The sequence below is a fragment of the Neobacillus niacini NBRC 15566 genome, from assembly GCF_001591505.1.
Classification (GTDB): Bacteria; Bacillota; Bacilli; order Bacillales; family Cytobacillaceae; genus Neobacillus; species Neobacillus niacini.
Map to the genome: position 1 here is coordinate 1 of NZ_BCVA01000019.1, position 57,671 is coordinate 57,671.

Here is a 57,671-nt window from a genome sequence, read left to right on the forward strand (position 1 = left end):
TTAATTTTATTGTGGCGATTGTGGCGAAGTGGTTAACGCACCTGATTGTGGTTCAGGCATTCGTGGGTTCGATTCCCATCAGTCGCCCCATAAACCATTTATTTTGAAATATTTGAATATCATTGGGCTATAGCCAAGCGGTAAGGCATCGCACTTTGACTGCGACATGCGTTGGTTCAAATCCAGCTAGCCCAGCCAATTCGCGGAAGTAGTTCAGTGGTAGAACACCACCTTGCCAAGGTGGGGGTCGCGGGTTCGAATCCCGTCTTCCGCTCCATAATATGGCGGCATAGCCAAGTGGTAAGGCAGAGGTCTGCAAAACCTTTACCACCGGTTCGAATCCGGTTGCCGCCTTTCAAATTTTACTTAGATTTAATAGCGCATTTTATTGCGCCGGGGTGGCGGAACTGGCAGACGCACAGGACTTAAAATCCTGCGGTAGGTGACTACCGTACCGGTTCGATTCCGGTCCTCGGCATTACCTTTACAAAAATTTTATTATGCCGGTGTGGCGGAATTGGCAGACGCGCACGACTCAAAATCGTGTTCCTCTGGAGTGTCGGTTCGACCCCGACCACCGGTATCTAAAAAGCACTCACTAATGTTGTTCAATCAACGTTTGTGAGTGTTTTTTCTTTTTATTAAAGGCTCTGGTCTTAAAGTTTTGCTGAGATGAGATAATGCTTTATTCTATTAGGATATTTCGAGCATTTCGTTCCCGTTGGATCCATCACAATTGTCTTTGGGGATGTAGTTACCTAGTAAATGTGAAAGATTTATCCGTAGATGTCTCTGCAAGATGGGTTTCCTTAGATTACGCTGTAATCACGATCGGTTAAAGTTCTGCTAGATTCCATATATTTTATATATTTTTAGGTTACTAGTTATGGTATAGTACCAAGGAGAAAATATTGTATTTAGAGGAGCAGTCATGAGAAAAGAATGGATTTGCCGCTGGTCTTTTTTTATTTTTGGATTAATCGTATTTGGGTTGGGCATTGCCTTAACAGTTGAAGGAAAGTTAATAGGAATCGGTCCTTGGGATGTTTTTCACTATGGATTGTTTTTGCGAATTGGTCTATCGATTGGCACATGGTCTATCATTATGGGCTTTCTATTATTAACAGTTTCCTCCGTTGCAACGAAAAAACTGCCTAAGATTGGTGCCTTTTTAAATATGCTGTTGATTGGTTTATTTACGGATTTCTTTATCTGGCTATTGCCAAGTATCAATAGTGTAATAGGTGCCGTCATATTCTTTTGCATAGGTGCAGTTCTCATGGGGGTTGGTACAGGAATCTACATGTCGGCTGATTTGGGCTCTGGACCGCGTGATGGAATTATGCTTTTGATTATCGGTAAGACAGGCTGGAGTATCCAACGGGTTCGCAGCGGAATGGAAGTAATAGTACTAATCCTTGGTTGGGCATTGGGAGGACCAGTAGGAATCGGAACAATAATCATTGCCTTCCTATTAGGACCAATTGTAGGGGTTGCCTTACCGCAGTCTAAAAAACTTTTAAAGTTTATTCTTGAGGAAAAAGTAGATAATAAACTAGCTGTTTAAATAATTTTTTCTCCCAAGAACGCCGAAACTGGTTTATATGTTAATTTTTCAAGTAAAGAATAAGATATACGCTGTTTACGGATATTTCATTACTGTCTGTTAAAATAATTGTGTAAAATAGGTTTATGATAATTTGAGTCCAGGAGGACCCATGGATGTTAACAATTAAAGAAATAGCCGAAAGGGCAAATGTTTCACGTACAACCGTTTCCAGAGTCATTAATAATGCTGGTTACGTTAGTGAGGAAGCAAAAAGAAAAGTATTAAAGGTAATTGAAGAAACAGGATATATCCCTAGTGAAAATGCTAAGTCATTACGTACGAAAAAGACAAAGGTTATTGGTGTGATTCTCCCGAAAATTAGTACGGAAACATCGAGCCGGCTTGTAAAAGGCCTGGATGAAATATTTGCAAAAGAGGGATATCAAATCCTACTAGCCAACACCAATCTCAATCCGGAAAAAGAGATTGAATACTTAAAGCTGTTAAAGAGCAGGCATGTCGATGGGATAATCCTGTCGGCGACCAATATTAATCAGTCATTAGTGGAAGAAATATATCAGTTAAAAATTCCATTTGTAATGGTAGGTCAGCATATCTCCGGTATGGCCAACGTTCTGTTTGATGATTATCAGGCATCTAAAGATATGATTCAATTTTTCATTCATAAAGGCTATCAGAACATTGCCTTTATTGGTGTAACTGAAGAAGACCGTTCTGTAGGGTATTTGCGGAAGTTAGGATACTTGGACGCGATGAAAGAGAATCAGTTAGCGGTTGAGGAAAGCTGGGTGCAGACAGGAATTTTTAATGTCGATTCTGGTTATGAATGCATGAAAACCATTATGGCAACAACCAAACGAACACCTGATGCGGTGTTGGCTGTGACAGACCGACTTGCAATTGGAGCCTCCCAATATATTAAAGATAAAGGCCTCTGTATCCCAAAGGATATTGCTGTTGCCGGAATGGGTGGCTCGGAGCTGGCAAGACATATCTCTCCTCCTTTGACCACGATTGATTTTTCAGTGGAAGAGGCAGGACGTGAGGCGGCAAGTTTATTATTAGAGCAGATAAATGGTGGAAATTACCACGAAACGATTAAGACAATTAAGTATAGACTTCTTGAACGTTCCAGTATATAATCAATGTGTAATCGATTCCATAACGGTTACACTTTATTTTTTTAAAAAAAGGAATCGATTCCACAAATTATAAATTTGGTTTAGTTCCACAAAATAAAAGAAATCTTTTTTTTCTTCTATCTGGAATCGATTCCACAAAAAAACTGAGGTGAATACGATGTCAGAAAATCGCAAAATTGCACAAGAAGTGATCGAAGCTGTTGGGGGCGAGGAGAATATTCAATCAGTAGCCCATTGTGCCACAAGGCTAAGAATCATGGTCAATGATAAAGAAAAAATCAATCAAGAACAGGTAGAACAAATCAATAAAGTAAAGGGAGCATTCTATAATTCCGGTCAATACCAAATTATATTTGGTACTGGTACAGTAAATAAAATATACGAAGAAGTATCATATTTAGGTCTGGATACAAAATCCGCAACTGAACAGAAAAAAGAAGCAGTAAAAAGCGGAATGAAATTTCAACGAGCAATTCGTACCTTTGGTGATGTATTTGTACCGATTATTCCGGTTCTAGTAGCGACAGGACTTTTTATGGGTCTTCGCGGCTTGGTGATGCAAGACCAAATTTTAGCTCTATTTGGAATGAAGCCGGAGGATGTATCACAAAACTTTCTGCTCTTTACACAGGTATTAACGGATACAGCCTTTATCTTCCTGCCGGCTCTTGTTGCCTGGTCAACGTTTAGAGTATTTGGGGGAACTCCGATAATTGGATTGATTCTTGGACTCATGCTGGTTTCACCTGCCTTGCCAAATGCCTATGCAGTTGCAGGAGGCAGTGAAGAAGCGCTGCGTTTCTTCGACTTTATCCCGGTAGTTGGTTATCAAGGTTCAGTGATTCCAGCCTTTATCGCCGGTATTATTGGAGCGAAACTTGAAAGAGCTATTAGAAAACGAGTTCCTGAAGCATTGGATTTAATTGTTACACCGTTCGTTACGCTGCTTGTGATGAGTGCACTTGCACTATTAGTCATCGGACCTATTTTCCATACTGTTGAGCAAGGAATCTTGAATGTTGCGACAAATGTACTGTCTTGGCCATTTGGATTGGCAGGTCTATTAATCGGTGGATTAAACCAACTGATTGTTATCACAGGTGTTCACCACGTATTCAATATGTTAGAAATTCAACTGCTGGCTGAATTCAAAAACAATCCTTATAACGCGATTGTAACGTGTGCGGTTGCAGCACAGGGTGGAGCAGCTCTGGCGGTGGGATTAAAGACAAAGTCTGCAAAATTAAAAGCATTGGCACTGCCATCTTCATTTTCAGCATTTTTAGGTATCACCGAGCCAGCGATCTTCGGGGTAAACCTCCGTTACGGTAAACCATTTATCATGGCATTGATCGGTGGTGCAGCAGGCGGATTCTTAGCTTCCATTCTTGGATTAAAGGCAACAGGTATGGCCGTTACCGTTATTCCTGGAATACTGCTTTATCTAAATGGGCAGATTTTACAATATATTTTAGTAAACGTCGTTGCGATTGCCGTAGCCTTCATTTTGACTTGGATGTTTGGCTATTCAGATAAAGAAGTGGAGAAATAGGCAAGGTTGAACTTGCCTTTTCTTTTTATATAGGAGGTTCTGAACATGACAGAAATCCTTATTCAAAAAGCATACAAAGAAATAGAAAAATATAGGAATAAGGTAATCAATGATTCTTACCGATTAGACTACCATCTCATGCCGCCCGTTGGATTATTAAATGATCCCAATGGATTGATTCAATTTAAAGGGGTTTATCATGTTTTTTATCAGTGGAACCCATTTGATACGGCGCATGGTGCTAAGTTTTGGGGGCACTTTACTTCTGAAGATATGGTCCATTGGCGTGAAGAGCCGATTGCCTTGGCTCCAAGTGAGTGGTATGAAATAAATGGCTGTTATTCTGGCAGCGCGGTAGAAGCGGATGGAAAACTGTATCTCTTTTATACAGGAAATGTGAAGCAAGAAGATGGAACCCGGGAAACCTATCAATGCCTTGCGGTTTCTGAAGATGGAATCCATTTTGAAAAGCATGGTCCGGTTTTGCGGCTTCCGGAACAGTACACAGCCCATTTTCGCGACCCGAAGGTTTGGAAAAAAGATGAAAACTGGTATATGGTTGTGGGTGCGCAAACTTTGGATGAAAAGGGCATAGCGGTATTATTCCACTCAAAAGACTTATATCATTGGGAGGAAGCGGGTCCGATTGCCGGCTCTGGAATGAATGGGCTTGAGGACTTTGGCTATATGTGGGAATGTCCAGACCTGATTCATTTAAATGGTAAAGATGTCTTATTGGTTTCGCCGCAGGGACTAGAGCCAGACGGGGACTTCTATCATAATTTGTTTGAATCTGGATATTTTACTGGCGAGTTAGATTTGGAGAGTGTGAAGTTTCAGCATGGACCATTTACCGAGCTAGACCGTGGCTTTGACTTCTATGCACCACAAACCTTTACGAATGAGTCTGGGAGAACGATCCTGTACGCTTGGATGGGAATCACCGATGAGCAGGAAGCCTATCAGCCGACCATCGCGAATCATTGGGTACATGCCCTAACCATCCCAAGAGAATTAGAACTTCACCACGGGAAGATTTTACAGAAACCAGTGGAGGAACTAAAGAAGCTGCGAAAAGATCATGAAGTTGTGGAAGGAAATATATGCGAAGGCATTTCAATGGAGTTGCTCGTAGATTTCGAAAAAGCCGGTCCATTTGAAATCTCATTTCGGAACGAAGCATACTTAAAATTTGATTCTGACAAGTTTACGTTAAAAAGAAGAAATTTTAAAACAGGTGAATTCGAAAAAAGATCATGCAAAATAGCTTCTGTTTCTAAGTTGCAAATTTTAATGGACCATTCCTCCTTAGAGATTTTTGTTAATGACGGTGAAGAAGTATTTACGGCACGGTATTTTCCAAATCCTGAGGACGTGACGATCAGTATTCAAGGAGATGTTGAATTTACATGGACCAAGTGGAATCTTGGTTAGATAGAGGTGATGATGCTGAACGGAGTATTATGTTTGGGCGAAGCCCTTATTGATTTTATCCCGCTAGAGTCTGACAATTTAACTTATCAAAAAGCTCCAGGCGGTGCACCGGCTAATGTTTCAGTTGGAATTTCAAAACTTGGAGGGAAGGCGACTTTTCTTGGTAAGGTTGGAAATGATGTGCTGGGGATCTTCCTTCAGGAAACTTTGACAGATTACGGTGTTAATACGCAATCGATGAAGTATACAGACGAAGCTAGAACAGGCCTCACGTTTGTTACATTGGAGTCTTCCGGGGAGCGGAGTTTCAGTTTTTACATCAATCCAAGCGCGGACCGATTCTTAAAAAAAGAGGAATTGGATCCTGCACTATTTGAACAGCATAAGATTTTTCATTTCGGTTCAATCTCATTAATCAGTGAGCCTGCTAAATCAGCCACACTTCGGGCGGTCGAGCTTGCGAGAGAAAAGGGTATGCTGCTATCATATGATCCGAATCTCCGCTTAGGTTTGTGGGAATCTGAAGATCAGGCAAGGGAGACTATCCTTGCAACACTTTCCTATGCAGATATTCTAAAGGTGTCCGAGGAGGAAATCATCTTTTTAACAGGATGCAGCAACGTAGAAGAAGGACTCGGTCAATTACCTGATTTGCCGCTAATATTGGTGACATTAGGCGGTGAGGGATGTTTATACCGATTTAAAGGGCAGATTGGAAGAGTTCCTGCGTTAGAATGCAAGGTGGTTGATACGACTGGGGCTGGGGATGCGTTTGTTTCCGGAATTCTTTATTCTATCAATGAATCTGCAAAAACTCTGGCTGAGTTTTCGGGACAGGAAATGAAAGAGGTTATCCAATTCGCAAGTGTTTCCGGCGGTATAGCTATCACCAAAAAAGGCGCCATGACGGGTTTGCCTGCACTAGATGAAATTAGAGAAAGATTAAAAGAAAAGGCTTAAAAATGTTATTAAAAGGTGTGTACATAAAAATCAGTACACACCTTTTAATGTTCATTTGAATCATAAATTTATAGCGGTTGAGGCAGCGGACCTTCTACTGGTCCAACAGGTTTTTCCGCTTTTGCAATAAGTTTTTTCTGTTCTTCGACAAGCTGGGTTTCAGTATGTTTATAAAATCCCAATGCCTCTAGGTTTGTTAAAAATGACTTTCTGTCCATGCTTAGGTTTAAGGTAAGAATTCCATTAGAAAACTTACGAAAGAAAAGAATGATTTCTTTTTTATAAATACCTATTACTCTTACAATAAAGTACATTAGCAGGAAAATAATAACGAACCCCATGTTTGTTACATCCCCATTTCTACGCGAAGGCTTCTCGTCTTGTTAAATATCTTCAAAAATAAATTTAACATATATACATAATTATCCTGCTTTATTACCAAAAGCATTTTTAATTATTTATCTCTCAGTGAGGAACTGGCTCCCAACTTGAAGGCCAGTTTTGTTATGGGTCATAAAAAAGGCTGTGTACAAGAAAAATTACATTTTTAAATTGGATTTTTGTAAGTGAAATAGTTGATGATTTCGAACGACTTCATTTATATAGTTCATGGTTATTTTTTCTGCTTCTTCGAGGTTGTAGTGCGTCCGGTTATTTAGGATATTTGATAACATTCCTTGCCAAATTAGGTTGGTCAGTTCATTGATTCCATCAATATTTTCTATTTTTATCTTGCCTTCGTTTGCAGCTGCCTGTAATAGGCTCAAACCCCTTTTGTCCATATTTCGTTCAAAGAGGATGGGTTTTAATTCGTCCGGGATGTTAATTAAGTCATTTGGATAAAGTTTATAGTATTCTTCTAATAGAGCTTCTGGATGTTCACCCAAATCCATAATAAAAATAGCATGAAAAATCTGTGGGGATTTAAATGAATGCTTACAAAAACATTCCCAAGCCAATAGGTATTTTTCTAATGGGTTTTTCCCTTTCTCCATATAGATAGCAACATCTTCCGTATAGGTTTTCAAGAACTTCATTGAGGCAAAAAAGACTAGATGGGAAAGTTCAGTAAAATAGTTATAAATCGTGGCGCTATTATAGCCCGCACGATCCGCTACCTTCCTGATGGTAATCTTATCCATTCCCTCTTCCTCGATAATTTCAGCGGTTGCATCAACAAAATAAGTCCACATCCGGCTCATTTGAATTTCCCTTTTTTTCATAGTAATCCCCTCTCCCAAAAAAGTCTTTTAGTATATAGTGAATGTTTAGAAAATTTATATTGTCAGAAAATAATCACTATGATAATATAACCATAGTTAATAAATAATCATGATTAGTAAAATAATCATACCACGAAAAGGGGAAAGTTGAAAAATATTTTCTAATAAAAAGGGGTTGAGGTAAATGAATAAGGTAAAAATTGATCCTGTCGTCTTTTGGTCATCATTGATTGTAATTGTAGCAGCCACATTATTGTTGGTCGTGAACCGTGAATCAGCAGAACCGGTGTTAAGCAGCTTGATGTCAGATATCACCTTTAAATTGGATTGGGCTTTTCAATTATTAACGGTAGGTTTATTTATTGTCCTAGTTTGGCTGATATTTGGCCGTTATGGAAAAATTAAATTGGGTGAGGGGAAACCTGAATTTTCTTCCTTTAGTTGGGGAGCAATGCTGTTTTGTGCCGGGATGGGAACCAGTATCATGTTCTGGTCGATTATGGAACCAATCTACTATTATATTGGACCGCCATTTGGTATCGAAGCGAATAGCAATGAAGCGGCAGAATGGGCTGTTACATATGGGTTATTCCATTGGGGCATATCGGCATGGTCGCTTTACGCCTTACCAACGGTTACAATTGCCTATTCCTTTTTTGTAAAAAAACAATCCTCGTTAAAAATCAGTACTGCTTGCCGTGGGGCACTTGGTAAATATGCAGATGGCTGGGTTGGAAAGATCATTGATATCCTCGTGATCTGGAGCCTGGTTGGCGGACTTGGTACTTCTTTAGGATTAGGTGTTCCGATGATTTCTGCCGTTATTGGTGAAATTTTAGGGATGGAGCAATCTCTTGGTTTAAGTATCATCATCATTTTAATCTGGACTGTGATTTACTGTTCAAGTGCCTATATGGGACTTTACAAAGGCATTCGTAAGTTAAGCGACATTAACGTTTACCTTGCATTGGCCCTTGCAATATTTGTTTTACTTGCTGGTCCAACGCTATTCATTTTATCTTATTTTACAAACAGTTTAGGCCTTATGCTTCAGAATATTGTCCAAATGAGCTTCTATACGGATCCAATCAATAAAGGCGGCTTCCCGCAAGCTTGGACTGTGTTCTACTGGGCTTGGTTCGCAGCAACAGCACCATTTATGGGTTTATTCGTTGCCCGTATTTCAAAAGGCAGGACAATTCGAGAATTAATCAGTTCCGTTCTCTTATGGGGTTCATTAGGAAGCTGGCTCTATTTTGCTGTCTTTGGCGGTTATTCTATGCACCTGCAATTAAATGATATTCTGCCAATTACACAAATACTAGATTCTCAGGGTGGTCCAGCTGTTGTAGTTGAAGTTTTGAAAACGCTTCCTCTCAGCACAGTCGTATTAATATTCTTTGTCGTTTTAGGATTTATTTTCCTGGCAACATCCTTGGATTCTGCAACTTATATTTTATCTGCGATTGCAACTAAGGAACTAAAAGATGGGCAAGAACCTGCCCGCTGGCACAGGCTGTTATGGGGTGGGATTTTAGCAGTAATGGCAATAGCACTACTCATGATTGGCGGATTAAATGTCATCCAAACCTCATCGGTGATCGTGTCAGTACCAGTAATTATCATCTATATCTTATTAACAGTGTCATTATTGAGATGGTTGAAGCATGATCACAAGAATGTCTCATCGACGGAAAAGGACTTAGAAGAAAAGGCTGGGTGATACTGGCTAAATTAGAAGGTGTGACAAAAGTTTGGAGGTTAACCAATGGTTTTTAATGTACGTGATTCATTCCTGAAGATTAAGACTGAGTTTCCACGTAAAGTTCGTGAAATCGAGCATGTTTGGATTCCAATGTCAGATGGGACTAGGCTTGCAGCACGAATTTGGCTTCCAGAGGATGCGGAGCAGAATCCAGTCCCTGCCATTCTGGAATATCTTCCTTACCGTAAAAATGACTTTACAGCCTTAAGGGATTCGATCCGTCATCCGTATTTTGCAGGTCATGGATATGCCAGTATCCGTGTGGATATGCGTGGTTGTGGTGATTCGGATGGTATTTTGTACGATGAATATTTGCCACAGGAGCAGGATGATGCTTTGGACGTGTTGAATTGGATTGAGTCGCAGCCTTGGTCCACTGGTTCTGTTGGAATGATTGGGAAGTCTTGGGGGGGCTTTAATGGACTGCAGGTGGCGGCACGCCGTCACCCTGCCTTAAAGGCGATCATAACCCTTTGTTCCACAGATGACCGCTATGCGGATGATGTCCATTACATGGGCGGCTGTCTGCTTGCCTCGGATATGCAATGGTGGGCGTCGACTATGCTGGTCTACAATGGCCGGCCAGCTGACCCTAATGTTGTCGGTGAAGAGTGGCGCACCACATGGATGGAACGACTTGAGAAAACACCGCCATTTGTTGAGGAATGGGTGAAGCACCAGCGTCGCGACGACTACTGGAAACACGGTTCAGTATGTGAAAACTATTCCGATATTAATATTCCTGTTTTTGCCGTCGGCGGCTGGGCAGATGGCTATACGAATGCAATCCTCAGGCTGCTTGGCGGGCTGACGGGTCCCCGCAAAGGATTAATTGGACCATGGGCACATGAGTATCCGGAGGTCGCGGTGCCAGGTCCGGCAATCGGCTTCCTTCAGGAATGCTTACGCTGGTGGGATCAGTGGCTAAAAGGCATAGATACCGGGATTATGGAGGAACCGATGCTCCGGGCTTGGATGCAGGATAGTGTCCCGCCACAGGTCGATTATCCAGATCGCCCAGGGCGCTGGGTGGCAGAAAAAGAATGGCCGTCACCGAATATTGTTCCGGCAGAATTCTGGTTAAACGGTCAGCAGTTAATAGAAAAACCAACTAAAGAGCAAGAGATTACCGTACCAAGTGTGCAAACTCATGGACTTTATGCTGGCGTTTGGTGTCCTTTTGGGCAACCGGGTGATTTAGCGTCCGACCAACGCCTTGAAAATGGGCAGTCTGTATGCTTTACATCGGAGCAACTAGAATCTCCAATGGAGATTCTCGGGTTTCCAGAGATTACGGTTGAGCTAGAGTCCGACAAGCAAAATGCACTACTTGCAGTACGCCTATGTGATGTTGCTCCTGATGGGGCAGCAACATTGGTCAGTTGGGGGATGCTGAATCTCACCCATCGTAAGAGCCATGAGCATCCAACTCCTTTAGTACCTGGGGAACGCTACACAGTGAATGTTCGCCTCAATGCAATCGGGCATGTACTTCCAGCAGGGCACCGCTGGCAGGTAGCGCTGTCGCCAAACTACTGGCCGCATGCGTGGCCATCACCTGAACCTGTCACATTAAAGGTATTCAGCAGTGAGAAAACTCGTCTTACATTGCCAGTTCGTCCGCCGCAAGAAAGGGACCAAGAACTTCCAGTTTTCGGTGCACCAGAGACAGCAAGGGTTGCAGAACGGGAGATTTTACGGAAAGAAAGCCGTACCCGTAAGGTTCACCACGATCTTATTAAAGGTGAATGGGTGCTTGAGGACTTTTCTGATGAAGGTGCACGTCGTCTCTTGGGCAATGGGGTCGAGTATGGAAGCACCAACCGCAATATTTATACAATTGCTGAGGGTGATCCGTTATCAGCAGAGGTGTGTTGTGAATGGACGTTAGATGTAGGACGCGGCGAGTGGCAGACCCGGCTGGAAAGTGTCAGTACGATGAAAGCAGATGCGGAACGATTTTTTATAACAAATGAACTTACAGCGTTTGAGGGTGAGAAACAGGTTTTTACGAAAAAGTGGAATACTGAGATCCCCCGAGACTTTGTTTAATAGTTTGAATGAATAATAGGTTTTGATATGTCCTCTGTAAAACTTTAGTGTTTTTTCAGGGGGCTTTTCTCTGCTTGAAAAAAAAAAAGGGAGGTTTTTTCGATGAACATTAAAAAACGACTTGAGACATTTCGGTGCTTTATGTCTGAAAAACAAATTGAGTTAAGCGTGATTTGGGAGCCGGACAATCAATATTATCTAAGTGGTTTTCGGGCGATTACTTACTCTCGCCCCATTGTCACACTCATTAGTCATGAGGGAACAGAGCTCATTGTTCCCGGACTAGAAGAGGTTCATGCTGCTGAGAAAGCTAAAGTTGATAAACTCTATGTCTATTATGAACAAATAGATATGAGACATCGAGAGGTTTCATATCTTGACCATTTATCAAGATTGTTAAAGAAATACCCTTCTGGAACAAAGCTTGGGGTTGAAATGGAAATCCTGCCTTCAAGCGTATCTTTGTACCTGGAGCAATTTGGATTCAGGTTAGTGGATATCGGTCAAAAGGTTGTGAATATGCGGGCGATTAAAGATGAGGATGAAATTGAAAGGCTCAAAGTTGCCGGTAAGTTATCCGATTATGCAATCGAAGAATCGCTAAAACACGTGCGGGCTGGAATTAGCGAGTTAGAATTTGACTCTTATGGTGATCGATTACTGCTGGAGATTGCCTCAGCGAAATATCCAGAGGAGATTATTGGCTACGAAAACTGGACGTGTTCAGGAATAAAGCGGAGTGAAATGCCGCATCTGTATTCAAGTACTAGAAAATTTCAAGAGGGTGATGTGGTCATTCATAGCCGTCAGGTATGGTTCAATGGCTATAGGGCTGAAAATGAACGGACATTTTTTGTAGGCCAGCCTTCTGAAAAACAAAAAGATCTTTTAAAGTTAGCAATTGAAGCACAGAGGGTTGCAATGGAATTAATTCGGCCAGGAATCACGGCAAGGGAAGTGGATTTAGCCTCTTATGAAGTTTTTAAAAAGGCTGGTTATGGTGAGTATGTAAACCATCGGGTCGGCCATGGTTTGGGATTGTCCGAGCATGAAGAACCTTACCTGCGTTTTGATAATGAGTTGATTTTACAAAAAGGGATGGTCTATACCATAGAACCTGGGGTATATGTCCCAGGACTAGGGGGATTCCGGCATTCTGATACGGTCATTTTAACGAAAGATGGCAGCTATTCTATTACCCAGTATCCAAGAGAAATTGACTCTCTCACGTTTTAAAGAAGTTTGCCATTTATGGAGGCGGAGAAATGCCATCGATCATCCTCGTTATTATTGGGATTAATATTGTCTATGTTTCATTATTTACATTACGTGTCATTCTTGTCATTAAAGGCTTCAAGGTGCTAGCCTCTATCCTTTCTATGGGGGAAGTGTTTGTTTATCTGATGGGGTTGACAATTGTTCTCGATAATCTAGATAAACCTCTAAATATCGCAGCCTACTGTTTTGGCTGGGGGCTTGGCGTGTATATTGGCAGTAAAATTGAATCCTATCTAGCACTTGGTTACACGGTTTTGGAGGTTATCGTTGATTCAGTGGACTTTAATCTGCCTGATAAAATCAGGGAGCAAGGGTATGGTGTAACCTCGTGGCTGGCTGATGGAAAAGATGGGAAACGCTTAGCCATGAAAGTTTTAACGAAGAGAAACAATGAGCAAAAGCTAAGAAAGCAGGTCTTAACGTTTGCCCCTAAGGCTTTTATGATATCCTACGAACCAACGCATTTTGATGGCGGTTTTTTACTAAAAAGAATAAATCCCAATAATATAAAAAAAGTCATTTAATGCTGTATATATGGCGAAGGAGGGACCGCAGGATTAAACCCAGCGATCCCTTTTTTATATTCGGTATTTCTTCATTTTGCTATAGAGTGTTACACGGGACATTCCAAGCATTTTTGCAGCTGCTGATTTGTTTCCGTATGTTTTTGTTAGTGCATGAATGATTTTTGATGGCTCATCCTCGACAAGTTCCTCCCTAAGGATATTTACTTGTGGCTGCTGCGTGCTTTTAAACAGTTCTTTCGGCAATTGAAAAGAGGTTATTTTATTATCATCATCTGATAAAATCATCATCCGTTCCATGGTGTTTTTCAACTGGCGAATGTTGCCGTTCCAAGGGGAATGCATAAGGGTTACCATTACTTCAGGGGCAATCTCAGGAACAGGCTTTTGATATTTAATAGAGTATTCTTTTAAAAACATTTGGACAAGCTCCGGTAAATCTTCTATTCTATCACGAAGCGGCGGAATCGATATCGAGACAACATTTAAGCGGTAGTACAAGTCCTCGCGAAACCCTCCGTTTTCCACCATTTCCTCCAAATCTTGGTTTGTGGCAGAAATAATGCGTACATCAACTGGAATCGGCTTGTTTCCGCCAACCCGGTAATATTGTTTTTCTTGTAAGACACGGAGCAGTTTTACCTGGAGCTCAAGTGGGAGCTCACCGATTTCATCTAAAAATAATGTTCCGCCTTCAGCAGTTGCAATCTTTCCAAGTTTCCCTTCTTTGATGGCACCAGTAAAGGCACCTTTTTCATAGCCAAATAATTCACTTTCGAATAGGGCAGATGGGATAGCCCCGCAGTTAAGGTCGAAGAACGGTCCGGCTGACCGGGCACTCGCATTATGAATTGCCTGAGCAAATAATTCCTTCCCCACCCCGCTTTCACCCGTAATCAGGACGGGAGCATCTGTTTTAGCAACTTTTTTAGCCAAAGTAATGACCGAATTTAATGCTTGACTGCGGCCCTTAATTTTATGAAACGGGTCTTCCTCATGCCTGATTTTTATTTTACTTTCAAGGTCTTGAATATAGGCGGTGGTGGTTGTTAATTCATTGTTGAGTTTAACGATATTGGTAATCTCTCGTTCAACAGAAATTCCGCCGATGACACTGCCCCGAGCAACAACAGGCAGGGTGTTAATCAATACGTGAACATCCTCTTTTGGCTGGTTATATTGACGGAGGACCTCCTTGCCCTCCTGTAATGTCGCCATTAATACCACAGATTCCTCTTTAAAAAAGTCTGTAATTTGTGAGCCAATAATTTTTTCTGCGGAAGTTTCGTAGAGTTCTTCCGCCTTTGGATTCCACGCCACTACTTTTCCATTGTTATCCACAATGGTAATCGCATCATCAACGGCTCTGAGCAAGGTTTGATAGACATTTTCAAGGCTTTTCCACTCTTGAAAGATAACTTCTATTAAAGTAGTAAAAGGAACGAATCGTGAAGGTGCACCATTTTCATCGACTAAAAGAAGGTCTTGTTGCGGGACAAGTTCCTCTAAATCAGAAAGCATACTGTTAAGAGAGTAAGCTTTCATCCTTTCGATCGATCCACCTTCGTATATAGGTTTTGATAGTGAGTATAGAGACCGTTTCTCCTTTAACATTGAATTCACCTTTTTTACAGTTTAATGGTTTACAACTATGTTTACCCTTTACACTAAGTTTACACTTTTGTTAAGGAAATGTGTACATAATCTTCTGAAAAAGTCGCTAATAATGGATGTTTACATTTGGCACGATAATTGCAAGTTTAATGGTATAAACATTATTGAGGGGGATTATGATGTTACCTTATAAACATGAGCCATTTACTGATTTTTCAAAGGAAGAGAATTACCGTGCTCTAAGAAGTGCATTAGAACTTGTAAATTCACAGCTTGGAAAGGAATATCCGCTAATAATTGGCGGAGAAAGGGTTGTGACCGAGCAAAAAATCACTTCTTATAATCCAGCAAACAAAGAAGAAGTCGTTGGAGTGGTTTCAAAGGCAAGCCAGGAACTGGCTGAAACAGCTATGCAGGATGCCTTGAAAGCATTTGAGTCTTGGAAGGAAGTTAGTCCGGCTATCCGTGCGAATGTGTTGTTTCGCGCTGCTGCAATTATGCGCAGACGAAAGCATGAATTTTCTGCCTATCTTATAAAAGAGGCAGGAAAGCCTTGGAAAGAAGCCGATGCCGATACAGCTGAAGCGATTGATTTTATCGAGTATTATGCCCGGCAAATGGTGAAGCTTCAAACTGGCGTACCTGTTCAAAGCCGTGAAGGGGAATTTAATCAATTCCATTACATTCCGCTGGGAGTAGGTGTCATTATTTCTCCATTCAATTTCCCGTTGGCAATTATGGCAGGGACCGCTGTAGCAGCAATCGTTTCTGGTAATCCGATTCTATTAAAGCCGGCTAATAACACACCAGTAGTTGCCGCTAAGTTTGTGGAATTAATGGAAGAAGCAGGTCTTCCAGCAGGTGTGCTCAATTTTATTCCAGGTAGTGGTGCGGAAATTGGGGATTACCTCATCGACCATCCAAAAACTCGTTTCGTTTCATTTACAGGATCACGTGAAGTCGGATGCAGGATTTATGAGCGTGCTGCTAAGGTTCATCCCGGGCAAATTTGGTTAAAACGTGTGATTGCCGAAATGGGCGGAAAAGACACGGTTGTCGTTGACTCCGATGCGGATTTAGATCTTGCTGCTGCTTCCATCGTGTATTCTGCGTTCGGATTCTCAGGTCAGAAGTGCTCAGCAGGATCTCGGGCTGTTGTTCATCAGGATGTGTATGAAGAAGTGCTTACAAAAGCAGTTGCGTTAACCGAAACCTTAACAGTAGGAAACCCGGAAGAGGCCTCCACCTATATGGGGCCAGTTATCGACAAGGCTGCTTTTGACAAAATTATGAGTTATATCGCGGTCGGGAAAGAAGAGGGACGGTTAGCGGCCGGCGGTAATGGGGATGACTCAAAGGGGTACTTTATTGAACCTACGATTATTGCGGATGTAGCGGAGAATGCCCGCCTTATGCAGGAAGAGATTTTTGGACCAGTTGTTGCTTTCTGTAAGGCACGTGACTTTGACCATATGATGGAAATCGCAAACAATACCGATTATGGATTAACAGGAGCCTTACTCTCTAACAATCGCAGCCATATCGAAAGAGCTAGAAAAGAATTTCATGTAGGAAACTTATATTTTAATAGAGGATGTACAGGAGCAATCGTTGGTTACCAGCCATTTGGGGGATTCAATATGTCAGGTACCGATTCAAAAGCAGGTGGACCAGATTACCTTTTACTTCATATGCAAGCAAAAACTACTTCTGAAATGTTCTAAATTAGATTTGTGGAAGCATGATTAAGGGGGTTCGGCCACTGCGGTTTTCGGTTGGCGATTCATGATAATTGGAGGAGTAATAATGATTGAGGCTATTTCAAAGAACTTTTTCCTGCGCGTGTCACAAAGTAAAAAATTGAATAAAGCAGCTCAAAAATGGGGCTTGCGGTTTGGTGCCAGCCAGGTCGTTGCTGGTGATAATTTAGAAACTGCCATTGTTAAAGTTAATGAATTAAACAGAAAAGGCTTAAAATGTACATTAGATCATTTAGGTGAATTTGTTTCGAGTAAGGAAGAAGCAAGTGCTGCAACAGAATACTGCCTCAGGACTTTGGATGCAATGGAAAAGTCAAAGGTTGATGGGAATCTTTCCGTAAAAATGACACAGCTCGGATTAGATATCGATTATAAATTTTGCCTTGAGAATATGAAAAAAATTGTTTCTAGGGCAAAAAAATATGGCAATTTTGTCCGCATCGACATGGAAGATTCCTCACGTACACAGATTACACTTAATATTTTAAAAGAATTGCAAAGAGAGTATGATAATGTAGGCACCGTTATCCAAGCTTATCTTTACCGCTCTGAAAAGGATATAAAGGACTTGGCAGGAGTCCCGCTTCGACTTGTAAAAGGGGCATATAAGGAACCTGTAGATGTCGCATTTCAAGAGAAGCAGCAAGTAAATGATAACTATCTGAGGATTATCAAAGCCCATTTGTTAAGCGGTAGTTATACGGCAATTGCCAGTCATGACCATACAATCATTGAAAAGGTAAAACAGTTTGTGAAGCAGGAAAACATTCCAAACAGTCAATTTGAATTTCAATTTTTGTATGGATTCCGTAATGAGCTTCAGTTAAGCCTTGTAAAAGAGGGATACACCGTACGTGTATACGTACCATTTGGTAATGACTGGTTCGGGTATTTTATGCGCCGTCTTGCTGAAAGACCACAAAATATTGGCTTTGCACTTAGAGGATTTTTCAATAAATAAATAAATAAATAAATGGAAAAGCTTATGCATGCTGATGATTAGAACAAAGAAAGTGCCTGGAACCATCCATAAAAATTGGAAGGTGCCAGGCACTTTTTAATATATAGTTGATTTTGAAACTCTACCCATTAATTTGTTTCCTAACTCTAAATAGACTACTGCCAAGTTCATTTAACGCAATGGCTGCTAGAATAATAGCAATACCTAACCACTGAAGCGGCGTTATCTCCTCTGACAAAATAAGACTGGCTGATAGAATAGCGACTGGTAATTCAATCGATGTTAGTATATTGGCGATTCCACCTGAAACTAATGGTGCGCCAACAGCGAAAAATAACGGGGGAAGGACTGCTCCAAAAAGCGAAACACCAAGTGCAGTAGTTAGTAAATTTGCCTCCAATGGCAGTATGGATGGAATATCACGCATAAATAGGGCAAGTACTAAGATAGTTGACCCTATTGCCATTAAAGAAGTCCTAGTCAATGGATCTACATTTACAGCAACCTTTCCGCTTAAAAAAATAAAACCTGCATAAGTGAATGCGGATAAAATTCCAAAAAGGAAGCCTTTCAAAGGTAGTCCCTGTATGTCGCCATTTAATAAATTGGAAGCAAAAAAGACCCCGACCAAAATTAAAATGATGGACAATATGGTGATAGGTGCAGGTTTTATTTTGCTAAATATCCATTCTAAAATAATTCCTATCCAAACGAATTGAAACATTAAAATGATGGCCAATGAAGCCGGAAGATATTGCATCGCACCATAATAAAAAATACTGGTTAAGCCGATAAAACAACCGGTTACCATAATTTGAGGAACATTCTTCTTGTTAATCCCCTTAAAGCTGCTGCGTTTAAGTAGAGTCAAAGACCACAGTAAAAACGAGGAAATGATCATTTGAACGATATTAATTTGACCAAGTGAGTAGCCGAAGCTAAATCCCAATTTAGCAAATATCGGTGTAAAACCAAAACATCCAGCACCTAATAAGACAAATAAAATCCCTTTATTCCCTTTCATGATGATACCTCCTTGAAGCCCAAAAACTATCAAACTATTATATCATAAATAGAAAAAGGGTGTTCCTTGTAACTCTTTTAAGAAAGAGGTTTAGATGAACTTTATCAGAAGTACAATAATAAAATTTGTTGACAAAATATTTAACTACTATTACTATTAAAAAATATTCAGAAATAACTTTCACTAATAAAATTTAATAATTTAGCAGCTATGAATGCTATGGATCACACTATAGCAGGAGCAGCTTCTGGAGAGACCGCTGGATTTTCCACGGCGCCGAAGGGTTCACTATCTCAGGCAAAAGGACAGAAGAGTACTAAATATTTAGTTGTGATGCTGATATCCGTTAGCATCACAACTATTATTTGCTATTCTTATGACCTAAGAGATTGGAAAACTTCCAATCTCTTTTTTTAATGGGTAAATTTATTGCTTATCGTTTCACATTAAAGATTGGTTATAGGAGGAATTTGGTATGGCACAGCAAGAATTAAAACGGGATTTAAAGAATCGGCATGTTCAACTCATCGCTATTGGCGGCACCATTGGTACCGGATTATTCTTAGGTTCCGGTAAAGCGATACAATTGGCAGGATCATCCATCATTTTTGCCTATTTACTAGTAGGTATCGCTATTTTTTTCGTAATGCGGGCGCTGGGGGAACTATTGTTGTCTAAAGCAGGGTATCAATCGTTCACTGACATTGCTGAAGATTATCTTGGACCTCGGGCAGCATTTGTAACCGGATGGACCTATTGGTTTTGCTGGATAATGGTGGCGATGGCAGATGTGATTGCGGTTGGTGTCTATGTCCAATATTGGTTTGATATCCCGCAATGGATACCAGCCATCATCTGCTTAATCGTTTTATTAGGATTCAATCTACTAACGGTAAAGCTTTTCGGAGAATTAGAGTTTTGGTTTGCATTAATAAAAGTGATCACGATTGTCGTATTAATTGCCATCGGGGTTATTATGCTGGTGATGGGTTTCAAAACCGATGCAGGAAGTGTTACGGTTCAAAATCTTTGGGAACATGGAGGACTCTTTCCAAACGGCGTTACAGGTTTCTTACTTTCCTTCCAAATGGTCATATTCGCCTATGTGGGTGTGGAATTAGTGGGGGTGTCGGCAGCGGAAACATCCAATCCTAAAAAAAATATCCCATCAGCGATTAATAAAATTCCTTTAAGAATTCTATTTTTCTACGTTGGTGCACTGATTGTTCTATTATGTGTGAACCCATGGACGCAGCTAAATGCAGGAGAAAGCCCGTTTGTTAAAACGTTCAGTTTAGTCGGGATTCCAATTGCTGCAGGCATTATTAATTTTGTAGTATTAACATCAGCGGCTTCTGCTTGTAACAGCGGGATGTTCTCAACAAGCCGCATCCTTTTTAATTTAAGCAAAAATCACCAGGCACCATCCAATCTGGCAAAACTGAATAAAAATCATGTGCCAAGTAACGCACTATTTACTTCCACACTAGTCGTATCAGCGGGTGCACTTTTAAGCAAACTCATTCCAGAACAAGCTTTTGGAATCGTGACAACCATTAGTGCCATTTGTTTTATTTGGGTTTGGGGTGTCATTCTCGTTTGCCATATTAAATACAAGAAAACACAGCCGCAATTACATGCAAAATCAACATTTAAAGCACCATTCACACCATTTATGAATTATGCTGTCCTAACGTTGTTCGCTTTGGTTCTTATCATAATGCTGGTCGCGGAAGAAACACGTCCTGCCTTATTGTTGACACCTCTATGGTTTATTCTATTATTTATGCTGTATTCAAATAATAGAGAGAAGCATAAAAATATAAAAATATCAGCATAAGGAACAGTAAAAAGGCGATTTCTCATAATATTCTAGAAATCGCCTTTTCTACACTTAAGTACCCTAACAACATCACATTTAGAGCAGTGACTTTCTTTTTAACCGTTAATTAAATCCGAGCAATATTTTCTAATCAGGCTTGATGCTTTCGTTTGGCTGAAGCCGAGGTCGTTTGCGACCTTTCTAGAAGACCTGTAAGTTTGATAAGATCTTCTAACAAAGGTTTTTTTTGTTTCATCAAGTGCTTTATCTAATGAAGTGGGAAGAGCAAGTTGTGTAACCTGTCCGACGTTTTCATTGATAATTTCCGGTATATCGGATACTTGAATAATTGAATTACTCACGATCACTAATCGTTCAATTAAATTTTCTAGCTGACGGATATTGCCCGGCCAAGAATAATGGACAAGAATGTTCAGACATTCTTCAGATATAACCTTATTTTCATTATATTTTTGATTAAATTTATTTAAAAAATTGTAGATGAGGGGAATGATATCTTCCTTTCTTTCAGAAAGTGGTGGTAAATGAATATCAATCACATTTAAGCGGTAAAATAAATCCTCACGAAATGCTTTGTCTTTCACCATATCTCCCAAGTTTTTATTGGTTGCAGCCATTATCCGTATGTCAACTTTTTTAATTTTGTTGCTTCCAACCGGGATAAACTGTTTTTCCTGAATGACCTGTAGAAGTTTTGCCTGCACAGATAGAGGCATTTCCCCAATCTCATCTAAAAATATCGTACCGCCATTTGCAGCTTCGATTAGTCCTTGTTTCCCTAAACTACTTGCACCGGTAAACGCCCCTTTTGAATAGCCAAATAGCTCTGACTCTAATAGTTCTTCGGGAATAGCCGCACAGTTAATGGCCAAAAAGGGCCCATTTTTCCGCTTACTTATTTTATGAATATATTGGGCTAGCACGCTTTTTCCTGTTCCAGACTCCCCAAGAATAAGAATGTTTGAATCTGTCGGAGCGACCTTTTTACAAAATTCTAAAATGCCCTTGACCTTGCTGCTATTTGTCACGATATGAGATTCATCATGAAACTCGTGAGTGGATTTTGACTCAGCTTCCTCTTCCTTCACCCTCATCATTTTAATGGTTTGTACCTGCGTCGAAGTAATAACGACTAAATCAATTTCCCCTTGTTCATTTAATATAGGGACAGCCGAGGTCATTAACTCAGCCCCAATATTTGTTACCTGCCTCATATAGCACGGTACTTTTCTCTTATACACCTCCGGTACAATCGAAGGCTTCCAATAACCTTTTTCAAACAGTTCGACATTAAATTTTCCGATGACTTCGGTTGGTTTAAGCCCATAGTGCTTCTCACAAAGCTGGTTGACATAAAGAATTCTCTTTTCGCCATCAAGGACGAAGATTTCGTCAGAGGAATGATCTAGGATTTTTAATAGTGTCTGCAGTGTCATTTCTACATTGCCCGTATGACTAGATAATTTCATTGAAAACGCCCCTCTATTAGAAAGTGAGTTATTTTACACTCAAAGTAGATAATTCTGAGTTAATAGTAACTCATTATTTCGTAATATTCAGCATATTTTTATTATTTTTACTTAATTTTCTTGGGTTAACAACATTGGCATAGTACTTGCATTAGAAAAGGTATGAGTCATTTATTATTTTGTTTAATTGGTAACCTGTAACGGTCTTACCATAAAAACAAAAGGGAGGTAGCATATGGGAGAACAGCTAGAAACTTTTGATATTACCATTATCGGCGGAGGACCGGTTGGCATATTTACCGCGTTTTATGCGGGAATGCGCCAAGCTTCGGTAAAAATAATTGAAAGTCTGCCTCAATTAGGTGGACAATTGTCTGCTTTGTACCCTGAGAAATATATTTATGATATTGCAGGGCTCCCAAAGGTGAGAGCAGGTGAGCTCATTGACAATTTAATTGAGCAAATGGATCAGTTTGAACCGACCGTTTGCTTAGAGGAATCAGTGGAGAGTATTACCCGTCTATCAGATCAGTCCTTTGCAATCCACACAAACAAAGAAACTCATTTTACGAAAGCAGTCATTATTACTGCAGGAAATGGTGCCTTTCAACCCCGGAGGCTGAAATTAAAGGGTGAAGAAAACTTTGAAAACGCTAACCTTTATTATTCTGTTCAGGATATGAATCAATTTACTGGACGAAAAGTGGCGATATTTGGAGGTGGTGATTCCGCCGTTGATTGGGCATTAATGCTTGAACCAATAGCAGAGAAGGTCTCACTAATTCACAGAAGAGATAAATTCCGAGCACATGAACACAGTGTGGAATTATTGAAAAAATCAAAAGTAGAGATTTTAACACCGTTTGTTCCTGCTGAACTAATTGGTGAAGACAGAGTAGAAAAGGTAGTTTTGACAGAAGCAAACACTGGAGAGTCATTGGAACTCGAGGTGGATGATGTCCTTGTCAATTACGGGTTTGTCTCTTCGCTCGGTCCGATAAAAGAGTGGGGGTTAGAAATCGAAGGGAATGCAATTGTTGTCAATTCCCAAATGGAAACTTCTATCGCTGGGATTTATGCTGCAGGGGATATTTGTACGTATAAAGGAAAAGTGAAGCTGATTGCCAGTGGGTTTGGGGAGGCACCGACTGCGGTCAGTAATGCTAAGGTCTATCTTGACCCAAAATCAAAAGTACAGCCGCTTCACAGTACTAGCATTATGGATAAAAAAGACAAAAGCCCATCAGTTGTTCCTAATTAGGATTCAATCTATTGGAAAATGTATGAGCTGTAAGACTAGTAACGCCAAATTTATATCAAAAATTATTTATTTATGGGGGAAAAAATAATGGCTTATAACAAAGTGCAAAATGCAACAAACCGTACATTTGAAAGAACGTTACCATATGACAAATATACAAATCCTAAAGTTTTGGAAAAAGAAATGGATGTTGTTTTCTCAAAATCATGGCAGCTAGTTGGACATGTTAGCCAGCTAGAAAAGCCAGGGGACTTTTTTACTGTTGATGTAGCGGGTGAGCCTATTCTTGTAAATCGCGGAAAAGACGAAGCGATACGTGCTTTTTACAATGTTTGTCCGCATCGTGCCACAAAGCTTGAAAGAACAGAGGCTGGTAATAAGAAAATCTTGCAATGCGGGTATCATGGATGGACCTTCAAGCTTGATGGGCAGTTGAATAAAGCACCCAACTTTAGAGGAGAAGACGAGGCGTGTGTGAAGGATGCTTGTTTACGGTCTGTTCGCATCGGGATTATGGAATCCTTAATTTTTGTAAATCTTGATGATAATGCAAAGCCGTTAAGCGAGTCATATGGTGATTTCTTTGAAAAATTGAGCAAGTTCCCATTCTTAAGTGAGTTAAAAAGAACTCACCAAAGAACACGTGTGGTGAAAGCAAACTGGAAGGCTTATATTGACAACTATTTGGAATGTGACCATTGCCATGTTGCGCATCCAAGTTTTGTAGCAGCACTGGATATGAATAATTATCAAATCATTACCTGTGACAATTATTCGATTCAAGGTACCATTGTAAAACCAGATAAAAAATATGGAGAGGTTAATCTAGATGAAGCCGAAATGCAAGGTGGTTCATTCTACTGGTTATGGCCTAATTTGATGGTAACGATTTATCCGGGACCTGGTAATATGGCTACGATTCAAATGATACCAATTGATCATGAAACGTCTTTGGCTGTTTATACCTATTATTTCCGGGATGAGAAATTGACACAAGATGAAAAAGACTTAGTGGCATTTGCGGAACAAGTTCGTCAGGAAGATATCGAGCTCGTGGAGTTGGAGCAAATTGGTTTCCGTTCCCGTGCATTTAATAATGGAAGATATTCATCTTCTGAAAAAGCAATATTACAATTTCATGAAATGGTATTGGAGGCCCTAAATGAGTAAAAATGTGAGTGAATTACAGTCTGCGAAACAGTTCTTAATGATTAATGGAGAAAAAATAGAAACAACGAAATACGCATCACTTTTCTCCCCCTATTCAGGAGAGGAAATCGCCCAAATTGCAATGGCAGATAAAGAGGTTACACAAAAAGCAATAGAGGCTGCCTACAACGCACGAGAGGTAATGGCGAAAATGCCAGCCTATAAGCGGGCAGAAATTTTGGAAAAGGTGGTTGCTCTTTTAATAGAAAAAGCAGATGAGGCAGCGGAAATCATTACACGTGAATCTGCAAAACCAATTATGTTCTCTAAAGCAGAAGTGGCGAGAACCATTGAAACTTATAAGTTTGCTGCGGAAGAAGCAAAACGAATTCATGGTGAAACCATTCCTTTCGATGCAGCAGTTGGCGGGGTCGGCCGCATCGGATATACGGTGAGAGAACCGATTGGAGTAATCGGGGCCATCACACCGTTTAACTTTCCTATGAATCTAGTAGCACATAAAGTAGGGCCGGCGATTGCGTCAGGAAACACGATTGTCCTAAAGCCTGCATCCCAGACACCGCTTTCTGCGCTCTTTATCGCTGAACTCTTTTCTGATGCAGGTCTTCCAGCAGGCGCATTGAATGTTGTGACTGGTCCTGGTGGTACCGTAGGTGAAGCGATCGTGGAAGATGAACGAGTGAACATGGTAACCTTTACGGGAAGCCCGAGTGTAGGGATTGGCATCCGCAATAAAGCTGGATTAAAAAAGACGACATTGGAGCTTGGTTCCAATTCAGCTTTAATTATTGATAAAGACATTGAGATTGATCAAATTATCGATCGTTGTATCATGGGAGCTTTCTCTAACCAAGGTCAAGTTTGTATTTCCTTACAGCGTGTTTATGCTCATGAAGAGGTTTATGAGGAATTTGTAAAGAAATTCACGGCAGCGACGAAGCAATTGAAAATTGGTAACCCATTTGATCCGGAAACCTATATTTCAGCGTTAATTTCAAAAGGAGAAGCTGAACGTGTAGCAGGGTGGATTGAGGAAACGAAAGGGAGCAAGGCAAACATCGCTGCCGGCGGAAAGCTGAAAGACGGCATTCTTGAGCCAACCATTATTACCGATGCGGAACACAATTTAAAAGTTTCTTGTCAGGAAGCCTTTGCACCAGTTGTCGTGGTGAACAAAGTAGGGTCAGTAGAGGAAGCAGTTAGAGAGGTAAATAACTCTCGCTTTGGACTCCAAGCTGGAATTTACACTAATAGTGTGAAAAATGCTCTATTTGCCTCACAGGAATTACACGTTGGTGGTGTTATGATTAATGATGTTCCAACCTATCGTGTTGATCAAATGCCTTACGGAGGAGTAAAAGAAAGCGGTACTGGCCGTGAAGGCATAAAGTATGCTGTGGAAGAAATGACCGAAATGAAATTAATTGTCTGGAATCATAGCTGAAAATAGGGGAGTAATCGACGTGAAAAAACTAAAAGTTGCTGTAATTGCCGGTGATGGCGTTGGTCCTGAAGTAATAAACGAGGGGATTAAAGTATTAAATAAAGTGGCCGAAATCGATTCAACATTCCAATTTGATTTCACCTATTTTCCGTGGGGCTGCGAATTTTACACGAAGCATGGAAAAATGATGGATGATGATGGAATCGAGCAGCTTAAAGAATTTGACGCGATCTACTTGGGGGCAGTCGGATTTCCTGGCGTTCCCGACCATATCTCGTTATGGGATTTATTGCTGAAAATCCGAAAAAGCTTTGATCAATATGTGAATATACGTCCCGTGACGTTATTAAAAGGGGCAAAAACAGCCTTAAATGATGTGAAACGGGAAGACATCAATATGTTGTTCATCCGTGAAAACAGTGAAGGGGAATATTCCGGGGCTGGAGATTGGCTGTTTAAAGGGCAAGATCACGAAGTGGTTTTACAAAACAGTGTTTTTTCCAGAAAGGGAACCGAACGAATTATTCGGTATGCCTTTGAAACGGCCAAAAAAGAAGGAAGGTCCCTGACAAGTATATCAAAAGGAAACGCATTGAATTATTCGATGGTCTTTTGGGATCAAGTTTTTGAAGAAGTAAGTGCCGAATATCCTGAAGTGGAAACCGCCTCTTACCTTGTCGACGCAGCGGCCATGCTGATGATTAAAGATCCGAAGCGTTTTGAAGTGGTTGTCACCTCTAACTTGTTCGGTGATATTTTGACCGATTTAGGTGCAGCGATTGCTGGTGGAATTGGGCTCGCTGCAGGGGCAAATATTAATCCTGAAAGAGAGTTTCCATCCATGTTTGAGCCGATTCATGGTTCTGCACCTGACATCGCGGGACGAGCCATTGCGAATCCATTAGCGACGATTTGGTCCGCAAGTCAGATGCTAGACTTTTTCGGCTATGAGGAATATGGAAAACTAGTACTTGACGCCATTGAGCAACTTTTGGTAGAAGGGCAAGTCCTAACACCAGATATGAATGGAACGGCTGCAACACATGAAGTAGCTGACAGGATTATTGAAATCATTGCTTCAACCGTTTCTTCAAATAAGTTAAACGTGTAAAAAATGTATGGTATCATATGAAGTAGCTTTCTATCATGCGATACCATACTGATTTAAAAATTCAAAATATTCACACGATGTGTAACTGCGTTTTTTTTTACTTTGTTTAGAAATCGCTTACATCCTGGATGTCTCCATACAGACTATTATAAAAGGAGTGTTGGTATGAACGGTAAGAAAACAGTATTCTATATTTCGTTAGCTATTAGTTTAGCTTTAATCAGTGTCGGTATATTTGCACCAAAGCAGTTAGAGAATTTCTCCAACTCATCTCTGAGTTTTATTTATAATAATTTAGGCTGGTTTATTCTAGTCAGTGTTTTTATCTTCTTTTCTTTCTGTATGTATATTGGGATTTCAAAGTTTGGACATATTCGATTAGGTGATGATGCCGATCGCCCTGAATTTAAAACGAGTACGTGGATTGCCATGCTTTTCAGTGCTTCTATCGGGATTAGTCTAGTATTTTGGGGAGTTGCAGAGCCTGTATCCTACTATATTGATCCTCCGTTCGGAAAGGCCTCCTCCGAAGAATCAGCAAAGCTAGCGATGCAATTTGTTTATCTGCACTGGGGTGTTTCCGCATGGGCATGTTATGGAGTGGTAGGAGTTTCTCTAGCATTCTTTCAATTTAGAAAAAAATTACCTGCTTCTTTAAGTTCTGTTTTTCATCCATTATTAGGAGACAAAATTAAAGGTAGGTTCGGCAAGTTTATTGATATCATTGTTATTCTTTCAATCGTTATTGGTATTGCTACGTCACTAGGATTTGGAACTTTACAAGTGAATAGCGGGATGCATTACCTGTGGGGGATTCCAGTTGGGTTTCTCTCTCAAGTCATTATCATTGCTGTCGTAACCGTACTTTATCTTGGATCAACGGTATCTGGGCTGCAAAGTGGCATGAAACACTTATCCAATCTGAATATGCTGCTAGCATTTCTTTTATTAGCCTTTATGCTAGTACTCGGACCTACGCAATCGATTTTAAAAATCTTTTTCCAAGGAATTGGCGATTATGCACAAAACTTTATAGGTATGTCATTTAGAACCGAGCCATACAATGATGGATCCTGGATCGGAAGTTGGACACTCTTCTATTTTGGCTGGTGGATTGCATGGGCACCACTAGTAGGAAGTTTTGTGGCGAGGATTTCTAAAGGGAGAACCATTAAAGAATTTATGATGGGGGCAATCTTTATCCCTGTACTTGGCTCCTTTTTATGGTTTGCGGTTATGGGAGGATCAGCGATTGATCTTATCCAAAATCAAGGTCAGACTGCCATCGCAGAAGCGGTATCCTCGGATGTAACGTCTGCACTCTTTAAATTTTTTGAGTATTTCCCTATGAGTACATTTTTAAGTATATTAGCAATGGTACTGGTACTTATTTTCTTTATTACTTCTGCGGATTCAGCCATTTTTGTACTTGGGATGATTAGTGAAAACGGGAATCCGAATCCAACTCATACTACTAAAATCATTTGGGGTGTTATCATCGCAGCAGTCTCTGCTGTATTAATTATGACAGGTGGTTTGTCGGGACTGCAATCAGCCCTTGTCGCAACATCGATACCACTTGCCATTTTAATGTTATTTATGTGTTACTCCACCTATAAAGGGCTGTCAGACGAATTGAAAATCATGTCAGTAAAAAAAGAACAAGCAGTCACTTTAAAGAATAAAATTATTTCAAAGAAAGCTTAGGGATGCGATATAGCGCCCTATATACGATTACTATCTACAAGCCCAACGTGATCCTGCACGTTGGGCTATTTTATTATATAGAATGCTAGTAAGTTGTCTCCCTTGACATCTTTGTCAAAAAAAAATATAGTTATCAAGGGTAATGGTTACCTATAGTAACTATTTTGATTCGGGGGGATAAAAAAATGGAAGGTTTTTTTCAGCGCTATTTAAGTCTGTATCGACCACTTATAACCAGATTAAATGAACTAATGAGTACTTATGAGCTTTCATATTCTTTATGGCAAGTTATTTTTTATATAAAAAATAATGGCCCTTCGACACTTGTAGATATTGCAAATAAATATAATGTTGAAAAACCAACGATTACCAGAAGGGTTCAACGTTTGGAAGACCTCAAAATAGTAAAGCATATTCCTGGTGTGGATAGGCGAGAAAAGGTCATTCAGTTAACCGAAATAGGAGAAGAAGTCTACCAAGCATGCAGAAAAAAAATTACGGCAATAGAAAACAGTATTATGGAAGGTATCACAAATGAAGATCAACAGATAACATTTCAAACTCTTCCTAAAATACAGGAAAATGTTTTGAAAGGAGCGAGAGGAAAAAGTGAGTAAACCTAAATTATGGACTAAGGACTTTATCATTGTCTCCGGCGTTAATTTTTTACTAACGTTGGTCTTTTATTTATTAATCGTCATTATCGGTGTTTATGCAGTAGAAGAATATCATGCTACCACAAGCCAAGCCGGGCTCGTTACCGGAATTTTTATTGTTGGGACGTTATTTGGGCGTCTGTTTATTGGCCGCAGTATCGATTCAATTGGCCGTAAAAAAACGTTGTTCATTGGATTAATTCTTTATTTATTAACAACTTCTTTATATTTTATCCATTTGGGTATCACCTTCCTGCTAATTACTCGTTTTTTACATGGTATTACACTGGGTATTGCCAGCACAGCAACCGGTACAATTGTGGCTCAGATTATCCCTAAAAGACGAAAAGGAGAAGGTATTGGCTATTACAGTATGAGCTCGACTTTGGCTACAGCAATCGGACCATTCATTGGACTTTATATGAGCCAACATACAAGCACTCTCGTAATTTTTGGCCTTTGTTTTGCTCTAGCAATATTTAGTTTGATCACGGCATTCTTTGTGTATGTGCCGGCAATAGATGGCGGAACAAAGACAACTGAAAGAATAGGCGTCAAACTCTCTCATTTTATTGAGCCAAAGGCGATTCCCATTGCTTTCATTACTTTAATTATTGGTTTCTGTTACTCAAGCGTTCTTTCTTTTATAAATTTCTATGCCATTGAAATTGACCTGGTTAGTGCTGCAAGTTTTTTCTTCCTAGTTTATTCCATTGCAGTATTGATTTCACGCCCATTCACAGGACGGTTAATGGACGTGAAAGGGGCAAATTATGTGATGTATCCAGCCTTTGTTCTCTTTGCAGCTGGAATGTTGCTTTTAGGCTCAGCTCACAGCAGCGTTACTTTGTTAGCAGCGGGTATATTGATTGGACTCGGATTTGGGAACATGCAGTCATGCACTCAGGCAATCGCTGTTAAACTGACTCCTCCTCATCGAATGGGGTTGGCAACGTCGACTTTCTTTATATTTCTAGACGCTGGGCTTGGATTCGGTCCTTACTTGCTTGGATTCTTCCTTCCTTTTTCAAACTACAGTACTCTTTATATGATCCTAGGCGTTATCGTATTGGCAGCTTCGGGTATTTACTTTTTACTGCACGGAAAGAAAGAGAGAACAAGTACAAAAGCTTTAGTTTAATAATTACAATGGGACATCTTATATATGAGATGTCCCTTCTTTCTTTAGAATAAGAGGAAATTTTAGTAAATTGTCGAATAATGCATGAGGGGAGTTTTTAAATTCAGGAAGGTTTAAAAGAATGTTAAAGGGGGGAACACTTCCATGATCCCAGCAAAAATAAATTCCACTGAAATCGCCCCAATAAGGGAAAAAGGGATAGAATCCATCGTCGACTGGTTTGATCAGCATAAACAATCGTTCTATACCCTTGGCTGGTCCTATCTTAGAAATCAGCAGCAAGTTGAAGAGCTTTTCTACCAGTCCATTATAAAAGTCCACAGGGAATGGTCTCGATTTAAAGGTGAAATATCATTCAAAACGTGGGTTACATCGATTTTCATGCACATCTGCAGAGAAATTGCTCCAAGTAGAAGTTTACAAGCTTCAAAGGAAAGTGAACAACAAAAAAGGTTATTTAACGCACTTGATCAATTGAGAGAGAACGAAAAAGAAGCGATGGTCCTTATATATGTAGTGCGGATCTCTAAGGAGGAAGCAGGACATCTGCTTCAAGTTTCAGCGGAAAAGATGAATGACCTATTGTTTACCGGAATCCAGTCACTTAGAGGAGAAATGGGATTCGGCTCAGCCTTTAATGGCTGTATGGAGTACCAGAGGGATTATATTGATTACTTAGAAAGAACCCTTGATCGGCCGAATAAGATTGAGTTAGAAAAACATCTTTATCATTGTCAAAACTGTCAGGAGGATTTATCTTCCTTTCAGGAAGTCATGGTAACCCTGGTAAATCTTCCAGACCAGGTCGATGATTTGCATGTGCCGCCTGGTTTCATTGAGAACATCAAAACCAGATTAATAGTAAAGGAAAATCAGAGAAAACGGAAGAACAAGAGACAGATAAGAAAAGGACTAGCCTTTGCAGGTGTAATTGCATTAGTAATAGGAATTGATTATTTTACAGGGGTGTTTTCGAACCTATACTATAATTGGACAGAAAAAAATCAGGAATTGCGCGCCTTTTTGCAGCAGGATCTGGGAGAGAGGCTGAATCTGGAAGATGAGAGCGACGGGGTGAAAATTAAGATTAAGAGTGCGATATCCGATGAGGTTCAGACGCTTGTTTTCTATGAAATCGAAGATACGAAAAAAGACAATCGATATGTGATCAATAATTTTGAAGGAGTTTACGTGGAGAACCAACATGAAATCATGGATGGAGATGGATACCAAGGGTACTATCCTCCTGACCTTCAAGCGGATATGAATAAAGAGGAAAAGAACGTTTATCACGGAAAAATCAGTCTGCAGCCAATTAATAAGGATAACGGGACAATTAAACTGCAGATCTCCAAGCTTCAGAGAATAATTCGTGATTCCGCTAACCAAGATGGTGGGTGGGGTTTCCAAATCATGGGGGATAAAATAGGGAAGTGGACCTTCGAAATCCCTGTAACCAAAAAGCCTTCCGTTAAATATGTATTGAAGGGTGAAACAGAGGTTGAGGGAATACCGGTTCGATTTGAAAAACTAACCATTGCGCCCACAGCAACCATTTTGCACTATGATATTAATATGACCCAGCCAAACAAGCGGATCGATAATCTAAATTTTGATCATCTCCAAGTAAATGATAAAAAAGTGAACGCAGATATGACTAGCAGATATTTATTCGATACACAACTTGATGAAAATTGGCTCTCTTTTCAAAGATACTTTGGCCCTCTATTTGGAGAGAAGCCAAAGAATGTTAATGTTCAACTCGAATCGGCCCAATTAACATTTGATGACCATAAAATTATTGAACTGGATGCTTCTAATAATTATCCTCAAACCTTTGAATATGCTGGCAGTTCCCTCTCCATTGATAAGGTAGAAGCTGGGCAGCCGGCAAACGTAATCATAAGCAATCATGAAGTTAAGAATCGTGTATATGATGCGTTCCACTTTCAAATTTTTGGTGAGGATGAAAACGAAATGAATTCCATGGAGATCCATACAGAGGGAGTACTCATGGATAAAAATGGGGTAGTTTACGATGTTAATAAAACTCCTGTCATCTATGAAGAAATTGAGCAGCCTCGCAATTTAGTTACTGTGTTTAACATGAAGTTAAAAAATGAAAGCTCCGGAGAAAAAGTAAACCCAAAAAGGCTTGAGATCTATGGGTATTATGCCATGAAATATTTGGATGATGTTATCAAGATTTCGGTGGAAAAATAAGTGAGGATTGATTATAATTTTCGAAAAAAATAATAACTATTGGGATTAAATTCAAGCGTTGGTAGGTCAGCATTCGTTTAATTATATAGAATTAGTAAAAAAATTTAATAAATGGTACTTTTATTGATAAAATGGCATATCATTAAACAAAAAGGTCTAGGGATTTTTTTGTTTAATGATTTTTTTCGACAAAAAATGCGAAATCCTCTTGACGATGCGAAAAAAACTTTGTATTATAATAACAGTGTTTAAGTTCTTCGTTTTTTGTTCATAATTTTATACATGCGGGTGTAGTTTAATGGTAAAACCTCAGCCTTCCAAGCTGATGTCGTGAGTTCGATTCTCATCACCCGCTCCATACATATTACCAAACGCAGTGTATCGTTACATGAGAACGATGCATTGCGTTTTTTTATATTTTTACTGTATTTAAAAAATGCGGTGCTAATCGCTCCCAATTATATAGAAGCTAGCGTCACCGCCGTGAATTTGGGTAAACATTTTCATTAATGACTCAGTCAGCCTTTCAGCACTATTTAGGGATGTTGTCGGCTGTAAATAGATGATCTGAAGTGCATTTTTGGTTGTTTCCGTTACTGGGGCACGATTAGAATCGACAAAAGGACTTCCAAATGGTCCATGCTTGTCCGAGGAGACAATCAGGTTTTCTAATGAGTTCAAACGGCCATTCAGTCCAATATATTCTTCTCCTGCCTTGGCTACCTCGATAGTAATGGGTCCCGCTAAGGAATCGGTGTTATAAATGCCAATTGGGACTTGATATTGGAGGGAGAAAAAGTTATTGATATCGATAGCACTGTGCACCGTGGTTAGATAATTCTGTTTTTGAACTCTTCGATATAATGCCTCTACAGAATGCCGGTACCGGTTAGGGTCCTTGCCAAATGCTTTGAAAATATGGCGCCACTCCTGAATTCCAGGCAGATCGGTTAAATTTTTCGTTTCTAAATCAAAGTAAATGGACTCTTGAAACAGCTGCAATCTTCCTTTTACCATTTGTGGGGAATCACCTACAGTAATACCTTTGTATTCGATGATTCCAAGCTTGAAATTTGGGATCCTGCTAATGATTTCCGGAGAAAGCTGAATTTCCAATGATTCCACCTCCAAAATATAATAAAAATAGTTTATCATAATGAGATGTAGAACGAGAAATTAACGGCTTGATTTGATTTCTAAATTAAAATGCCTAATGAAGGACAAATCAGAAAAGATTCTAGAGAGATTAGTCCTTCATAGGGTAGATGAAGGACTAATCAGAGGAGTTTGAAGTGAGATTAGTCCTTCATAAGGTAGATGAAGGACAAATCAGAGGAGTTTGAAGTGAGATTAGTACTTCATAAGGTTGATGAAGGACTAATCAGAAAGGTTACAATAGAAATTAGTCCTTCATAGGGTTGATGAACGACAAATCAGAAAAGATTCCAGAAATATTAGTCCTTCATTGGGTTGATGAAGGACAAATCAGAAAAGATTCTAGAGAGATTCGTCCTTCATAAGGACCCTTTTAAAATAAATCAACATATCAAAACAGCATAGATGAAAGGAGGTTCACACCGAATGAACATTGATCAATTGAAAGAGGAAGTTATAGCCTATAGTAAAACGATTGGCATTGATAAAATTGGGTTTACCACGGCAGACCCGTTTACTGAGCTCAAGAATAGATTAATCCGCCAGCAGGAGCTTGGGTATCAATCCGGATTTGAAGAGCCAGATATAGAAAAACGAGTGACACCTGCCCTGCTTCTTCCTGAACCACGCTCGATTATTTCTATTGCTCTGGCCTATCCTGCAAAAATGAAGGTTCGTGTGGAAGGGAAAAAAGGGGAGCGAAGAGGCTTTTTTTCCCGGGCTTCATGGGGATTAGATTATCATCATATTTTACGTGATCGACTAAAGAAACTGGAGGAATTTATCCTCACCAAGGTGCCGGAGGCTAGGCTCAAATCCATGGTTGATACCGGTGAACTTTCGGATCGGGCGGTTGCAGTTAGGGCTGGGATTGGCTGGAGCGGTAAAAACTGTGCTGTCATGACACCGGAGTTTGGCTCCTACGTTTATCTCGGTGAAATGATTACCAGCATTCCCTTTGCTCCCGATGCAGCGATGGAGGATCAGTGCGGCTCCTGTACCGCATGTATCGACGCCTGCCCGACAGGAGCGTTGGTACAAGGCGGACAAATTAATGCACAGCGCTGTATCGCCTATCTAACACAAACAAAATCTATCATTCCTGAGGAATTTAGGGATAAAATCGGTAACCGGGTATATGGCTGTGATTCCTGCCAAACATCCTGCCCAGTCAATAAAGGAAAGGATTTTCATTTTCATGAGGAAATGGAGGCTGATCCGGAGATCGCCAAGCCATTACTAAAACCAATCCTAAAAATGAGCAATCGTGAGTTTAAGAACAAATTTGGATCTGTAGCGGGATCGTGGAGAGGTAAAAAGCCGATTCAGCGCAATGCGATTATCGCACTGGCACATTTTAAGGACGAAAGTGCCATTCCAGATTTACTAAGTGTTTTAGAAAATGAAACCAGCGAGGTTCTAAAGGGAACAGCGGCCTGGGCACTTGGCAAAATTGGCAGTAAAGAAGCGCTTGAAGTACTGGAAAAAGCAGCAGCAAAAGAAAATGATTTAGAAGTGAACAGTGAGATTGAAAAAAGCTTACTAAAACTAAAGAACTAAATGGGTATTGGACATTCTGTCTATGCTCATTTTTTTTTGATTAAAATGGCCTTCTGTACATATGTATGAATCAGAAGGGGGAGATGAAGGTGGATCAATCACTCCAAGAATTGTTTGAAGGACGTGTTGAACAATTTGTTTCAAAGAGTAAGCGGCAATCGGGGAATTATGAAAAGGCAGAACAGAAGATGGAGTCTTTTGCGAAACGTTCCGCAGAAATTGTAAAGGTCAAGGCACGAGGGGACATTATAAATCAATCAGTGGATGGCGATTTTCAAACAACCATTTACCAGGTTCATTACCAATATCTGATCAAACAAAAGGGAACGCTGTATCAAGAGGAAGAAGTAGAAGTACGAATGTGCAAGTTTTTTAAAAATGATTTGATTATGGATAAAGAAATAAATCCTTATACGAAGAAGCCGGAGTTGGAAATTACTGAAGAGGAAGAGCAGGAAGAGCGCATTAGTTACCAGTACAATCGCTTAAAAGCTGTTCAATATGCGGAACGCTGGTGGAATAGCTACAATCCCGCCTATAAGACATTTGAAAACAATTGTACGAATTATATCTCGCAATGTCTTCACGCTGGTGAAGCACCAATGAGGGGATATCCTAACCGGGGAACAGGCTGGTGGCTCCGAAGTAATAATTGGAGTTATAGTTGGACCGTCGCCAATTCACTGCGTTTGTATTTGGGTAATTCGAAAAGTGGCCTACGGGCAATAGAAGTCAGCAGCCCTGATCAATTACTATTGGGGGATGTCATCTGCTATGATTTTGAAGGAGACGGCCGATATAACCACAATACGATTGTAACCGGTAAGGATGCCTATGGAATGCCGCTTGTTAATGCAAACACGTACAACAGCCGTATGCGGTACTGGGCCTATGAGGATTCATCGGCGTACACTCCAAATATTAAATATAAGTTTTTTACGATTGTGGATGGGTGAGAAAATTTGTTTGGATGATGAATAATGGTATAATGTTGAGAGAGTTTTTTTTATGAGGTGAGATTCTTGGCAATACATGTAGTACTATATCAGCCGCAAATACCTTCAAACACAGGGAACATCGCAAGAACTTGTGCTGGAACTGATACATCCTTACATTTGATTCGTCCATTAGGGTTTTCTACAGATGATAAAATGTTAAAGAGAGCAGGATTGGATTATTGGGAGTTTGTAAACATTGTTTATTATGATTCTCTAGATGATTTTTACCAGAAAAATGAAGGCGGAGAGTTTTTCTATATCACGAAGTTTGGTGAAAAGGCTTATAGTTCTTTTGACTATAGCAATCGTGATAAAGATTATTTTTTCATTTTTGGCCGTGAAACGACCGGGCTTCCAAAAGACGTGATTGAAAATAATAAGGATGTCAGCTTGAGGATTCCGATGAACGAAAATATTCGTTCTTTGAATTTATCGAACACAGCTGCGATTCTAATTTATGAAGCTTTGCGCCAGCAAGACTATCGTCAATTAAAATAAGTCATAAGAGGCCAACAGAGGCCTCTTTTTGTTAACTAGAAAGGGTGTATTAGAAATGAATGAAATGATCTCTACTATATTAAATCATCGGTCTATCCGTGATTTTAAGGACAAGCAGTTAAGTGATGAACAAATTAAAACAATTGTTTCTTGTGCACAAGCTGCGTCTACATCTAGTTTTATACAGGCATATTCGATAATAGGCATAAAGAATAAGGATAAAAAGCAAAAGCTTGCTGAGTTAGCAGGAAACCAAGAATATGTTGCTCAAAATGGTCATCTGTTTGTCTTCTGTGCCGATCTAAGCCGACATGAATTTATTGGAGAAATGGAAGGAAAAGATGTTAAGGCTTCGATTGAAAGTACAGAGAAATTTATGGTTGCTCTCATTGATGCATCGTTAGCTGCACAGAATGCTGCTATTGCTGCAGAATCGTTGGGCTTAGGAATTTGTTACATAGGTGGAATCCGTAATAATCTGCAGGCAGTTCAGGAATTATTAAAAACACCAGAGAGAGTAATTCCTCTGTTTGGAATGACAGTAGGTTATCCGGAGAAAATAAATGACCAAAAGCCAAGACTACCTTTTGAACATATCTATCATGAGGAAGAATATGAACAGGATAAGGATACTTACGTGCGTCAGCTTCAAGAATATAATCAAGTAATTTCAAGTTATTATGATGAGAGGACAGGTGGAAAACGAAAAGATCGCTGGTCAGAGCAGATGGCGAACATGCTAGAAAAACAAACGAGGATGTATATGAAGGAATTTGTTCAAAAAAATAAAATGAACTTGAGATAAAGTACAGTTTTTACAGTGAAGCGTACAGTTTCTACCAAAAAGCATACAGATCATACAAAAAAGTGTACAGCTTTTACAAAAAAGCATACAGTTCATACAAAAAAGTGTACAGCTATTACAAAAAAGCATACAGTTCATACAAAAAAGCATACAGCTTCTACAAAAATCCCACAAATCGCATACCGTTCTTTTAAAATAATAAAGGCTGCCTCATGGGCAGCCTATTTTAATCTAAAACTTTATTTATTTGAACCTGGCTTATCATTATAACCTGCTGTAAAGATAGCTGCTAGAAACGCCACCATAACCAAAACAATTAGAAATGTTCCCATGCTTATGTAAAGCCTCCTTAATTTTAAGATATTTCTTTAATTAGACACATATACTTTATTATAGCCTATCTTAAAAAAATGAAAAGCACAATATTCCATTCTTTTCATAAAACAAAAAAGATAGGCAGGAATCATTCATCGAGACGCATGTTCAAGTGACCAAGTGCATAGAGTATATTAATCGTCTCTGATAACGCTACAGGGGGAGGGCCTTATGGATATTCTAAAAAAAATCGAGATGTTTAGAGAAGAGGAAGAAAAGCTTCGTTGGGAAGGTTCATTTGGGGATTATTTACAGTTGTTAAAAGAGAAGCCATGGGTTGCACAGTCGGCACATTCACGGGTATACAATATGATCAAAGACTCTGGGATTGAGGAAGTTAAGGGAACAAAGCAATACAATTTCTTTAGTAATCAACTATTTGGTTTAGAGGAGTCACTTGAAAGGCTCGTGGAGGAATACTTCCATCCTGCAGCCAAACGACTGGACGTAAGAAAACGAATTTTGCTATTAATGGGTCCCGTAAGTGGAGGGAAATCTACTCTTGTTACCATGCTAAAACGTGGGTTAGAGGCCTATTCTCATACGGATAGGGGATCAGTATTTGCAATTAAAGGCTGCCCAATGCATGAAGATCCGCTTCATTTAATCCCGCATCACTTACGTCGAGATTTTTATGAGGAGTACGGTATTCGAATTGAAGGAAATCTTTCACCATTAAATATGATGCGCCTCGAACAGGAGTATGGTGGAAGAATTGAAGATGTATTAGTAGAAAGAATCTTTTTCTCCGAAGATAAGCGTACCGGAATTGGAACGTTCAGTCCTTCTGATCCGAAGTCACAGGATATTGCCGATTTAACAGGAAGCATTGACTTTTCAACGATTGCCGAATTCGGATCTGAGTCAGACCCGCGTGCTTACCGCTTTGACGGAGAATTAAACAAAGCGAACCGTGGGATGATGGAATTCCAGGAAATGTTGAAGTGTGATGAAAAGTTCCTCTGGCACCTGCTTTCATTAACACAGGAAGGCAACTTTAAAGCTGGAAGGTTCGCACTTATTTCAGCAGATGAGCTCATTGTCGCCCACACGAATGAGACGGAATATCGTTCTTTTATCTCGAATAAGAAAAATGAGGCCTTGCATTCGCGGATTATCGTAATGCCAATCCCTTATAACTTAAAAGTTTCACAGGAAGAAAGAATCTATGAAAAGATGATTAGTGAAAGTGATGTATCGGATGTTCATATAGCCCCGCATACATTACGAGTTGCTGCGATGTTTACCATCTTAACTCGTCTGAAGGAGCCAAAAAAGGGTGATATCGATTTAGTTAAGAAAATGCGTCTGTACGATGGTGAAAATGTGGAAGGTTTCAACGCGGTTGATGTCAGCGAACTAAAGAAAGAATATCCGGATGAGGGTATGAGTGGTATTGATCCGCGTTACGTAATTAATAGAATCTCATCTACCATCATTCGCAAGGAAGTACCTTCTATTAATGCCTTGGATGTGTTGCGATCATTAAAAGACGGATTGGATCAACATCCTTCTATTACAGCGGAGCTTCGTGAGCGCTATATGAATTATATCTCGGTTGCTCGAAAAGAGTATGATAATATCGCTAAAAACGAAGTTCAAAAAGCATTTGTTTATTCGTATGAAGAATCCGCTAAAACGCTAATGGATAATTACCTTGATAATGTTGAGGCTTACTGTAATAAAGCTAAGCTTCGTGATCCATTAACTGGTGAAGAAATCAATCCAGATGAAAAATTAATGCGATCCATTGAAGAACAAATTGGTATTTCTGAAAACGCCAAAAAAGCGTTCAGAGAAGAAATTTTGATTCGAATTTCTGCATTTGCTAGAAAAGGGAAACGATTCGATTACAACTCACATGACAGGCTTCGAGAAGCGATTCAAAAGAAATTATTTGCTGACCTTAAAGATGTTGTGAAGATTACCACTTCCTCCAAGACACCTGATGAACAGCAATTAAAGAAGATTAACGATGTTGTTGCTAGATTAATTGACGAACACGGCTATAATTCAACATCAGCAAATGAGCTATTACGGTATGTAGGCAGCTTATTAAACCGTTAAAGAGATAGAAAATAGGAGGGACTGGCGGAAGGAATCTGCCAGTCTGTTTTTTTCAATCCGGGACACCCAGCAAAAGGCGAAATGTATGGAAGACAAATCAACGAACTAGTCATGCTCGTCCATTTTTAAGAGTATAAGCCTAATTGTCAAAATAATTTGTAAATTATTTGCGGTTTCTGCATAGGATAAAGTAATCAATATTATATGTATTTTTACACTCGGGTTATTTTATGACAGTTGAAAAAAAATGTGACTTTGGAAAATAAAAAATTTATAAGGAGGGGTTTACATTGTCTGACAACAACCATCAATTTGTGATTTCAAGAGAAGATTGGTCCCTCCACCGCAAAGGCCACGATGACCAACAAAGGCATCAAGAAAAAGTCCAGGAGGCAATTCGAAACAATCTTCCTGACTTAATTACAGAAGAAAGCATCATAATGTCTAATGGACGTGATGTGGTGAAAATTCCAATTCGTTCACTAGACGAATATAAAATCCGCTACAATTATGATAAGAACAAACACGTGGGCCAAGGTGACGGTGAGAGCCAAGTAGGTGACGTAATTGCTCGTGACGGATCAAGTCAGCAAAAGGGTCCAGGAAAAGGGCAAGGTGCTGGGGATCAAGCAGGTGAAGATTACTTTGAAGCAGAAGTTTCGTTAATGGAATTAGAGGAAGCTTTGTTTAAACAACTAGAGCTTCCAAATCTTAAAAGAAAAGAAGAGCAAGAGCACTTAGTTGAAAATATTGAATTCAATGATATTCGTAAAACAGGACTTATGGGTAATATTGATAAAAAGCGTACCATGATGTCTGCATTTAAGAGAAATGCGATGACTGGGAAACCTGCATTCCATCCTATTTATAAGGAAGATTTGAAATTTAAGACTTGGAATGAAATAATAAAACCGGATTCCAAGGCAGTCGTGATTGCCATGATGGATACGAGTGGATCTATGGGGATATGGGAAAAGTATATGGCTAGAAGCTTTTTCTTTTGGATGACCCGTTTCTTACGTACAAAATATGAAACAGTTGAAATTGAATTTATTGCCCATCATACAGAAGCTAAGGTTGTAACAGAAGAGGATTTCTTCTCCAAGGGTGAAAGCGGAGGAACGATCTGTTCGTCTGCATACCGAAAAGCTTTAGAAATCATCGATGCTAAATATAATCCACGTAAGTTCAACATCTATCCATTCCACTTTTCTGATGGTGATAATCTAACATCTGATAATGCTCGCTGCGTCAAGCTGGTTGAAGAACTCATGAAAGTTTCAAACATGTTTGGCTATGGAGAGGTAAATCAGTATAATCGTCATTCTACATTAATGTCAGCTTATAAGAATATCAAGGATGAGCAGTTCCGCTATTATATTCTCAAGCAAAAAGCGGATGTATTCCATGCGATGAAAAGCTTTTTCCAAAAAGAAGAAAATAAGATGTATGCTTAACCAAAAATCGACAGGTACAACGCCTGTCGATTTCTTTTATTTAAGTTAAATTTTATATTTCTTTAACGAGGTAACGGTAGGGAATTTAATATAAAAGGTTGTGCCAGCATTAAGCTCGCTTTCTACTCGGATGAAACCATGCATAGCACGTACGATACTATAAACGACCATCATTCCGAGCCCGGTACCGTTCTTTCCTTTTGTTGAATAATACGGTTCACCGAGCCGTTCAAGTTGTTCGGAATTCATGCCAACTCCTGTATCTTTGATACAAATCGTGACATAATCTTGACTAAAGTCCGTTTCAATAGATAATTGCCCGCCATTCGGCATTGCCTCAACAGCATTTTTGAGAATATTAATAAAGCACTGGCGGAATCGTTGTCGATCACCCTTAATGAATCCAATCACTGAAAAATTAGTGATGATTTCTACTGAATTTTGATTTGCCATCGGAGTTAGGATGCTAATGATTTGCTTTAGTTCATTTTTAACATTCAGTTCTTCAATGGATACTAAAGATGGCTTCGCAAATGTTAAATAATCTTGAATGACTCTTTCGGCAGAATTTAGTTCATCTTTTACAATCGATAAATACTCTCTGCGTTTATGTCTCGGTAAATAATCATCGTTGAGTAATTGGACAAACCCGCTTGCAGCGGTCAGCGGATTCCGTATTTCATGAGAAATAGCCGCACCCATTTGTTCTACAGCTTTTAGTTTTTCTACTTTTATTAATTCAGACTTAAGCTCCACACTTTTTTTGATATATTCAATAGAATAGGCAATGAGTCCAATACCTAACGGGGGAATCACAAAGTAGGCAAGCAAAACATCATACCAAGGACTGCCCGTATATCTAATCAATTCTCCCCCGGTGGTAAGGATCCCTAGTATTATTCCTAAACAAATAGCTACAGAGATTCGGCGGTTGGAAGATTGTTTCCAAAACCAAGGAGTTAATCGAAAAAATACAATTGCAAGTGGAACATAGAGAAGGATTGTTGCAACCAAACCTGTGTCCAAGCCATAAAAGGTTCTTATGATTACCATGGCAATAACAGTAATAAGTCCGATTCCAAGATATAAACCGCCAATGACGATTGGAATAATCCTTAAATCATATCGTGCGTAGGGAACGGGATTATAGGCGAACTGAATACAAATCCATAAAATTAGGACAGAAATGATAATCATAGTTGTTTTAGATAACGTAAATTTCCTGCTTCGATCTAGCCAAATTAAGCAAAAGAGGAGCAATATTATTAAAATGGAAAGATTCAAGAAAAGGTGTTTAGTAATTTCCATCTATTTTTCACCGTCCCAAGGGCTTATAAGAAAAATTTTACATTTAACTTTGTCCTATTACAACTAAATTTACTAATTATTTTGAATAAATAACGAAATGAGAAGGAAAATGTAGAAATATGTATAAAAACGGAGGGATAACAATCCTTCCGTTTTTTTTTTATGTAGTTGAAATGGTATTGCGCCCTTTAGTTTTTGAGATATACAAACAAGTATCCGCTATATGAATTAAATCGTTTGGCTGCGTTTCCGAGCTTGGAATCATTGAGGCAAGACCAATACTGATTGTTACGATATCCGCTACTTCAGAACTACTATGATCAATTTTAAGAGATTGGACTTTATTTTGAATCAATTTAGCGATAGCGACGCCCTGATCCAACTTTGTCTTAGTGAAGATAATGGCAAATTCCTCACCACCATATCGACAAAATGTGCTATATGGGTTATTAGCAATAAGGTCTTTTATTGCAGAAGTAATGACTTGCAGGCATTGGTCTCCAGCAAGGTGCCCGTACGTATCATTGTACTTTTTAAAATAATCAATATCAAACATTAAAAGAGTTAGTGGTGAGTTAGTTGTAAGCAGGTTCGACCATTCCTTGCTCAGAACTTCATCAAAGTATCTTCTGTTACCAATTCCTGTAAGTCCATCCATATAAGAAAGACGGTTTAGAAACTGATTTGCTTTATTTAGCTCCTGTTCACTTTCTTGTAATTTTATTAGACTAAGATGTAATTCTCTTACAGCTGAATTTGAGTTCGCGATGTAAATGGATAAGTGATAGGAGAAGAATCCACCAAATAAGGAGATAAGATAATGCATCATTAAAACATTTAAAAGCGTGTTTGTATCTTCTATATAAAGGGTAAAGACAATGGAAACAAAAAATAAACCGATTAGGTTCATGTAAAATGCTTTTAAGGTGGGATGAAAGTTTAATTTAGAAAACCCGCCACACACTATACCAGTTAGTAATGCACTGATTGCCGCAACAATTGCTGTGTCAGTTAAACCAAAGAGTACTATTCTTCCTATAGCAATTAAACTAGAAGCAATGATTGCAGGAACCCATCCTCCGAAAGCAGCTGCAATGACGATTGCAAGATGACGTAAATCAGCTATGGTAGTGGGATTAATTTGAAAGCTAAATAGCATTAATATAATTCCTAAAACGCCATAGCAAATACCCCAATAGAGTTTTGACTTAAATGACGAGGATGGATGTAATGGTTTGTTTTTTAGAATTTGACCCATAACTGTAAATGAAGCAATCAGTATAGTTATATTTGAAAAAAAGTCTTTTAACATTCTGTTCTCCTATAATTTTCTTCCATCAACTTATTATAGAAGAAAAATATTATTCTGTGAACGAGCAGGTGTAGATATTTCTTAAAAAAGAATATTTGTGGTAACATCCGAAAACTATAAAGATGAGTAAGTTATTGGGGAGGTTCTAATGAATAGTAGAGCTACAATCTTTACCTTGTTGGTTATTGTTATCATTTGTTCACCCTTTTTTGTTGATGCACATGTAAAGTGGTTTACAGAAGTTACACCAGAAAAAGAAGATATCGAACATATCCTATCTCCAATGTTTATGACCATTACCGTTTTGGTTGCGACATTGCTAGCTGTATTGACACAGCTGTTGCCAATACTTGATAAAATTCCAATTACACAAAAAATTGACAGTGTATTGGATAAATACAGAAAATCCTCTAGATATATTTTAAAATATGGTACAGCCATTGCGTTAATCATTCAGGTTGGGGCAGGGACCATTTTTGCGCCCGAATTTGCTATCACAAACGATGTGATACGAATTTTAATGTGGGTAACCATTATCCTCCTATTGATACCTATACATTATGCGACAAAAGCTGGTGCTATTATCTTGTTGGGGTTATTTATTTACCAATTAACCCATTCTGGTTTATTTCATATGCTAGATTATGGTTTTTATCTAGCTATTGTTGGTGTACTATTAGTCGGCAAAACGAAACTCGAAGATTGGGGATTTCCGTTTCTTTATTTGGGGACAGGATTGTCACTATGCTGGGTAGCTGTTGAGAAATGGGTTTATCCTTCAATGAGTATGATATAATTCATCAGCACGGTGTTCCCACTTTTGGATTTCCCGCAGCTACATTTATAGTACTGGCTGCATTTATCGAATTTGTTGTGGGTTATTTGCTAATCGTAGGAATTCTAAATCGTCTGTTAGCTTTTGTCCTGACATTGATCTTTATTTCAACAACCATGTTGTTCGGTGTAACAGAGATTATTGGACACCTGATGATTCATATCGTTTTAATTATCTTCATTATAGAGGGAGTATCGTTTTATGACCCGCCAATTAACATACATAGAACAAAAATTTCTCAAATGGTATTTGTATTCTTAAATTTTGTATTTACACTTGCAACCTTCCTACTGATATACTATCGTTTTGCCTAACGAAAAAGCTTCCTCTTGAAGGAAGCTTTTCTTACTGCAGCTGTGGGTATTAATATGGATTAGCGGCACTAATTTGGCGCTGATTCTTATAAGTTGACTATACTATTTTTTTGTGTGAATATTCCTTATCCAATGGCGCGAACTTTGTTTCCCAAATTTCCTTCATTTTGCTTCTGCCTTTGTCAATTTCAGGATTAAATTGTATCGTTGCCTGTTCTCTCACAGAACGAACCTGTTGGACTGCCTGTTGGAGCTGTTGGTCGATGGTGCTTGAAACTTTACCGGCATGGTTGGCGATGGCTATTCCTGCAATGGTTCCTTGGGCCATGGAGATCTTCCCGCTTTCGATACCAGTGATATTCCCAGCTACAAAAAGTCCTCCGAGTGGGGTTTCCATCGTTTCCGAGTGGCAGGGAACATGCCCACCCAGTTCAGGAATGTACTCGAAAGGACATCCTGCAACAGCAGCCAACTCTGCAAGAGGATATAATCCTCCGGCAATGCAAACAAAATCAGCCTCGTAAAGGACTTCTGTTCCTGGTATCACTTGACCGGCAGCATCCGTATTAGCCACTTTAACACCCTCAACCTGCTCTTTCCCAACAATCTCCACTGCTGCTATCCGCAGTTGAAGCGGCGTGCCATTAACCTTCATTCCACTTTTAGGATAAAAGTGAATGGCCATTTTTCTCAGCCAATTATTTTTCATAAAATGGCTCCCGAACCGCATCAGCGGGGATGGTGCAAGATGGGCTGCATGTAATAGTGTCTTCAACACCTCTTCCGGTTCCCCAGCTTTCCCGCTAATCGAATTTTTTTCAGGAAGGATAATCCGGTCGACGTTTATACCAGCCAGTTGCAGCTCATTTAAAATCGCAAAAGATAAAATATTAGCCCCGATAATAATCCCCTTTTTCCCAACTTGTACTCGATGAACATTTGTCATTACCTGTGCGGCCCCAATTGACATCACCCCGGGAAGCGTCCAGCCAGGAACAGGTACTGGATATTCTGCTGCGCCAGTAGCGACCAGCACATACCGAGCAGTAAGGGTCCCGATGTTTGTGTGGACATTCCAGAGGTTTTCATCTTTCTCTAAGTTGTATACCGATACACCACAGCGGATATCCACAGATAAATTATTTGCTTCCAAAAATAGCCGTTCCGATTCTTTCATGCCATTCCACCATTCTCCAGATGGTTCCTGGTGCAACTGTCCAAGTAATCTACCGCCCGGTTTGATAAATTCGTCTAGAACGGTTACGCTCAGGCCGTTGCTTGCAGAAGCAATAGCTCCTGCTAATCCTGCAGGACCAGCCCCAATCACAATCACATCACTCATCCCTGTTCCACCATCCTTTTGACTATATTTGGTAGCTGTTTTCCACTCTCCACGACCATGTCGTTTTCTACAACTGTTAAGCATGCTCGAACGTTTGCCTGTCCATTAACGGTTACCCGGCACTCCATACAGTGGCCGATATTGCAATAAATCCCTCGAGGTGTTCCGCTTTCTTCGTGAACACGCAGCTTTCTTACTCCGTTTGCAAGTAGAGCGGCGGCGATGGTCTCATGTTTATAGGCTTCATAGGTAGTTCCATCATATTGGAAGGGAATCGTTTTTCGATCTGTTATTTTTCCTAGGATGGGGTGATCTAATATTCTATTCATTGGTTTTCACCTACTGATCCAAAAGTCACAGGTCTAACTGGAGGCTGATATTTTAACAGGATGTCCCCCGCAGAAGCATTTGGAACTGTATTTTCGATGATTTTATCCACCGAAACCCTGCATGTTCTTCCACCACAAAATCCCATACCGGCACGGGTTCTCAATTTTAATTCTCTTGCTGTACACTTATGCTCCTTTGCTGTCGATAGAAGCTCACCATAGGTAACTTCTTCACAACGGCAAATGACCATGTTTTCCATGTTAATCATTAGAATTCCTCCTTCTGAAGTATCTACCTATTTACCATGCAAAAAATGTACCAACTTTTAAGAGAGGGGTTATGTTAATCCAATCCAAGTCGCTTCAATCGGTTGTATAGTGTTGCCCTTGTGATGCCGAGCCTCCTCGAACACTCTAATTTATTTCCATTTACAATCTTTAATGCTCTTTCAATTACTCTCTTTTCATATTGATCCATTTCTTCCTGGAGGGATAAAATGGTGTGGTTTGTTTCTATATTTTCAATCTCGTCCGGGAGAGTAGGGGTGTTTTGGACTTTATCAGAGGCTGTAAATAGTAAGTACTCTTTCCTGATGACCCCATCTGTCGCAAAAACGACAAGCCGTTCCACCATATTTCGAAGTTCACGAATATTCCCTGGCCATTCATAGCGTAGCATTGTCTGCATTACCTCAGGTGAAAAGTCATGAATTGGCCGCTGATAGTTTTGAGAAAACTCATTTAAATAATGGTGGGTCAGTTCGATAATATCCTCCCGCCTTTCTCTTAATGGAGGGATATAGAGCGTCACAACATTTAACCGGTAATATAAATCTTCACGAAATTTCTCTTGCTTCATTAATTCAAGTAAATCCCGATTAGTTGCGGCAATGACCCGGAAATCGATATTGATTTCTTTTTCGCCCCCAACACGGTAAAATTTCCGTTCCTGAAGCACTCGAAGCAGTTTTACCTGCATTTCTAGCGGCATTTCACCAATTTCATCAAGAAATAATGTTCCACCCTTTGCAAGCTCAATTTTTCCTTTTTTGCCTTTATAATCGGCACCGGAAAAGGCGCCACGTTCATACCCAAATAGTTCACTTTCAAAAAGTGATGCCGGTATTGCCCCACAGTTGATCGTAATAAAAGGGGCATTGGGTTTTTCACTAGCTTCATGAATAGCTTTGGCAAAAACTTCTTTACCGACACCGCTTTCCCCTAAAATCAACACGGTTGATTTAACCGTACATACTTTTCTAGCGATTCCGATCGTTTCCTGAATGGCAGAACTTTTCCCTTTTATAAACCGAAAGGAATCGTCGTAATGTTTATACTTTGCCACTTCTTGTTCTAAACGACGAACTTCATTGGACATGTTAAATAACTTTTCATTCAACATGACTTGATTGGTCACATCAGTTTCGGAAGCAACAGCTCCGATAATACGACTTTCAAAGTACACTGGATTGGTATTAATTAATACAAATAAATCGGACCGAGGCTGATGGTACTGTGCGGTAATGCGCTTTCCTTTTTGTAACGTTTGCAAGATTTCTAGTTTGTTTTTGTCAAAAAAATCTGTAATGGGTTTACCGATAATTTCCTGATGTGGAACAGAGAAGATTTTCTCCGCTCCTTTTGTCCAAGTACGGACATATTCATCAGCATCGATCACACTAACGGATGAATCCGTTGTTTGAATAACAGTTTCATAGAATGCTAGCAGCTGCCTATAAATCTTACTGAGGAATTCAATCATTTGACCAGCTGTGATGCAGGCGGATAGCTGCTTGTTTTGGTTAAGAAGAACTACTACTGAATGGTGCTTAAATGCTTGAATGAGAGTGTCGATAGAATCATCCTCATTGATGATTTTACAAGGAATCTGTGATGTGTTTTCTGAGGGGGTGTAATAAATCTTTCCATTACACTGTGTTAGGTGTTCAAGAGATGATGCGGGACCCGGGAAGTTGTTCAATACATCTTTGGCAGATTGGATGAAAAAAACCATGAGCTCCTCCTTAAGGTATGTATAAAAATATTTACACTGTATAAATGATTATACACCCTGTGTCAAAAAATTTTAAATATTCCTAATTAATCTAGAAACAGGGGCTATGCTGTTTTGGCATGGTTATTGCATTGAATTAAGTGAGATTTCTTGGAAGGGGGAAGGAATGATGAAACACTGTGACATTCTCGTAGTTGGCGGGGGAATCATTGGATGTGCTATAGCCTATTATGTATCCAAATCAGGCAGGGATGTCACTGTCATTGAAAAAGGGGAATTTGTCAGCGGCACATCTTCCCGTTGTGATGGAAATATTTTAGCGATTGATAAAGATCCCGGGTTTGATAGTCAAATGTCTTTAGTCAGTCAACGTTTGGTAGACGACTTGAGCATGGAACTTGAACATAAGTTTGAATATCGTGCACCTGGCAGCATCCTCGTTTGTGAGTCCGAGGACGAGATGGTGGCTGCTCAAAAATGGGTTGATCGTCAAAAGGCAGCCGGATTAGCGTTTAGAATGCTGGATCGCGAGGATATACGTCAGGAGTCACCTTTCTTTGCGAATGATTTATTAGGGGGATTAGAGTGTGCAACGGATTCAACCGTTAATCCGTATATGCTTGCATTTGCGTTACTAGAGAAAGCAAAGAAGCAAGGCGTAAAGGCATTTAAGCAAACAGAGGTAAAAGAAATAAAAAGAGAACATGGTATTTTTGTTGTTGAAACATCTAATGGAGTATTTACTGCCAATCATGTCGTGAATGCAGCTGGTGTATGGTCACCTAGAATTGGCGAGATGCTTGATCTTTCTATCCCTATCAAACCAAGAAAAGGCCATATTATCGTGGCATCAAGACAGCAGCATGTCGGCTCCCGAAAAGTAATGGAGTTTGGCTACTTGATTTCAAAGTTTGGCGGGGAGCGCCGGGTAGATCCGTTAACAGAGAAATATGGAGTGGCACTTGTATTCGAACCAACTGAAAGTCAAAACTTCTTAATCGGCAGCAGCCGTGAATTTGTGGGCTTTAATACAAAAGTAAACAATGAAATCATTAAGTCTATTGCCAATCGAGCAATTCGTTTTTATCCCAAAATGGCAGATATGATGGTGATTCGTTCCTACGCAGGATTGCGTCCTTGGACAGAAGATCATCTGCCAATCGTTTCAAGGGTTGAGGGAATTCCAAATTTCTATATTGCTGCTGGTCATGAGGGGGATGGTATTAGTCTTGCTGCTGTAACTGGGAAAGTGGTGGAGGAACTTATTAACGAAAAAGACACTTGCATTGCAACTGAACCGCTTCGTTTTGAGCGTTTTAAAGAAAGGGTGTGTACAATATGAGGGCAGATAAAGTATTTACTACGATTGATACTCACACAGGGGGCAATCCAACACGAACTGTCATTAGCGGTCTTCCAAACCTAATTGGGGAAAACATGTCTGAAAAAATGCTTTACATGAAAAGGGAATATGATTGGATCCGCAAATTATTAATGAATGAACCAAGGGGTCATGATGTCATGTCAGGTGCCTTACTTACTGAGCCGTGTCATCCAGAGGCCGATATCGGGGTCATCTACATTGAAACAGGTGGTTATTTGCCAATGTGCGGACATGATACAATTGGCGTTTGCACAGCCCTCATTGAATCAGGGCTCATTCCTGTTCAAGAGCCTGTTACTTCTTTGAATCTAGATACTCCAGCAGGTCTTGTTAGTGTACAAGTTGCTGTAGAAAACGGAAAAGCGGTGGAAGTTTCTTTTTGCAATATCCCTGCCTTTCTATTAAAAAGTGTTTCGATGGACATAGAAGGAATAGGGAAAGTAGATGCTGACATCGCCTATGGCGGGAATTTCTATGCAATTATTAACGCACAATCAGTCGGCTTAGATTTAACACCGGAAAATGCCTCAACCATAATTGAGAAAGCGATTACAATCAGAAATGCCATTAACGAGAGTACCGATATTGTTCATCCAAGATATCCATTCATTAAAGGATTAACCCATGTTGAATTTTTTACTGACCCAACACATGTAGCGGCGGATGTGAAAAATACAGTGATCGTCCCGCCAGGAGGGATTGACCGCTCGCCGTGTGGTACAGGTACATCTGCAAAGCTTGCTGTTATGTATGCGAAGCAGCAGATTGAAATTGGTGAGGAATTTGTACATGAAAGTATTGTGGGGTCACTTTTCCGTGGGAAGATTCTTGAAACAACTAATGTAGAAGGAATTGAGGCAGTAGTGACTAGAATTACGGGTTCTGCTTGGCTAATGGGAATGCATCGATTCTTTTACCACGAGGAAGACCCATTAAAAGAAGGGTTCCTGCTGATTCCCCCGATGAATGAACATGAAATGGAGGACGTAAAGTGAAAATTGAAAAAGCCTATTCTTCCATAGATGTTCACGTTGCCGGAGAGGCCTTTCGAATCATCCGGAATGCACCGCTGGTCCATTATCAAACCTTGGAAGAGCTATATGAACTGTTCCCCCAGGTTTATAAAGAGGAACAAAATTTATTATTAAATGAACCTCGCGGGTTTGCCGGATTGAATGGCTGTATTGTCGTACCGCCGCTCAATCGAGAGGCTGATGCTGCTGTCGTATTTTTCAATCATTATGGAACAGTCCCTGTCCATTACAGTGGTTTGACTGCTGTGATAACGGCTTTATTAGAATGCGGTGACCTAAAACCTAGAGATACAAGCCGATATAAAATTGAAACCGTGACGGGCATTGTCTCCATTACAGCGGTAATGAAAGGGGATGAAGTTAATTCCGTTACGATGGAGAGCGGTTTCTGTCAGGTTATTGGGAAAGAGGAATCTTTATCAGCATTAACTGCAAACTATACACTTGTTCAATCTGATCAGACTTATGCCGTCTTTCGGAAACAGGACTTCCCATTGGAAATTCAAATTGAAGAATTAGCAGATTTGCGAAAATGGGGGCAAACAGTTCTGAAAAACTTAAGTCCAGATGTAAAAGGCGCCATATTAGTTGATGAGTCTAGGATTGCTGAGGGGCACATTAAATCTATCACCTTTCGGGATGACTTATTCATAGTCCGATCTCCAGGTTTTGGACCGACACTAGCTGTTTTTACTTGTCTACTTTCATCCGGAGCCATCTCGAAACAGGAGTCATTGGTGAATGAAAGCATTTATGAAAGTCAATTGGAAGTACAGGTTTCAGAACGGAAGGAATCTAGTTATCAATTTACCATGACTAGCCGTGGATTTATTACCGGTATGCAGACGTTTATCTTGGATCCGACAGACCCATTAGCGGCTGGATTTTTATTGAAATAATAGGATTTTAATAGAGATAAAATAAAAAATTTTAATGGAAAAAAGAGGAGGAAATTGACATGACAAATATTAGAGGAGCTTTTCCAGTATTAATTATCCCGATGACAAAGGAGCAGGAAATTGATTGGGGCGGTGTAAGGAATAACGTAAACTATTTTGTTGATCAAGGAGTAGCAGGTATTGTCATTAATGGAAGTACAGGTGAATTCGTTAGTTTAACAAAGGAAGAGAAGTATCAAATGGTTGAGGTCGTTATGAAAGAAGTAAACGGTCGTATTCCAGTCATTGTTGGTACTGCGGCGGAAACCACAAAAGAAACAATTGAGAATACGAAACAGGCTGAAGCTCATGGTGCTGACTGTGCACTGATTATTAATTCTTATTACGCGAAACCAAAAGAAGATGAAATCTACTTCCATTTTAATGAGGTGTCCAATGCAGTAAATATCCCTATCATGCTCTACAATAACCCATTCACATCCGGTGTAGATATGAGCACTGAGCTCATGCTTAAAATCGGAAGAGACTGTGAAAATGTTACACATATCAAGGAGTCAAGCGGGGACATCCGTAAGGCAAGGGATTTAGCAAGACAAGCAAAAGGGGATTTTGAAGTATTCTGCGGGTCAGAAGAATTGGTGATGGAATCTTATTTCGTTGGAGCAACGGGATGGATTTCTGTCGCTGGAAATATCGTACCAAAGCTAGTAACAGACATGTACAATCATTTCCAAAAAGGGGAACTTGACCAAGCGTGGGAAATCAACGACCGGATTCTGCCTCTCTGTACGTTCCTTGAAGGTTCCGGAAAATATGTTCAAATTGTTAAGCGGGCAATGGATTTACTTGGTCAAACAGGTGGGCCAGCCCGATATCCGCGTTTAGGTTTAACTCCGGAAGAGGACCAAACGCTCAAAGAAATTTTAAAGAGTTTAAATACTGTGTCTCTTGTTTAAAGGGAGTTTGTTCTAGAAGGATAGTAAAAAAACATTAAGGAGGAAGGTCAATGTTAACAGCCCAACTTGGATTAAAACCGAAAGTGAAAGAGTTTTTAGAAGGTAAAATTGAGCTTTTTATCGAAAGTAAATTTGTTCCGTCCGTCAGCGGCAAAACATTTGAAACCTTGAATCCTGCAACAGAGGAAGTACTTGCAGTTGTGAGCGAAGCGCAGGAAGAAGACATTGATTTAGCTGTTAAAGCGGCAAGGAGAGCTTTTGAATCTGGACCATGGCCAGATATGAGCGCCGCGGAAAGAGCACGGGTTATTTACAAATTTGCTGATTTGATTGAGGAGCATAAAGAAGAACTAGCCCAGCTGGAAGCATTAGACAATGGCAAGCCCTACGCTGTTGCATTGGCAGATGACATTCCGGCTACAGTTGAGCAGTTCCGCTACTATGCTGGCTGGGCAACGAAAATCCTTGGCCAGACTGTGCCGATTTCTAAAGACTATTTGAATTATACAAGGCATGAGCCCATTGGCGTTGTTGGACAAATCATTCCCTGGAATTATCCATTAACGATGGCATCATGGAAAATGGGTGCTGCATTGGCAACAGGCTGCACCATCGTGTTAAAGCCAGCTGAACAAACCCCATTATCCATCCTGTATGCTGCGAAGCTTATTCAGGAAGCAGGTTTTCCACCTGGAGTGGTCAACATCGTTCCAGGATTCGGGGTAACAGCAGGTGCAGCTATCGTCCACCATCCTGATGTAGATAAGGTTGCTTTCACTGGTTCAACCGCTACCGGCAAATATATTATGCGCCAGGCGGCTGAAACGATTAAAAACATTACTCTTGAGCTTGGCGGCAAGTCGCCAAACATTATTTTGGAAGACGCTGATTTAACAGAGGCGATTCCCGGGGCATTTAATGGTATTATGTATAACCATGGACAAAACTGCAGTGCCGGCTCCCGGGTATTTGTCCACAGAAAACACTATGAGCATGTAGTAGAAGAATTGGCGAAAATGGCCAATCAGGTAAAACTGGGATTTGGGATGGATCCAAATACTGAAATGGGTCCTCTCGTATCGGAAAAGCAAATGGAGCGGGTGCTAGGCTATATTGAAAAAGGAATCGAAGAAGGGGCAAGGGTAGCGGCCGGAGGTAAAAAAGTATTTGATAAGGGATATTTCGTCCAGCCAACTGTGTTTGCTGATGTAACGGATGACATGGTGATTGTCAAAGAGGAAATTTTTGGACCAGTGGTTGTTGTATTGCCGTTTGATACAGTGGAAGAAGTCATTGAAAGAGCAAACAATACGCCATATGGCCTTGCTGCTGGCGTTTGGACGAAGGATATTAAAGTGGCACACAAAGTAGCAAACAAGTTAAAAGCAGGAACTGTCTGGATTAATGATTACAATTTAGAGGATCCGGCAGCAGCTTTTGGCGGATATAAACAATCCGGCATCGGACGGGAAATGGGGACCTATGCACTTGATAATTACACAGAAGTCAAAAGTGTCTGGGTAAACATCAAGTAACTATTTTAATAGATATGTTGTGAAAAAAGAAGCAGGCTGTCTCCGGCAGCAGCTTTCTTTTTTCAGAATAGGTTGGAAGTACTTATATAAAACGGATATCTTTATCTAGGGATTTTTGAAAATTCTATATTGTTAGCGCTTACGATTGTATGGATGAAACGGAGGCTGGAAAGATGGAAGAATTCGTTAATTGGCTGGCGGGACTAGTATGGGGGAATGGCCTGGTCATCCTTGCATTAGGTGCAGGCTTAATCTTCACAGTTGCAACGCGGTTTGTGCAAGTTAGGTATTTTAAAGAGATGATTAAATTATTGTTCGAAGGAAAAAGCTCTGAGGAAGGAATTTCCTCATTTCAAGCATTTTGTTTGGCTTTGTCCGGGCGTGTAGGTGTTGGCAATATAGCTGGTGTCGCCACCGCCATTGCTTTCGGGGGTCCAGGAGCGGTTTTTTGGATGTGTGTAATGGCGCTATTAGGAGGCGCAAGTGCTTTTATAGAATCAACGCTAGCCCAAGTATACAAAACGAAAGTTGGAAATGAATACCGTGGAGGAACTCCATATTTTATTGAAAAAGGTTTAGGACTTAAGTGGTTTGCTGTTTTGATGGCCGTGGTGGTAACCATCTCTTATGGGTTTTTGACACCAGGTGTCCAGGCAAATAATATTGCTGCTGGTATGGAAAATGCTTTTGGTATAAATAAAATAGTCACTGGTATTTTCTTAGTTGTTTTACTTGGTGCGATTATTTTTGGGGGAGTTAAACGAATCGCCAGTGTTTCGCAAACCGTTGTCCCTTTTATGGCAGCAGGATATGTAGTAATGACGTTTGTCATTTTAGCTGCAAATATTAAAGAAATCCCTGAAATGATATCACTTATTATTACTAGTGCATTTGGAGTAAATCAGGCATTTGGAGGAATTGTCGGTGCTGCTATTGCTTGGGGTGTTCGGAGGTCGATTTTTTCAAATGTGGCAGGTGCCGGTGAAGCAACCTATAGTTCGGCAGCGGCTGAAGTATCTCACCCTGCAAAACAAGGATTGGTACAGGCATTTTCTATTTATATTGATACAATTGTCGTTTGTACTGCAACTGCCTTGATGATTCTTGTAACAGGAATGTACAACGTTACACCTGAAGGGAAAGAACCAATTGTTCAACCGCTAGAAAATATTGAAGCAGGCCCTGCTTATACACAGATGGCAGTGGAAACCGTTATACCGGGGTTTGGATCAGCGTTTGTTTCGATTGCCATATTCTTCTTCGCTTTTACCACCTTAATGGCTTATTACTATATTGCCGAAACAACACTTGTTTATTTAAGTGGAAAACAAGATATTCCTTGGCTGAAAACAATCTTAAAAATTGTCTTGCTAATCATGACATTTGTTGGATGTGTATATTCAGCATCAACAATGTGGGCGCTGGGGGATATAGGATTTGGATCGATGGCGTGGTTAAGTTTTATAGCAATTTTACTATTAATCAAACCGGCTTTAAAAGTATTAAAGGATTATGACATTCAAAAAAGGGCTGGGAAAGATCCGGTGTTTAATCCAATTAAAGCTGGCATAAAAGGTGCTGATTTTTGGGAGGAAAAGTGTATTGAGGTAGAAAAAAAATCTTCTTTAGATAGTAAATCAATTATATAACAACTAGATTTAGAGCTTATGCGTAAATTTTATTTTCCGAGAGACTTATAAAGGAGGGCATGATACTAAATGCAAAATCTAACACAATTAAGGGACCAGTTCGATGAATTAGGGGTTAATGCACTATTAATTACGAATGGCCGGAACCGCAGATATCTTACCGGTTTTACCGGGAGTGCCGGGGTTGCTGTTATTACAAAAACAGAAGCTGCCTTATTTGTGGATTTTCGTTATGTTGAACAAGCGAATTCGCAAGTTGAAGATTTTTCGGTCATCCAAATATGTGGAACAGTCTATGAAGAAATATCGAAAATGCTTGATCGATTAGGCGTTACCCTTTTAGGCTTTGAAGCAGAAGATGTAACCTATCAAATATTTTCACAGTACAAAGAGAAAGTAAAGGCTGAAATGGTTCCACTCACCGGAGTTATTGAAATGCTTAGGATGATTAAAACAAAAGAAGAAATTGAAAAGATAAAAACAGCTGCAAAAATTGCCGATTCTGCATTTACTAGGATATTAGACTTCATACGCCCTGGTGTAACGGAAATTGAAGTAGCAAACGAATTAGAATTTTATATGAGGAAATTGGGGGCCACGTCATCTGCATATGATATCATCGTGGCTTCTGGTCAACGCTCTGCACTTCCCCATGGAGTTGCGAGTACAAAGTTAATTGAAACAGGAGACATGGTGACACTTGATTTTGGTGCTTACTATCAAGGGTATCGTTCTGATATGACAAGAACAATCGCAGTAGGCGAACCGAGAGCAGAATTAAAAGAAATATATAATATTGTGTTTGAGGCGCTATCAAATGCCCTTGCAGCTATAAAACCAGGGATAACAGGTCAGGAGGCTGATGCATTCACTAGGGATTATATAACAGAGAAAGGCTATGGAGAACAGTATGGACATGGATCTGGACATGGCATAGGATTAGATATTCATGAGGAACCTT

General features: G+C 39.9%; 47 protein-coding genes, 7 tRNA genes and 1 riboswitch (1 of these 55 running past the window's edge). Of the genes, 42 read left to right on the top strand and 12 right to left on the bottom strand.

The genetic code is table 11. The features are described from left to right. Window positions 1-14: 14 nt before the first annotated feature. The 11 genes from BANA01_RS14920 (at window position 15) to BANA01_RS14970 (ending at window position 6,658) form a co-directional block, all read left to right on the top strand. Window positions 15-90, top strand: a tRNA-His gene (locus BANA01_RS14920). Between the two features lie 33 nt (window positions 91-123). Then, a tRNA-Gln gene (locus BANA01_RS14925) sits at window positions 124-198 on the top strand. 4 nt (window positions 199-202) lie between these two features. Continuing rightward, window positions 203-277 (top strand) — tRNA-Gly (locus BANA01_RS14930). A 6-nt stretch (window positions 278-283) separates the two neighbouring features. Further along, a tRNA-Cys gene (locus BANA01_RS14935) sits at window positions 284-354 on the top strand. 38 nt (window positions 355-392) lie between these two features. Next, window positions 393-478, top strand: a tRNA-Leu gene (locus tag BANA01_RS14940). A 24-nt stretch (window positions 479-502) separates the two neighbouring features. Beyond that, window positions 503-583: transfer RNA gene (locus BANA01_RS14945), tRNA-Leu, on the top strand. 348 nt (window positions 584-931) lie between these two features. Beyond that, on the top strand, window positions 932-1,567 hold the full coding sequence (locus tag BANA01_RS14950) for a YczE/YyaS/YitT family protein (protein ID WP_063253643.1): 636 nt from the start codon (window positions 932-934) through the stop codon (window positions 1,565-1,567). A gap of 155 nt (window positions 1,568-1,722) precedes the next feature. After that, on the top strand, window positions 1,723-2,712 hold the full coding sequence (locus tag BANA01_RS14955) for a LacI family DNA-binding transcriptional regulator (RefSeq protein WP_063253644.1): 990 nt from the start codon (window positions 1,723-1,725) through the stop codon (window positions 2,710-2,712). A gap of 157 nt (window positions 2,713-2,869) precedes the next feature. Next, window positions 2,870-4,264 (top strand): sucrose-specific PTS transporter subunit IIBC, encoded by a 1,395-nt coding sequence (locus BANA01_RS14960; RefSeq protein ID WP_063253645.1) that lies wholly within the window; start codon window positions 2,870-2,872, stop codon window positions 4,262-4,264. Window positions 4,265-4,309: 45 nt separating this feature from the next. Continuing rightward, complete coding sequence (locus BANA01_RS14965) at window positions 4,310-5,698, top strand: sucrose-6-phosphate hydrolase (protein ID WP_063253646.1); 1,389 nt, start codon at window positions 4,310-4,312, stop codon at window positions 5,696-5,698. A 12-nt stretch (window positions 5,699-5,710) separates the two neighbouring features. After that, window positions 5,711-6,658, top strand: coding sequence for an aminoimidazole riboside kinase (locus BANA01_RS14970; RefSeq protein WP_174524430.1), 948 nt, complete (start codon window positions 5,711-5,713; stop codon window positions 6,656-6,658). A 68-nt stretch (window positions 6,659-6,726) separates the two neighbouring features. On the opposite strand, the gene BANA01_RS14975 is transcribed toward BANA01_RS14970, so the two are convergent. Next, entirely contained in the window at window positions 6,727-6,999 is a 273-nt protein-coding gene (locus tag BANA01_RS14975) for a hypothetical protein (RefSeq protein ID WP_063253648.1), read from the bottom strand. A gap of 198 nt (window positions 7,000-7,197) precedes the next feature. Beyond that, window positions 7,198-7,881, bottom strand: a complete 684-nt coding sequence (locus BANA01_RS14980) for a TetR/AcrR family transcriptional regulator (protein ID WP_063253649.1) — start codon at window positions 7,879-7,881, stop codon at window positions 7,198-7,200. Between the two features lie 184 nt (window positions 7,882-8,065). On the opposite strand from BANA01_RS14980, the gene BANA01_RS14985 reads away from it, so the two are divergent. The 4 genes from BANA01_RS14985 (at window position 8,066) to BANA01_RS15000 (ending at window position 13,500) form a co-directional block, all read left to right on the top strand. Beyond that, on the top strand, window positions 8,066-9,604 hold the full coding sequence (locus tag BANA01_RS14985) for a BCCT family transporter (RefSeq protein ID WP_063253650.1): 1,539 nt from the start codon (window positions 8,066-8,068) through the stop codon (window positions 9,602-9,604). Window positions 9,605-9,649: 45 nt separating this feature from the next. After that, window positions 9,650-11,698 (top strand): CocE/NonD family hydrolase, encoded by a 2,049-nt coding sequence (locus BANA01_RS14990; protein ID WP_174524428.1) that lies wholly within the window; start codon window positions 9,650-9,652, stop codon window positions 11,696-11,698. A 102-nt stretch (window positions 11,699-11,800) separates the two neighbouring features. Next, a complete protein-coding gene (locus tag BANA01_RS14995; protein ID WP_063253651.1) occupies window positions 11,801-12,934 on the top strand; it encodes a M24 family metallopeptidase in 1,134 nt (377 codons plus the stop codon). Window positions 12,935-12,963: 29 nt separating this feature from the next. Next, window positions 12,964-13,500, top strand: coding sequence for a DUF2179 domain-containing protein (locus BANA01_RS15000; RefSeq protein WP_063253652.1), 537 nt, complete (start codon window positions 12,964-12,966; stop codon window positions 13,498-13,500). A 54-nt stretch (window positions 13,501-13,554) separates the two neighbouring features. On the opposite strand, the gene BANA01_RS15005 is transcribed toward BANA01_RS15000, so the two are convergent. Next, the gene (locus tag BANA01_RS15005) at window positions 13,555-15,114 is read right to left on the bottom strand and encodes a sigma-54 interaction domain-containing protein (protein WP_063253653.1); all 1,560 of its coding nucleotides are present in this window, start codon (window positions 15,112-15,114) and stop codon (window positions 13,555-13,557) included. Window positions 15,115-15,290: 176 nt separating this feature from the next. Between BANA01_RS15005 and pruA the strand changes: the two genes are divergently transcribed. Then, the gene (gene pruA, locus BANA01_RS15010) at window positions 15,291-16,838 is read left to right on the top strand and encodes an L-glutamate gamma-semialdehyde dehydrogenase (protein WP_063253654.1); all 1,548 of its coding nucleotides are present in this window, start codon (window positions 15,291-15,293) and stop codon (window positions 16,836-16,838) included. Window positions 16,839-16,920: 82 nt separating this feature from the next. Next, on the top strand, window positions 16,921-17,835 hold the full coding sequence (locus BANA01_RS15015) for a proline dehydrogenase family protein (RefSeq protein WP_063253655.1): 915 nt from the start codon (window positions 16,921-16,923) through the stop codon (window positions 17,833-17,835). 121 nt (window positions 17,836-17,956) lie between these two features. On the opposite strand, the gene BANA01_RS15020 is transcribed toward BANA01_RS15015, so the two are convergent. Next, entirely contained in the window at window positions 17,957-18,859 is a 903-nt protein-coding gene (locus BANA01_RS15020; RefSeq protein ID WP_063253656.1) for an EamA family transporter, read from the bottom strand. Window positions 18,860-19,096: 237 nt separating this feature from the next. Then, window positions 19,097-19,178: riboswitch (glycine riboswitch) on the top strand. Window positions 19,179-19,334: 156 nt separating this feature from the next. Between BANA01_RS15020 and BANA01_RS15025 the strand changes: the two genes are divergently transcribed. Continuing rightward, window positions 19,335-20,699 carry an amino acid permease gene (locus BANA01_RS15025; RefSeq protein WP_063253657.1) on the top strand — a complete coding sequence of 455 codons (1,365 nt, stop codon included), beginning with the start codon at window positions 19,335-19,337 and terminating at the stop codon, window positions 20,697-20,699. A gap of 98 nt (window positions 20,700-20,797) precedes the next feature. On the opposite strand, the gene BANA01_RS15030 is transcribed toward BANA01_RS15025, so the two are convergent. Then, window positions 20,798-22,171, bottom strand: a complete 1,374-nt coding sequence (locus tag BANA01_RS15030) for a sigma-54 interaction domain-containing protein (protein WP_063253658.1) — start codon at window positions 22,169-22,171, stop codon at window positions 20,798-20,800. A gap of 235 nt (window positions 22,172-22,406) precedes the next feature. Here BANA01_RS15030 and BANA01_RS15035 point away from each other — a divergent pair, with 235 nt between their 5' ends. From BANA01_RS15035 to BANA01_RS15075, 9 genes are all read left to right on the top strand, one after another. Then, complete coding sequence (locus BANA01_RS15035; protein ID WP_063253659.1) at window positions 22,407-23,432, top strand: NAD(P)/FAD-dependent oxidoreductase; 1,026 nt, start codon at window positions 22,407-22,409, stop codon at window positions 23,430-23,432. An 87-nt stretch (window positions 23,433-23,519) separates the two neighbouring features. Beyond that, window positions 23,520-24,602 carry an aromatic ring-hydroxylating oxygenase subunit alpha gene (locus tag BANA01_RS15040; protein WP_063253660.1) on the top strand — a complete coding sequence of 361 codons (1,083 nt, stop codon included), beginning with the start codon at window positions 23,520-23,522 and terminating at the stop codon, window positions 24,600-24,602. Then, entirely contained in the window at window positions 24,595-26,046 is a 1,452-nt protein-coding gene (locus BANA01_RS15045; protein ID WP_063253661.1) for an aldehyde dehydrogenase family protein, read from the top strand. Before BANA01_RS15040 ends, BANA01_RS15045 begins: the two co-directional genes overlap by 8 nt. 19 nt (window positions 26,047-26,065) lie before the next feature. Then, window positions 26,066-27,157, top strand: a complete 1,092-nt coding sequence (locus BANA01_RS15050; RefSeq protein ID WP_063253662.1) for a tartrate dehydrogenase — start codon at window positions 26,066-26,068, stop codon at window positions 27,155-27,157. Window positions 27,158-27,322: 165 nt separating this feature from the next. Further along, a complete protein-coding gene (locus BANA01_RS15055) occupies window positions 27,323-28,864 on the top strand; it encodes a BCCT family transporter (protein ID WP_063253663.1) in 1,542 nt (513 codons plus the stop codon). A 185-nt stretch (window positions 28,865-29,049) separates the two neighbouring features. Then, on the top strand, window positions 29,050-29,481 hold the full coding sequence (locus BANA01_RS15060) for a MarR family winged helix-turn-helix transcriptional regulator (protein ID WP_063253664.1): 432 nt from the start codon (window positions 29,050-29,052) through the stop codon (window positions 29,479-29,481). Beyond that, on the top strand, window positions 29,474-30,661 hold the full coding sequence (locus BANA01_RS15065; protein WP_063253665.1) for an MFS transporter: 1,188 nt from the start codon (window positions 29,474-29,476) through the stop codon (window positions 30,659-30,661). Before BANA01_RS15060 ends, BANA01_RS15065 begins: the two co-directional genes overlap by 8 nt. A 144-nt stretch (window positions 30,662-30,805) precedes the next feature. Beyond that, window positions 30,806-32,884 (top strand): DUF4179 domain-containing protein, encoded by a 2,079-nt coding sequence (locus BANA01_RS15070; RefSeq protein WP_063253666.1) that lies wholly within the window; start codon window positions 30,806-30,808, stop codon window positions 32,882-32,884. A gap of 284 nt (window positions 32,885-33,168) precedes the next feature. After that, a tRNA-Gly gene (locus BANA01_RS15075) sits at window positions 33,169-33,242 on the top strand. A gap of 86 nt (window positions 33,243-33,328) precedes the next feature. On the opposite strand, the gene BANA01_RS15080 is transcribed toward BANA01_RS15075, so the two are convergent. Further along, window positions 33,329-34,000: a B3/B4 domain-containing protein gene (locus tag BANA01_RS15080; RefSeq protein WP_034674481.1), complete on the bottom strand. Its 672-nt coding sequence runs from the start codon at window positions 33,998-34,000 to the stop codon at window positions 33,329-33,331. 465 nt (window positions 34,001-34,465) lie between these two features. Here BANA01_RS15080 and queG point away from each other — a divergent pair, with 465 nt between their 5' ends. From queG to yhbH, 6 genes are all read left to right on the top strand, one after another. Next, window positions 34,466-35,599 carry a tRNA epoxyqueuosine(34) reductase QueG gene (queG, locus tag BANA01_RS15085; RefSeq protein ID WP_034674479.1) on the top strand — a complete coding sequence of 378 codons (1,134 nt, stop codon included), beginning with the start codon at window positions 34,466-34,468 and terminating at the stop codon, window positions 35,597-35,599. 89 nt (window positions 35,600-35,688) lie between these two features. Continuing rightward, window positions 35,689-36,555, top strand: coding sequence for an amidase domain-containing protein (locus BANA01_RS15090; protein WP_157411802.1), 867 nt, complete (start codon window positions 35,689-35,691; stop codon window positions 36,553-36,555). Between the two features lie 66 nt (window positions 36,556-36,621). Beyond that, a complete protein-coding gene (gene trmL / locus BANA01_RS15095; RefSeq protein WP_034674475.1) occupies window positions 36,622-37,095 on the top strand; it encodes a tRNA (uridine(34)/cytosine(34)/5-carboxymethylaminomethyluridine(34)-2'-O)-methyltransferase TrmL in 474 nt (157 codons plus the stop codon). Between the two features lie 55 nt (window positions 37,096-37,150). Continuing rightward, window positions 37,151-37,900 carry an oxygen-insensitive NADPH nitroreductase gene (gene nfsA / locus BANA01_RS15100; RefSeq protein ID WP_034674473.1) on the top strand — a complete coding sequence of 250 codons (750 nt, stop codon included), beginning with the start codon at window positions 37,151-37,153 and terminating at the stop codon, window positions 37,898-37,900. A 546-nt stretch (window positions 37,901-38,446) separates the two neighbouring features. Further along, the gene (locus BANA01_RS15105; protein ID WP_034674469.1) at window positions 38,447-40,342 is read left to right on the top strand and encodes a PrkA family serine protein kinase; all 1,896 of its coding nucleotides are present in this window, start codon (window positions 38,447-38,449) and stop codon (window positions 40,340-40,342) included. Between the two features lie 290 nt (window positions 40,343-40,632). Beyond that, window positions 40,633-41,799: a sporulation protein YhbH gene (yhbH, locus tag BANA01_RS15110; RefSeq protein WP_034674467.1), complete on the top strand. Its 1,167-nt coding sequence runs from the start codon at window positions 40,633-40,635 to the stop codon at window positions 41,797-41,799. A 45-nt stretch (window positions 41,800-41,844) separates the two neighbouring features. Here the strand turns inward: yhbH and BANA01_RS15115 are convergent, their stop codons facing one another. Both BANA01_RS15115 and BANA01_RS15120 read right to left on the bottom strand, forming a co-directional pair. Continuing rightward, window positions 41,845-42,996 (bottom strand): sensor histidine kinase, encoded by a 1,152-nt coding sequence (locus tag BANA01_RS15115; RefSeq protein WP_235847155.1) that lies wholly within the window; start codon window positions 42,994-42,996, stop codon window positions 41,845-41,847. 271 nt (window positions 42,997-43,267) lie between these two features. Next, on the bottom strand, window positions 43,268-44,419 hold the full coding sequence (locus BANA01_RS15120; protein WP_063253667.1) for a GGDEF domain-containing protein: 1,152 nt from the start codon (window positions 44,417-44,419) through the stop codon (window positions 43,268-43,270). Between the two features lie 148 nt (window positions 44,420-44,567). On the opposite strand from BANA01_RS15120, the gene BANA01_RS30390 reads away from it, so the two are divergent. Continuing rightward, window positions 44,568-45,215: a hypothetical protein gene (locus BANA01_RS30390; protein WP_235847156.1), complete on the top strand. Its 648-nt coding sequence runs from the start codon at window positions 44,568-44,570 to the stop codon at window positions 45,213-45,215. Then, on the top strand, window positions 45,185-45,568 hold the full coding sequence (locus tag BANA01_RS30395; RefSeq protein WP_235847157.1) for a DoxX family membrane protein: 384 nt from the start codon (window positions 45,185-45,187) through the stop codon (window positions 45,566-45,568). The genes BANA01_RS30390 and BANA01_RS30395 overlap by 31 nt, the downstream gene beginning before the upstream one ends. A gap of 97 nt (window positions 45,569-45,665) precedes the next feature. Here BANA01_RS30395 and BANA01_RS15130 read toward each other — a convergent pair whose 3' ends face one another. The 4 genes from BANA01_RS15130 to BANA01_RS15145 all read right to left on the bottom strand — a co-directional run bounded on the left by BANA01_RS15130 (window position 45,666) and on the right by BANA01_RS15145 (window position 49,253). Further along, on the bottom strand, window positions 45,666-46,910 hold the full coding sequence (locus tag BANA01_RS15130) for an NAD(P)/FAD-dependent oxidoreductase (protein ID WP_063253668.1): 1,245 nt from the start codon (window positions 46,908-46,910) through the stop codon (window positions 45,666-45,668). Then, window positions 46,907-47,239, bottom strand: coding sequence for a (2Fe-2S)-binding protein (locus BANA01_RS15135; protein ID WP_063253669.1), 333 nt, complete (start codon window positions 47,237-47,239; stop codon window positions 46,907-46,909). Before BANA01_RS15135 ends, BANA01_RS15130 begins: the two co-directional genes overlap by 4 nt. Next, a complete protein-coding gene (locus BANA01_RS15140) occupies window positions 47,236-47,508 on the bottom strand; it encodes a (2Fe-2S)-binding protein (RefSeq protein ID WP_063253670.1) in 273 nt (90 codons plus the stop codon). Before BANA01_RS15140 ends, BANA01_RS15135 begins: the two co-directional genes overlap by 4 nt. 74 nt (window positions 47,509-47,582) lie before the next feature. After that, entirely contained in the window at window positions 47,583-49,253 is a 1,671-nt protein-coding gene (locus BANA01_RS15145; RefSeq protein ID WP_063253671.1) for a sigma-54 interaction domain-containing protein, read from the bottom strand. 169 nt (window positions 49,254-49,422) lie between these two features. On the opposite strand from BANA01_RS15145, the gene BANA01_RS15150 reads away from it, so the two are divergent. The 7 genes from BANA01_RS15150 to BANA01_RS15180 form a co-directional block, all read left to right on the top strand. Continuing rightward, entirely contained in the window at window positions 49,423-50,595 is a 1,173-nt protein-coding gene (locus tag BANA01_RS15150; RefSeq protein ID WP_063253672.1) for an NAD(P)/FAD-dependent oxidoreductase, read from the top strand. Beyond that, window positions 50,592-51,632, top strand: a complete 1,041-nt coding sequence (locus tag BANA01_RS15155) for a proline racemase family protein (RefSeq protein WP_063253673.1) — start codon at window positions 50,592-50,594, stop codon at window positions 51,630-51,632. Before BANA01_RS15150 ends, BANA01_RS15155 begins: the two co-directional genes overlap by 4 nt. Further along, the gene (locus tag BANA01_RS15160; protein WP_063253674.1) at window positions 51,629-52,570 is read left to right on the top strand and encodes a proline racemase family protein; all 942 of its coding nucleotides are present in this window, start codon (window positions 51,629-51,631) and stop codon (window positions 52,568-52,570) included. The genes BANA01_RS15155 and BANA01_RS15160 overlap by 4 nt, the downstream gene beginning before the upstream one ends. 59 nt (window positions 52,571-52,629) lie before the next feature. Then, complete coding sequence (dapA, locus tag BANA01_RS15165) at window positions 52,630-53,526, top strand: 4-hydroxy-tetrahydrodipicolinate synthase (RefSeq protein WP_063253675.1); 897 nt, start codon at window positions 52,630-52,632, stop codon at window positions 53,524-53,526. Window positions 53,527-53,576: 50 nt separating this feature from the next. Next, on the top strand, window positions 53,577-55,061 hold the full coding sequence (locus tag BANA01_RS15170) for an aldehyde dehydrogenase family protein (RefSeq protein ID WP_063253676.1): 1,485 nt from the start codon (window positions 53,577-53,579) through the stop codon (window positions 55,059-55,061). A 173-nt stretch (window positions 55,062-55,234) separates the two neighbouring features. Further along, window positions 55,235-56,710, top strand: a complete 1,476-nt coding sequence (locus tag BANA01_RS15175) for an alanine/glycine:cation symporter family protein (RefSeq protein WP_063253677.1) — start codon at window positions 55,235-55,237, stop codon at window positions 56,708-56,710. 69 nt (window positions 56,711-56,779) lie between these two features. Continuing rightward, window positions 56,780-57,671 carry the 5' portion of a M24 family metallopeptidase gene (locus BANA01_RS15180; RefSeq protein WP_063253678.1) on the top strand. The gene runs 170 nt beyond the window's last position, so 892 of the gene's 1,062 nt are visible here — the first part of the coding sequence; it begins with the start codon at window positions 56,780-56,782; its stop codon lies off the right edge, out of view.

What these genes read in the sequence shown, in the direction of transcription:
- BANA01_RS15150 (WP_063253672.1), top strand. Translation starts at nt 49,423, where the DNA reads ATGAAACACTGTGACATTCTCGTAGTTGGCGGGGGAATCATTGGATGT.
- BANA01_RS15115 (WP_235847155.1), bottom strand. Translation starts at nt 42,996, where the DNA reads ATGATTATCATTTCTGTCCTAATTTTATGGATTTGTATTCAGTTCGCC.
- BANA01_RS15015 (WP_063253655.1), top strand. Translation starts at nt 16,921, where the DNA reads ATGATTGAGGCTATTTCAAAGAACTTTTTCCTGCGCGTGTCACAAAGT.
- pruA (WP_063253654.1), top strand. Translation starts at nt 15,291, where the DNA reads ATGATGTTACCTTATAAACATGAGCCATTTACTGATTTTTCAAAGGAA.
- BANA01_RS15105 (WP_034674469.1), top strand. Translation starts at nt 38,447, where the DNA reads ATGGATATTCTAAAAAAAATCGAGATGTTTAGAGAAGAGGAAGAAAAG.
- BANA01_RS15070 (WP_063253666.1), top strand. Translation starts at nt 30,806, where the DNA reads ATGATCCCAGCAAAAATAAATTCCACTGAAATCGCCCCAATAAGGGAA.
- BANA01_RS15055 (WP_063253663.1), top strand. Translation starts at nt 27,323, where the DNA reads ATGAACGGTAAGAAAACAGTATTCTATATTTCGTTAGCTATTAGTTTA.
- BANA01_RS15135 (WP_063253669.1), bottom strand. Translation starts at nt 47,239, where the DNA reads ATGAATAGAATATTAGATCACCCCATCCTAGGAAAAATAACAGATCGA.
- BANA01_RS15140 (WP_063253670.1), bottom strand. Translation starts at nt 47,508, where the DNA reads ATGATTAACATGGAAAACATGGTCATTTGCCGTTGTGAAGAAGTTACC.
- BANA01_RS14990 (WP_174524428.1), top strand. Translation starts at nt 9,650, where the DNA reads ATGGTTTTTAATGTACGTGATTCATTCCTGAAGATTAAGACTGAGTTT.
- queG (WP_034674479.1), top strand. Translation starts at nt 34,466, where the DNA reads ATGAACATTGATCAATTGAAAGAGGAAGTTATAGCCTATAGTAAAACG.
- BANA01_RS14965 (WP_063253646.1), top strand. Translation starts at nt 4,310, where the DNA reads ATGACAGAAATCCTTATTCAAAAAGCATACAAAGAAATAGAAAAATAT.
- BANA01_RS15005 (WP_063253653.1), bottom strand. Translation starts at nt 15,114, where the DNA reads ATGTTAAAGGAGAAACGGTCTCTATACTCACTATCAAAACCTATATAC.
- BANA01_RS15030 (WP_063253658.1), bottom strand. Translation starts at nt 22,171, where the DNA reads ATGAAATTATCTAGTCATACGGGCAATGTAGAAATGACACTGCAGACA.
- BANA01_RS15130 (WP_063253668.1), bottom strand. Translation starts at nt 46,910, where the DNA reads ATGAGTGATGTGATTGTGATTGGGGCTGGTCCTGCAGGATTAGCAGGA.
- BANA01_RS14970 (WP_174524430.1), top strand. Translation starts at nt 5,711, where the DNA reads ATGCTGAACGGAGTATTATGTTTGGGCGAAGCCCTTATTGATTTTATC.
- BANA01_RS15060 (WP_063253664.1), top strand. Translation starts at nt 29,050, where the DNA reads ATGGAAGGTTTTTTTCAGCGCTATTTAAGTCTGTATCGACCACTTATA.
- BANA01_RS14960 (WP_063253645.1), top strand. Translation starts at nt 2,870, where the DNA reads ATGTCAGAAAATCGCAAAATTGCACAAGAAGTGATCGAAGCTGTTGGG.
- BANA01_RS15175 (WP_063253677.1), top strand. Translation starts at nt 55,235, where the DNA reads ATGGAAGAATTCGTTAATTGGCTGGCGGGACTAGTATGGGGGAATGGC.
- BANA01_RS15020 (WP_063253656.1), bottom strand. Translation starts at nt 18,859, where the DNA reads ATGAAAGGGAATAAAGGGATTTTATTTGTCTTATTAGGTGCTGGATGT.
- BANA01_RS14995 (WP_063253651.1), top strand. Translation starts at nt 11,801, where the DNA reads ATGAACATTAAAAAACGACTTGAGACATTTCGGTGCTTTATGTCTGAA.
- BANA01_RS14975 (WP_063253648.1), bottom strand. Translation starts at nt 6,999, where the DNA reads ATGGGGTTCGTTATTATTTTCCTGCTAATGTACTTTATTGTAAGAGTA.
- BANA01_RS14980 (WP_063253649.1), bottom strand. Translation starts at nt 7,881, where the DNA reads ATGAAAAAAAGGGAAATTCAAATGAGCCGGATGTGGACTTATTTTGTT.
- BANA01_RS15000 (WP_063253652.1), top strand. Translation starts at nt 12,964, where the DNA reads ATGCCATCGATCATCCTCGTTATTATTGGGATTAATATTGTCTATGTT.
- BANA01_RS14955 (WP_063253644.1), top strand. Translation starts at nt 1,723, where the DNA reads ATGTTAACAATTAAAGAAATAGCCGAAAGGGCAAATGTTTCACGTACA.
- BANA01_RS15155 (WP_063253673.1), top strand. Translation starts at nt 50,592, where the DNA reads ATGAGGGCAGATAAAGTATTTACTACGATTGATACTCACACAGGGGGC.
- BANA01_RS30395 (WP_235847157.1), top strand. Translation starts at nt 45,185, where the DNA reads ATGGGTTTATCCTTCAATGAGTATGATATAATTCATCAGCACGGTGTT.
- BANA01_RS15025 (WP_063253657.1), top strand. Translation starts at nt 19,335, where the DNA reads ATGGCACAGCAAGAATTAAAACGGGATTTAAAGAATCGGCATGTTCAA.
- BANA01_RS15170 (WP_063253676.1), top strand. Translation starts at nt 53,577, where the DNA reads ATGTTAACAGCCCAACTTGGATTAAAACCGAAAGTGAAAGAGTTTTTA.
- BANA01_RS30390 (WP_235847156.1), top strand. Translation starts at nt 44,568, where the DNA reads ATGAATAGTAGAGCTACAATCTTTACCTTGTTGGTTATTGTTATCATT.
- BANA01_RS15040 (WP_063253660.1), top strand. Translation starts at nt 23,520, where the DNA reads ATGGCTTATAACAAAGTGCAAAATGCAACAAACCGTACATTTGAAAGA.
- BANA01_RS15145 (WP_063253671.1), bottom strand. Translation starts at nt 49,253, where the DNA reads ATGGTTTTTTTCATCCAATCTGCCAAAGATGTATTGAACAACTTCCCG.
- BANA01_RS14985 (WP_063253650.1), top strand. Translation starts at nt 8,066, where the DNA reads ATGAATAAGGTAAAAATTGATCCTGTCGTCTTTTGGTCATCATTGATT.
- nfsA (WP_034674473.1), top strand. Translation starts at nt 37,151, where the DNA reads ATGAATGAAATGATCTCTACTATATTAAATCATCGGTCTATCCGTGAT.
- BANA01_RS15120 (WP_063253667.1), bottom strand. Translation starts at nt 44,419, where the DNA reads ATGTTAAAAGACTTTTTTTCAAATATAACTATACTGATTGCTTCATTT.
- BANA01_RS14950 (WP_063253643.1), top strand. Translation starts at nt 932, where the DNA reads ATGAGAAAAGAATGGATTTGCCGCTGGTCTTTTTTTATTTTTGGATTA.
- BANA01_RS15045 (WP_063253661.1), top strand. Translation starts at nt 24,595, where the DNA reads ATGAGTAAAAATGTGAGTGAATTACAGTCTGCGAAACAGTTCTTAATG.
- dapA (WP_063253675.1), top strand. Translation starts at nt 52,630, where the DNA reads ATGACAAATATTAGAGGAGCTTTTCCAGTATTAATTATCCCGATGACA.
- BANA01_RS15035 (WP_063253659.1), top strand. Translation starts at nt 22,407, where the DNA reads ATGGGAGAACAGCTAGAAACTTTTGATATTACCATTATCGGCGGAGGA.